General features: G+C 64.6%; 56 protein-coding genes, 1 other RNA gene and 1 riboswitch (2 of these 58 running past the window's edge). Of the genes, 29 read left to right on the top strand and 28 right to left on the bottom strand.

All coding sequences use genetic code 11. The features are described 5' to 3' along the window. On the top strand, positions 1 to 70 hold the 3' portion of the coding sequence (locus tag AB3X94_RS25775) for a DEAD/DEAH box helicase (RefSeq protein WP_368613086.1). 1487 nt of this gene lie to the left of the window's left edge; 70 of the gene's 1557 nt are visible here — the last part of the coding sequence; its start codon lies off the left edge, out of view; its stop codon occupies positions 68 to 70. Positions 71 to 133: 63 nt separating this feature from the next. On the opposite strand, the gene AB3X94_RS25770 is transcribed toward AB3X94_RS25775, so the two are convergent. The 4 genes from AB3X94_RS25770 to AB3X94_RS25755 all read right to left on the bottom strand — a co-directional run bounded on the left by AB3X94_RS25770 (position 134) and on the right by AB3X94_RS25755 (position 5134). Further along, the gene (locus AB3X94_RS25770) at positions 134 to 667 is read right to left on the bottom strand and encodes a hypothetical protein (protein ID WP_176105109.1); all 534 of its coding nucleotides are present in this window, start codon (positions 665 to 667) and stop codon (positions 134 to 136) included. Positions 668 to 776: 109 nt separating this feature from the next. Next, positions 777 to 1604, bottom strand: coding sequence for a ferritin-like domain-containing protein (locus tag AB3X94_RS25765; RefSeq protein WP_176105108.1), 828 nt, complete (start codon positions 1602 to 1604; stop codon positions 777 to 779). Between the two features lie 333 nt (positions 1605 to 1937). Then, entirely contained in the window at positions 1938 to 3308 is a 1371-nt protein-coding gene (locus AB3X94_RS25760) for an MFS transporter (protein WP_368613085.1), read from the bottom strand. A 185-nt stretch (positions 3309 to 3493) separates the two neighbouring features. Beyond that, positions 3494 to 5134, bottom strand: a complete 1641-nt coding sequence (locus tag AB3X94_RS25755; protein ID WP_368613093.1) for a gamma-glutamyltransferase family protein — start codon at positions 5132 to 5134, stop codon at positions 3494 to 3496. 338 nt (positions 5135 to 5472) lie between these two features. Here AB3X94_RS25755 and AB3X94_RS25750 point away from each other — a divergent pair, with 338 nt between their 5' ends. The 3 genes from AB3X94_RS25750 to AB3X94_RS25740 all read left to right on the top strand — a co-directional run bounded on the left by AB3X94_RS25750 (position 5473) and on the right by AB3X94_RS25740 (position 7514). Continuing rightward, positions 5473 to 6252 carry a DeoR/GlpR family DNA-binding transcription regulator gene (locus AB3X94_RS25750; protein WP_176121795.1) on the top strand — a complete coding sequence of 260 codons (780 nt, stop codon included), beginning with the start codon at positions 5473 to 5475 and terminating at the stop codon, positions 6250 to 6252. A 308-nt stretch (positions 6253 to 6560) separates the two neighbouring features. Then, complete coding sequence (locus AB3X94_RS25745) at positions 6561 to 6758, top strand: hypothetical protein (RefSeq protein ID WP_013090475.1); 198 nt, start codon at positions 6561 to 6563, stop codon at positions 6756 to 6758. A gap of 102 nt (positions 6759 to 6860) precedes the next feature. Next, a complete protein-coding gene (locus AB3X94_RS25740) occupies positions 6861 to 7514 on the top strand; it encodes a TetR/AcrR family transcriptional regulator (RefSeq protein WP_368613084.1) in 654 nt (217 codons plus the stop codon). 57 nt (positions 7515 to 7571) lie between these two features. Here AB3X94_RS25740 and AB3X94_RS25735 read toward each other — a convergent pair whose 3' ends face one another. Then, positions 7572 to 7931 carry a hypothetical protein gene (locus AB3X94_RS25735; protein WP_246391772.1) on the bottom strand — a complete coding sequence of 120 codons (360 nt, stop codon included), beginning with the start codon at positions 7929 to 7931 and terminating at the stop codon, positions 7572 to 7574. Positions 7932 to 8145: 214 nt separating this feature from the next. Between AB3X94_RS25735 and glpD the strand changes: the two genes are divergently transcribed. The 3 genes from glpD to AB3X94_RS25720 all read left to right on the top strand — a co-directional run bounded on the left by glpD (position 8146) and on the right by AB3X94_RS25720 (position 12162). Continuing rightward, complete coding sequence (gene glpD / locus AB3X94_RS25730; protein ID WP_368613083.1) at positions 8146 to 9675, top strand: glycerol-3-phosphate dehydrogenase; 1530 nt, start codon at positions 8146 to 8148, stop codon at positions 9673 to 9675. 168 nt (positions 9676 to 9843) lie between these two features. Further along, positions 9844 to 11343, top strand: a complete 1500-nt coding sequence (gene glpK, locus AB3X94_RS25725) for a glycerol kinase GlpK (protein WP_368613082.1) — start codon at positions 9844 to 9846, stop codon at positions 11341 to 11343. A gap of 132 nt (positions 11344 to 11475) precedes the next feature. Further along, positions 11476 to 12162: an HAD family phosphatase gene (locus AB3X94_RS25720; protein ID WP_176105100.1), complete on the top strand. Its 687-nt coding sequence runs from the start codon at positions 11476 to 11478 to the stop codon at positions 12160 to 12162. 97 nt (positions 12163 to 12259) lie between these two features. On the opposite strand, the gene ribB is transcribed toward AB3X94_RS25720, so the two are convergent. Further along, entirely contained in the window at positions 12260 to 12979 is a 720-nt protein-coding gene (gene ribB / locus AB3X94_RS25715) for a 3,4-dihydroxy-2-butanone-4-phosphate synthase (RefSeq protein ID WP_368613081.1), read from the bottom strand. A gap of 149 nt (positions 12980 to 13128) precedes the next feature. Then, a riboswitch (FMN riboswitch) is annotated at positions 13129 to 13312 on the bottom strand. A 138-nt stretch (positions 13313 to 13450) separates the two neighbouring features. Then, the gene (locus tag AB3X94_RS25710; RefSeq protein ID WP_176105098.1) at positions 13451 to 14158 is read right to left on the bottom strand and encodes a helix-turn-helix domain-containing protein; all 708 of its coding nucleotides are present in this window, start codon (positions 14156 to 14158) and stop codon (positions 13451 to 13453) included. 409 nt (positions 14159 to 14567) lie between these two features. On the opposite strand from AB3X94_RS25710, the gene miaB reads away from it, so the two are divergent. The 6 genes from miaB (at position 14568) to lnt (ending at position 21349) form a co-directional block, all read left to right on the top strand. After that, on the top strand, positions 14568 to 15953 hold the full coding sequence (gene miaB, locus AB3X94_RS25705) for a tRNA (N6-isopentenyl adenosine(37)-C2)-methylthiotransferase MiaB (RefSeq protein ID WP_368613080.1): 1386 nt from the start codon (positions 14568 to 14570) through the stop codon (positions 15951 to 15953). 61 nt (positions 15954 to 16014) lie between these two features. Further along, a complete protein-coding gene (locus AB3X94_RS25700; RefSeq protein WP_368613079.1) occupies positions 16015 to 17100 on the top strand; it encodes a PhoH family protein in 1086 nt (361 codons plus the stop codon). A 90-nt stretch (positions 17101 to 17190) separates the two neighbouring features. Beyond that, positions 17191 to 17652: an rRNA maturation RNase YbeY gene (gene ybeY, locus AB3X94_RS25695; RefSeq protein WP_176105095.1), complete on the top strand. Its 462-nt coding sequence runs from the start codon at positions 17191 to 17193 to the stop codon at positions 17650 to 17652. A gap of 35 nt (positions 17653 to 17687) precedes the next feature. After that, a complete protein-coding gene (locus AB3X94_RS25690) occupies positions 17688 to 18347 on the top strand; it encodes a gamma-glutamylcyclotransferase (protein WP_176105094.1) in 660 nt (219 codons plus the stop codon). 219 nt (positions 18348 to 18566) lie between these two features. Continuing rightward, a complete protein-coding gene (locus tag AB3X94_RS25685; protein ID WP_176105093.1) occupies positions 18567 to 19472 on the top strand; it encodes an HlyC/CorC family transporter in 906 nt (301 codons plus the stop codon). Positions 19473 to 19591: 119 nt separating this feature from the next. Next, a complete protein-coding gene (gene lnt / locus AB3X94_RS25680; RefSeq protein WP_368613078.1) occupies positions 19592 to 21349 on the top strand; it encodes an apolipoprotein N-acyltransferase in 1758 nt (585 codons plus the stop codon). Positions 21350 to 21436: 87 nt separating this feature from the next. Here lnt and AB3X94_RS25675 read toward each other — a convergent pair whose 3' ends face one another. Next, positions 21437 to 22051, bottom strand: a complete 615-nt coding sequence (locus tag AB3X94_RS25675; protein WP_176105091.1) for a glutathione S-transferase C-terminal domain-containing protein — start codon at positions 22049 to 22051, stop codon at positions 21437 to 21439. Positions 22052 to 22262: 211 nt separating this feature from the next. Between AB3X94_RS25675 and AB3X94_RS25670 the strand changes: the two genes are divergently transcribed. From AB3X94_RS25670 to purH, 5 genes are all read left to right on the top strand, one after another. Further along, positions 22263 to 23669: an aminopeptidase P N-terminal domain-containing protein gene (locus tag AB3X94_RS25670; RefSeq protein ID WP_368613077.1), complete on the top strand. Its 1407-nt coding sequence runs from the start codon at positions 22263 to 22265 to the stop codon at positions 23667 to 23669. Positions 23670 to 23675: 6 nt separating this feature from the next. Next, positions 23676 to 24947: a UbiH/UbiF/VisC/COQ6 family ubiquinone biosynthesis hydroxylase gene (locus tag AB3X94_RS25665; RefSeq protein WP_368613076.1), complete on the top strand. Its 1272-nt coding sequence runs from the start codon at positions 23676 to 23678 to the stop codon at positions 24945 to 24947. A gap of 186 nt (positions 24948 to 25133) precedes the next feature. Further along, a complete protein-coding gene (gene dusB / locus AB3X94_RS25660; RefSeq protein WP_176105088.1) occupies positions 25134 to 26210 on the top strand; it encodes a tRNA dihydrouridine synthase DusB in 1077 nt (358 codons plus the stop codon). Beyond that, a complete protein-coding gene (locus AB3X94_RS25655; RefSeq protein ID WP_013090496.1) occupies positions 26207 to 26440 on the top strand; it encodes a Fis family transcriptional regulator in 234 nt (77 codons plus the stop codon). Before dusB ends, AB3X94_RS25655 begins: the two co-directional genes overlap by 4 nt. A gap of 56 nt (positions 26441 to 26496) precedes the next feature. After that, positions 26497 to 28062 (top strand): bifunctional phosphoribosylaminoimidazolecarboxamide formyltransferase/IMP cyclohydrolase, encoded by a 1566-nt coding sequence (gene purH, locus AB3X94_RS25650; protein ID WP_368613075.1) that lies wholly within the window; start codon positions 26497 to 26499, stop codon positions 28060 to 28062. A 74-nt stretch (positions 28063 to 28136) separates the two neighbouring features. On the opposite strand, the gene AB3X94_RS25645 is transcribed toward purH, so the two are convergent. Continuing rightward, the gene (locus tag AB3X94_RS25645; RefSeq protein ID WP_368613074.1) at positions 28137 to 28376 is read right to left on the bottom strand and encodes a hypothetical protein; all 240 of its coding nucleotides are present in this window, start codon (positions 28374 to 28376) and stop codon (positions 28137 to 28139) included. Positions 28377 to 28507: 131 nt separating this feature from the next. Here AB3X94_RS25645 and ruvC point away from each other — a divergent pair, with 131 nt between their 5' ends. The 4 genes from ruvC (at position 28508) to AB3X94_RS25625 (ending at position 31810) form a co-directional block, all read left to right on the top strand. After that, the gene (ruvC, locus tag AB3X94_RS25640; protein WP_008919621.1) at positions 28508 to 29050 is read left to right on the top strand and encodes a crossover junction endodeoxyribonuclease RuvC; all 543 of its coding nucleotides are present in this window, start codon (positions 28508 to 28510) and stop codon (positions 29048 to 29050) included. A gap of 88 nt (positions 29051 to 29138) precedes the next feature. Beyond that, the gene (ruvA, locus tag AB3X94_RS25635; protein ID WP_018421776.1) at positions 29139 to 29720 is read left to right on the top strand and encodes a Holliday junction branch migration protein RuvA; all 582 of its coding nucleotides are present in this window, start codon (positions 29139 to 29141) and stop codon (positions 29718 to 29720) included. Between the two features lie 30 nt (positions 29721 to 29750). Then, positions 29751 to 30812, top strand: a complete 1062-nt coding sequence (ruvB, locus tag AB3X94_RS25630) for a Holliday junction branch migration DNA helicase RuvB (protein WP_013090500.1) — start codon at positions 29751 to 29753, stop codon at positions 30810 to 30812. Positions 30813 to 30835: 23 nt separating this feature from the next. Further along, positions 30836 to 31810: an oxygenase MpaB family protein gene (locus AB3X94_RS25625; protein ID WP_176105085.1), complete on the top strand. Its 975-nt coding sequence runs from the start codon at positions 30836 to 30838 to the stop codon at positions 31808 to 31810. Positions 31811 to 31846: 36 nt separating this feature from the next. Here the strand turns inward: AB3X94_RS25625 and AB3X94_RS25620 are convergent, their stop codons facing one another. The 3 genes from AB3X94_RS25620 to tyrS all read right to left on the bottom strand — a co-directional run bounded on the left by AB3X94_RS25620 (position 31847) and on the right by tyrS (position 34329). Beyond that, positions 31847 to 32521, bottom strand: a complete 675-nt coding sequence (locus AB3X94_RS25620) for a histidine phosphatase family protein (protein ID WP_368613073.1) — start codon at positions 32519 to 32521, stop codon at positions 31847 to 31849. A gap of 102 nt (positions 32522 to 32623) precedes the next feature. After that, the gene (gene dtd, locus AB3X94_RS25615) at positions 32624 to 33082 is read right to left on the bottom strand and encodes a D-aminoacyl-tRNA deacylase (protein WP_176105083.1); all 459 of its coding nucleotides are present in this window, start codon (positions 33080 to 33082) and stop codon (positions 32624 to 32626) included. Continuing rightward, the gene (tyrS, locus tag AB3X94_RS25610) at positions 33079 to 34329 is read right to left on the bottom strand and encodes a tyrosine--tRNA ligase (RefSeq protein WP_176105082.1); all 1251 of its coding nucleotides are present in this window, start codon (positions 34327 to 34329) and stop codon (positions 33079 to 33081) included. Before tyrS ends, dtd begins: the two co-directional genes overlap by 4 nt. 179 nt (positions 34330 to 34508) lie before the next feature. On the opposite strand from tyrS, the gene AB3X94_RS25605 reads away from it, so the two are divergent. Further along, the gene (locus AB3X94_RS25605) at positions 34509 to 35639 is read left to right on the top strand and encodes an anhydro-N-acetylmuramic acid kinase (protein ID WP_176110248.1); all 1131 of its coding nucleotides are present in this window, start codon (positions 34509 to 34511) and stop codon (positions 35637 to 35639) included. Positions 35640 to 35762: 123 nt separating this feature from the next. On the opposite strand, the gene erpA is transcribed toward AB3X94_RS25605, so the two are convergent. The 3 genes from erpA to rplM all read right to left on the bottom strand — a co-directional run bounded on the left by erpA (position 35763) and on the right by rplM (position 37195). After that, complete coding sequence (gene erpA / locus AB3X94_RS25600) at positions 35763 to 36128, bottom strand: iron-sulfur cluster insertion protein ErpA (protein WP_013090506.1); 366 nt, start codon at positions 36126 to 36128, stop codon at positions 35763 to 35765. 234 nt (positions 36129 to 36362) lie between these two features. Next, entirely contained in the window at positions 36363 to 36755 is a 393-nt protein-coding gene (gene rpsI / locus AB3X94_RS25595) for a 30S ribosomal protein S9 (protein ID WP_013090507.1), read from the bottom strand. An 11-nt stretch (positions 36756 to 36766) separates the two neighbouring features. Beyond that, positions 36767 to 37195, bottom strand: a complete 429-nt coding sequence (rplM, locus tag AB3X94_RS25590; RefSeq protein WP_013090508.1) for a 50S ribosomal protein L13 — start codon at positions 37193 to 37195, stop codon at positions 36767 to 36769. Between the two features lie 170 nt (positions 37196 to 37365). On the opposite strand from rplM, the gene AB3X94_RS25585 reads away from it, so the two are divergent. Both AB3X94_RS25585 and AB3X94_RS25580 read left to right on the top strand, forming a co-directional pair. Next, complete coding sequence (locus AB3X94_RS25585; RefSeq protein ID WP_368613072.1) at positions 37366 to 37590, top strand: hypothetical protein; 225 nt, start codon at positions 37366 to 37368, stop codon at positions 37588 to 37590. Positions 37591 to 37832: 242 nt separating this feature from the next. Then, a complete protein-coding gene (locus AB3X94_RS25580; protein WP_026226035.1) occupies positions 37833 to 38255 on the top strand; it encodes an OsmC family protein in 423 nt (140 codons plus the stop codon). Between the two features lie 88 nt (positions 38256 to 38343). On the opposite strand, the gene rnpB is transcribed toward AB3X94_RS25580, so the two are convergent. The 3 genes from rnpB to pyrC all read right to left on the bottom strand — a co-directional run bounded on the left by rnpB (position 38344) and on the right by pyrC (position 40792). Further along, an RNA gene (rnpB, locus tag AB3X94_RS25575) (RNase P RNA component class A) lies at positions 38344 to 38757 on the bottom strand. Positions 38758 to 38792: 35 nt separating this feature from the next. Then, complete coding sequence (locus tag AB3X94_RS25570; RefSeq protein WP_176105080.1) at positions 38793 to 39719, bottom strand: DUF3025 domain-containing protein; 927 nt, start codon at positions 39717 to 39719, stop codon at positions 38793 to 38795. 11 nt (positions 39720 to 39730) lie between these two features. Further along, the gene (gene pyrC, locus AB3X94_RS25565; protein WP_176105079.1) at positions 39731 to 40792 is read right to left on the bottom strand and encodes a dihydroorotase; all 1062 of its coding nucleotides are present in this window, start codon (positions 40790 to 40792) and stop codon (positions 39731 to 39733) included. Positions 40793 to 40955: 163 nt separating this feature from the next. Between pyrC and AB3X94_RS25560 the strand changes: the two genes are divergently transcribed. Next, the gene (locus tag AB3X94_RS25560) at positions 40956 to 41915 is read left to right on the top strand and encodes a class II glutamine amidotransferase (RefSeq protein WP_176105078.1); all 960 of its coding nucleotides are present in this window, start codon (positions 40956 to 40958) and stop codon (positions 41913 to 41915) included. Between the two features lie 102 nt (positions 41916 to 42017). Here the strand turns inward: AB3X94_RS25560 and AB3X94_RS25555 are convergent, their stop codons facing one another. From AB3X94_RS25555 to AB3X94_RS25530, 6 genes are all read right to left on the bottom strand, one after another. Next, positions 42018 to 42743, bottom strand: coding sequence for an amino acid ABC transporter ATP-binding protein (locus AB3X94_RS25555; RefSeq protein ID WP_176105077.1), 726 nt, complete (start codon positions 42741 to 42743; stop codon positions 42018 to 42020). Continuing rightward, positions 42740 to 43417, bottom strand: a complete 678-nt coding sequence (gltK, locus tag AB3X94_RS25550) for a glutamate/aspartate ABC transporter permease GltK (RefSeq protein ID WP_176105076.1) — start codon at positions 43415 to 43417, stop codon at positions 42740 to 42742. The genes AB3X94_RS25555 and gltK overlap by 4 nt, the downstream gene beginning before the upstream one ends. After that, entirely contained in the window at positions 43417 to 44157 is a 741-nt protein-coding gene (locus tag AB3X94_RS25545) for an amino acid ABC transporter permease (protein ID WP_176105075.1), read from the bottom strand. The genes gltK and AB3X94_RS25545 overlap by 1 nt, the downstream gene beginning before the upstream one ends. A 91-nt stretch (positions 44158 to 44248) precedes the next feature. Then, entirely contained in the window at positions 44249 to 45142 is an 894-nt protein-coding gene (locus AB3X94_RS25540) for a glutamate/aspartate ABC transporter substrate-binding protein (RefSeq protein WP_176105074.1), read from the bottom strand. 283 nt (positions 45143 to 45425) lie between these two features. After that, positions 45426 to 46748, bottom strand: a complete 1323-nt coding sequence (locus AB3X94_RS25535; protein WP_176121823.1) for a Glu/Leu/Phe/Val dehydrogenase — start codon at positions 46746 to 46748, stop codon at positions 45426 to 45428. A 162-nt stretch (positions 46749 to 46910) separates the two neighbouring features. Then, positions 46911 to 47867 carry a LysR family transcriptional regulator gene (locus tag AB3X94_RS25530; RefSeq protein WP_368613071.1) on the bottom strand — a complete coding sequence of 319 codons (957 nt, stop codon included), beginning with the start codon at positions 47865 to 47867 and terminating at the stop codon, positions 46911 to 46913. A gap of 187 nt (positions 47868 to 48054) precedes the next feature. Between AB3X94_RS25530 and purB the strand changes: the two genes are divergently transcribed. After that, complete coding sequence (gene purB, locus AB3X94_RS25525; protein ID WP_176105071.1) at positions 48055 to 49443, top strand: adenylosuccinate lyase; 1389 nt, start codon at positions 48055 to 48057, stop codon at positions 49441 to 49443. A 95-nt stretch (positions 49444 to 49538) separates the two neighbouring features. Here the strand turns inward: purB and AB3X94_RS25520 are convergent, their stop codons facing one another. Together AB3X94_RS25520 and AB3X94_RS25515 are read right to left on the bottom strand one after the other, a co-directional pair. Beyond that, a complete protein-coding gene (locus AB3X94_RS25520; protein ID WP_176121826.1) occupies positions 49539 to 50033 on the bottom strand; it encodes a gluconokinase in 495 nt (164 codons plus the stop codon). Positions 50034 to 50043: 10 nt separating this feature from the next. Then, entirely contained in the window at positions 50044 to 51429 is a 1386-nt protein-coding gene (locus tag AB3X94_RS25515; RefSeq protein ID WP_176105069.1) for a GntP family permease, read from the bottom strand. On the opposite strand from AB3X94_RS25515, the gene AB3X94_RS25510 reads away from it, so the two are divergent. Next, on the top strand, positions 51428 to 51616 hold the full coding sequence (locus tag AB3X94_RS25510) for a hypothetical protein (RefSeq protein ID WP_217709825.1): 189 nt from the start codon (positions 51428 to 51430) through the stop codon (positions 51614 to 51616). The genes AB3X94_RS25515 and AB3X94_RS25510 overlap by 2 nt on opposite strands. A 66-nt stretch (positions 51617 to 51682) precedes the next feature. On the opposite strand, the gene eda is transcribed toward AB3X94_RS25510, so the two are convergent. Next, positions 51683 to 52324 (bottom strand): bifunctional 4-hydroxy-2-oxoglutarate aldolase/2-dehydro-3-deoxy-phosphogluconate aldolase, encoded by a 642-nt coding sequence (eda, locus tag AB3X94_RS25505; RefSeq protein WP_176105068.1) that lies wholly within the window; start codon positions 52322 to 52324, stop codon positions 51683 to 51685. A 2-nt stretch (positions 52325 to 52326) separates the two neighbouring features. Further along, positions 52327 to 54291: a phosphogluconate dehydratase gene (gene edd, locus AB3X94_RS25500; protein WP_176105067.1), complete on the bottom strand. Its 1965-nt coding sequence runs from the start codon at positions 54289 to 54291 to the stop codon at positions 52327 to 52329. A gap of 298 nt (positions 54292 to 54589) precedes the next feature. Between edd and AB3X94_RS25495 the strand changes: the two genes are divergently transcribed. Further along, positions 54590 to 55059, top strand: the 5' portion of a protein-coding gene (locus AB3X94_RS25495) for a MurR/RpiR family transcriptional regulator (RefSeq protein ID WP_176121829.1). The gene runs 376 nt beyond the window's last position; only the first 470 of its 846 coding nucleotides appear in the window; the start codon lies at positions 54590 to 54592; the stop codon falls past the right edge of the window.

Raw genomic sequence — 55059 nt, 5'->3', positions numbered from 1 at the left:
CGGCGGCGTGAAGCGCAACGATGCGCCGCGTGGCGCGCAACCGTCGCGCAACGGCGACCGCGGCCGTTAAGCGCCGCTCGGCCTAAGGGCTGCCAGCGTGCGTACCAGCCATTAGCGCTTCCCTGCTCGAAGACTAACGGCTGCTCGCGGCGGCAGCCCGCTTCAAATGCTCGATTTGCTGTTCCCATCGCTCGAGCGCCGCACTCCCCTCTCCCTGCAATTCGAACGTGATGCCGCCCGTCAGGCGCGCATAACGGGCGCTTTGCGCTTCCGCTGTGTCGATCGAGCCGAGCAGATAGACGAGGCCGCTGTCATCGCCCGCAACACCGGGCAGCGGCGCGATACGCAATTGCACCTGATAGAACGCCGCATCGCATACAAAGCTCAGCGCCGCGCGCCCGCTTTGCGCAATCGCGCCCGTCGCGCGCGCCTGCGGCCATAGCGCAATGCACAGCGTGCGCGAGTCGGGTGCATAGAGTTCGCCGACGCTCAGCAGCGATGTGCGCACGTGCCCGTTCGCATCGACGCTCAACAGCGAGGCGGTGAAGCCCACCTTGTCCGCAAGCGACGAACCGTCGAACAACGCGCGCACGTTGGCCGGCCATTCGTCGAACACATTCTGTTCGAGCGGACGCGCGGACGGTGATGCGGAGGAGGAATCGCTCATGCCATCGATCCAGTCGAAGAGGGGGGTAAAGCTCAATCATGCCTCGAAAAAAGCAAAGCCCGCTGATGCGGGCTGATGCGGGCTTTGCTCTTTGCTTCGCTTTCAAGGCTCAGCGAAAGAACACATGCTGCGTGATCTTCGCGAGCGGATAATGCACACCCGGCTGAATGCGCGCCGGCAGATCGAGCGGCTTGAGCAGCATCTTCACGCACATGTCGGCGGACAGATTGCGCCGCACCAGCTTATTGATACGCGCCGCGCGCTCGCGGTTATATGCGGAGTCGTGCACGCGCTCCGGATAGCGAATCGCGAACACGTGGCGCAATGCGATCTCTGAATCTTCGTTCTTGATTTCCATCACGCGACGCATCAACGCGCCGAGCACCGCGAGCCGGCCGTTGCCCTCGATCCGGTTGTACTTCTTGAAGTACTTGAAAAAGTGCTTGTAATGACGGACTTCGTCGGTGCGGATGTTGTCGGTGATCTGCTTGAGCACCGGCTCATCCGAGCATTCGTTGATCGCTCGATACAGCGTCGCGGTACCCGTTTCGACTACGCAACGCGCGACCATCTCGAGCGCCCGGGTCTTTTCGAAATCGTCGACCGAGCACGTCAGCGAATACTCGCCCATGAAATTGCGGAACGCGGTGTGCCAGTCGAACTCGGGCCATACATACGCGATATAGGTCTGCAGCGCCCGGCCGTGCTGCATTTCCTCGGGCTCCCACTCGTGGTTGAGCCAGGCCGAGACCTCCGGATCGTCGTTGAAAAATGTACTCAGATTGCTGGTGTAGAGATCAGTGCCGCTTTCGATGAACGAGGCCGCGCACAGCAACAGCAGCAGGTCTTCGTTGGCCGCGGCCTTCTGCCGGTCGATGCGCGTCAGATCGATGTCCTCGATCCGCCAGGGCATGACATGGTTCAGCTCCGTGTGCATTGTGTCTTGCTCCCATGCTGTACCGACCCGTGGAGTTCTTCGCAACCGCCCCCGCGCTCGCCGTGATGTTCTCCGTGCCGGATACAACGCCGTGAATTAGAGTTGGGCCCTTGTACCCTGCATGTTAGCCGGAGATATCCGACCATGCAGTTCACACAGCACAGACCATGCCGCAACGACGCAGTTCCGATTCCAAGATGGTCGAAATCTTGCAGCGGATTAAAAACGATGTCCGCAAGGCAAAAAAAGCCAGCCCAAAAGGCTGGCTTTTCGGACACAACCCAGGTCCGGCCGGGTTGGAGACACGGGCGCCCCCAGGCGGCCCGCTCTTCCTCAGGCAGCTTGTACCTCGCCCGAGACGGGACGCACTCGACGCATGCGCCGCGCAACGATGATCAGCGATGCGCCCGAAAGCACCGCCGCAAGCAGCACGTAATAACTCGGCGCGAGTTTGTCGCCGGTCAGATGAATGAAGGTTTCGACGATGGTCGGCGCGAAGCCGCCGAAGATCGTCACGCCGATGCTGTAACCGATCGAAAGGCCAGTCGAGCGTACCTGGGTCGGGAAGATCTCCGACATCAGCGCGGGCATCGGCCCCGAGTACGAGGCCTTGAAAATACCGGCGACGCCTTGCAGCACGAGCAGCCAGCCAATCGTCGGATGTGTCTGCAACCATGCGAACATCGGATAGATCAGCAGGCCCATCAGGATCGACGTGCTCAGCATGATACGAATTCGGCCGATGCGATCGGACAGCGCGCCCATGATCGGTGAGAAGATGAACTGCATGCCGCCGTTCAGCACGACCACGCCGAACGAGGCGGCCGCCGCCATATGCAGCTGCTTGACCGCGTAGAGCGGCATGTAGAGCTGCAGCACGTACACCCCGACCGTCGACTGCGCAACGATGCCGATCGCGAGCAGCAGGTTGACCCACTGATTCGCGAACGACGCGTCCTTCGATCCGTTCACGGCCTTGTGTTCGCCGGCCGCTTCGCTAGCCGCCCGCTCTTCACGCAATGCGAGGAATTCGGGTGTCTCGTCCAGATGCGAGCGAATGTAGTAGCCGACCGGCCCGACCAGCAGACCGAACACGAACGGCACACGCCAGCCCCAGCTGTTCAGGTGCTCGGCCGGCAGCCACGCGGTCAGCAGCGAACCGAAGGCCGCCGCGGTGATCGCCGCGAGACCCTGGCTCGCGAACTGCCAGCTCGCGTAGTAGCCGCGCCGCGTCGCGCTGTGTTCGACCATGAACGCGGTCGCGCTGCCGAACTCGCCGCCGACCGCGAAGCCCTGCACGAGCCGCGCGAACAGCACCAGCAGCGGCGCCGCGAGACCGATCGTCGAAAACGGTGGCATCACGGCCATCGTGAAAGTACCGACCATCATCAGCGCGATCGCGAGCGTGAGCGCCGCTTTGCGGCCCTTGCGGTCGCCGTACACGCCGAGCACGATCGCGCCGAGCGGGCGCATCAGGAACGAGATGCCGAAGGTGGCGATCGCGAGCAGCGTCGACAGCCACTCGTCCTGCATCGGGAAGAACTGTTTCGCGATGATCGTCGCAAAGTAGCCATAAACCAGGAAGTCGAACCACTCGAGCGCGTTGCCAATCGACGACGAGAAAACGATCCGCCGCACCATCGCTTTCGAAAGCGGCGCGGCGTGAGGCGAAGCGCTTGTCGAATGCGACGCGGGGGTGTTCATGATGGTCTCCTGCGTGTCTGCTGCGTGATAGCTGTGTCGGGCGCGGCTTCGCCTGCATCGGCGGGGCGGCTGGTGGGCGCGCATTGGCGCGGCATACGGAATGCCGCGCGTTCGTCGCCTGTTGCCCGGGTGTCTGAGCTGAGCTCCGGTGTGGACCTCAGCTCCGCGCGTTGCCTCGTCGTGGCCTAGAAGCCGGCCGCCAGACCGTCGCGGCGGCTGTCGCTGGCCGCTACGTAGCCGCGCTCCGGCTCGTTGCGAGCGAGCTTCCAGATGAACTGGCCGGAGCCGAAGTCCATGTACGGATCGTCGACCGACTTGATCGTGTGGCCGAGCTTCTGCAGGCCCTCGGTGGTCTTCGGATCGAGCGTCGACTCGATATCGACCGTGAAGTCGCGGTTGACCTTCCAGCGCGGCGCATCGCACGCGGCCTGCGGCTGCTGTCCGTAGTCGAGCATGCGCACCACCGTCTGCAGATGGCCTTGCGGCTGCATGTCGCCGCCCATCACGCCGAAACTCATCACCGCTTCCTGCTGGCCGTTCACCTGCTGCGTGAGGAACGCCGGAATGATCGTGTGGAACGGCCGCTTGCCGCCCTCGACGACGTTCGGCGACTTCGGGTCCATCGAGAAGCCGCAGCCGCGGTTCTGCAGCGCGATGCCGCTCTCGGGCACCACGACACCCGAGCCGAAGCCCATGTAGTTCGACTGGATGAAGCTGACCATCATGCCGCTCTCGTCCGCGGCCGACATGTAGATCGTGCCGCCCGCCTTCGGCATGCCGAAGTCGAAGTGCGTCGCGCGCTTCGGATCGATCAGCTTCGCGCGTGAGCTCAGATACGCGTCGTCGAGCATCTGCTCGGGCGTGACTTCCATCGAGCGCGGATCGGCGACATAGCGATACACGTCGGCAAACGCGAGCTTCATCGCTTCGATCTGCAGATGCTGCGACTCGACGCTGTCGACCTTCAGCGACTTCACGTCGAACTTTTCCAGGATGCCGAGCGCAACCAGCGCCGCGATGCCCTGGCCGTTCGGCGGAATCTCGTGCACGGTGTAGCCGCGATAGTCCTTGCCGATCGGCTCGACCCAGTCAGCGCGGTAGTTGCGCAGATCGTCGGCGCTCAGCGCGCCGCCGCCTGCGCGCGCGAACGCGGCAATCCGCTCCGCGATCTCGCCTTCGTAGAACGCGCGCGGGCCTTGCTCGGCGAGCAGGCGCAGCGTCTTCGCGTGACCGGGGAAGCGCACCAGCTCGCTGACCTCGGGCGCGCGGCCGCGCGGCATGAAGGTTTGCGCGAAGCCCGGCTGGTCCTTCAGCTCCGGCACCGCGGCTGCCCACTTGTAAGCGACGATGCTCGCCACCGCGTGACCGCGCTCGGCGATTTCGATGGCCGGCTCCATCAGCTCGGCGAACGGCAGCTTGCCGAACTTCTGGTGCAGCGCTTCCCAGCCGGCGATCACACCCGGCACGGTGACCGCATCCCAGCCGCGCTTCGGCTGCTGCGCGAGGCCGTTTTCCTCGCCATATTTGCGCTTGAAGTAATCGACGTTCCACGCGGCCGGCGCTACGCCCGACGCGTTCAGACCATGCAGCTTCTTGCCGTCCCACACGAGCGCGAAGGCGTCGCCGCCCAGGCCGCACGACACCGGCTCGACCACCGTGATCGCGGCGGCGGCCGCGATGGTCGCATCGACGGCATTGCCGCCTTTCCACAGCATGCGCAGCCCGGCCTGCGCGGCGAGCGGGTGCGAGGTCGAAACGATATTGCGTGCGAATACGGGCAGACGTTGCGTCGGATAAGGGTTTTGCCAGTTGCTGAAGCCAGTCATGTCGAACACTCTCGAAAGCGCGGCCGGCACGAAAAAGTCGCCGGACATCAGGGGAAAGGTTGTAAAGCAGGTAAATCGCGAAACCCAGGATTGCATCGCGAAGCGCGCCAAAAAACAAATTCATTTATTAAATGAATAAATGCGAAATGCGCCTGAACGAGGGGATCGAGCAAATCCGTAGTGCTCGCGGCGAATTCCAGCGGACTGCGCCAGTTGGCGGACAGGGGGCACGATGGTCTTACAATAGCCGCAACCGCGTTCGTCGACGGCTGGCTTTCGGCCAGCCGCTCGATGACGACGACGGACCGCGCCGACACAACAGCCACGACACACCACACATGACACGAGACCCCCGCCTGACTCTCAACGCCCGGCAACAGGAATTGCTGGAGTGGGTGCAACGCGACGGCTTCGTGACCGTGGACGACCTCGCGAGCCACTTCGACGTCACCCCGCAGACGATCCGCCGCGACGTCAACTGGCTCGCCGATATGAACCTGCTGCGCCGCTATCACGGCGGCGCCAGTCTGCCGACCAGTTCCGAGAACGTCTCCTACACCGCGCGCCAGCGCATGTTCCATGAAGAGAAGCGACGCATCGCGGCGCTGGTGGCCACTCACATTCCGGACCAGGCATCGCTGTTCATCAACCTCGGCACGACCACCGAGGAAGTGGCACGCGCGCTGAACCGCCACCGCGGCTTGCGCGTGATCACGAACAATCTGAACGTCGCGAGCATGATGAGCGGCTACCCGGACTGCGAAGTGCTGGTGACGGGCGGCATCGTGCGACCGTGGGACAAGGGCATCGTCGGGGAACTGGCGATCGACTTCATCCGTCAGTTCAAGGTCGATTTCGCGATCATCGGCACGTCGAGCATCGAAACGGACGGTACGCTGCGCGATTTCGATACGCGCGAAGTGCGTGTCGCCGAGGCGATCATCGAGCACGCGCGCACCGTTTTCCTCGCCGCCGATCACTCCAAGTTTGGCCGTCCCGCGCTAGTTCGCCAGGGACATCTCGAGCAGATCGACGCGCTGTTCACCGACGCCGCCCCACCCGCCGACATGGCCGAGGCTCTGAACGCCGCGAATTGTCAAATCTACATCGCCGGATAATTCCAGGCGTTCTCCGCCATGCTGCGGTGCACGCAAAACCTCGCGTGAAATCAAGAATTTGGCTGCAGGGCCGGACCGCCTATCGCGCGGCCAATTGTCAAATGGAAAATTTACGGGGACCATGTTGGCGTTTCATCGGTGCTCGCCTAAACTCCAGTTCCCCAGCGTACGTTGCGAGTTTCGCACGGCGTCGGTTGTGTGAACCTGTCGTGTAAGCCGTACCTCCCGACCTGATCTTTAGCGGACCCCCGCCCCGACCTACCGGTCGACTGCAAGGCTGTCCGCAATTTGCTGACATGGAGAGAACGATGCTGAGTCCGCATGAATTCGCCACGTTGTTGCTCGTCAAGGACGCCCCCAACCAGGTCGAAATGGACCGAGAAGAACTCGACGCGTTGCTCGAACGCCAACTGGTGCAACTCGAACGCCTCGCATCGGGCAACGAAGAATGGCGCGTGACGGAAACCGGCGACACCGCATTGCGGGCCATCAAACGTTATTCGTGAGTTTTCCCTGCAGTTGACAGCGGGCCGCCTTCGCGGCCCTTTGTTGTGCGCATCTCATTTACACAGTAAATTCGCGCGACGGACTTCTTCCCGACCTCGCGCATGCCCAAGACGCTCTCCGCCGACGACATACAGCAGTTTCGCGAAGCGATGCGACGCGTCGCGGAAAACGCGTTTGCGACCCGCGGCGCACAAGGCGTGACGATGCGCGAGCTGGCGAAAGAGCTCGGCTGCAGCGCGATGACACCGTATCGCTATTTCCGCGACAAGGAAGAAATTCTGGCGATGGTCCGCGCCGCCGCGTTCAACCGCTTCGCCGCGCGCCTCGAAGCGGTCGCGAAAGCGATCCCCGCGAACGCCCCCGCCATCGATCACAGCGCCGTCAGCCGTGCCTATGTCGACTTCGCGCTCGATGAGCCGCACGCCTATCGTTTGATGTTCGATCAGACGCCGCAACAGCAAGGCGCTTACCCCGAGCTGGCCGCGGCGTCGCAACGCGCGTGGCGCCTGCTGGAAGCGCACTTCGAGCGGCTCGTCGAGGCGGGTGTTCTCGAAGGCGATCCGCGTCTGATCGGCTACGCGTACTGGACGAGCCTGCACGGCTTCACGATGCTCGCGCTCGCGAACCAGTTGCCGCCGCCGGCGGCCCGACACGCCGATTCCGCCGACGACGGCGCACATGAGCCGTCGCGCGAAGCGGTGTTCGCGCAGATCCTGCGCATGCTGTGGCGCGGAGCGTTGGCGCCGCAAAAGTGAACCGGTGCGCCTGGCAGGCGGCGCGAGAGTCGGGCCCGCCAGTCAACCCGCTGCCACTTAGCCGCTACGCAAGGTCGGGTCGACAGTCGCCCGCCAGCTGAGCGCCCTTGCGCGCTGCTCGTTGAAGAACTCGACCCACTGGTTGCGCACCTTCGGATCGCTGCTCGTCCCCTCGCTCGCATGGCGCTGCGCGATCGACGCCTGGAACGCGCAGAAGTCGTCGTTCGACAGCCGGCCGCGCCGGTTCGCCACATAGGCATCGAAGAACGTCTCGTAGACGATCTGCGCGTCGTGGCCGTAGTCGACGGTCTGCGGCGAGCACATCTTCTGCAACGCCTCGAACGACGTCGCGCCCCTCGTCCCTTCCAGACTCGGCGTACTCACGCATCCTGCCAGAAGCGCGGCAGCGCCGATCATCAAAAATCCTCGCATTCATCACCTCGAAATGGCTGCTGCCAAGAGTATCGTCCGCGCTCGCGCGTTACGCCACTCGGTCGCCATTCGATCCACGTTCGTGCAAATCAAGCGAACTTTACTTTTTCGAATATGTTCATTAAAGTTCGAAAACGAACATGATTCGTTCAATTTGCTTTCCAACTGACTTCCAGATTCGATCCAGAGGGCTCAGCAGGTGACGCAAGGCACGAAATACGATTTGCTCGTCGTCGGTGGCGGGATCAACGGCGCCGGCATCGCCCGCGACGCGGCCGGCCGCGGCTTGTCGGTGCTGCTGTGCGAGCAGGACGATCTGGCCGCGCACACGTCGTCGGCGAGCACCAAGCTGATCCACGGCGGGCTGCGCTACCTCGAGTACCGCGAGTTCGGGCTCGTGCGCAAAGCGCTGCAGGAGCGCGAAACGCTGCTGCGCGCAGCGCCGCACATCATCTGGCCGCTGCGCTTCGTGATGCCGCACATGCCCGAACTGCGCCCCGCCTGGCTGATCCGCGCGGGTCTGTTCCTGTACGACCATCTGGCTAAACGCGAGCTGCTGCCGGGCTCGCGCGGCATCGTGATGAGCCGGCATCCGGCCGGCGCGCCACTCGTCGAAACGATCAAGCGCGGCTTCGTTTATTCGGACGGCTGGGTCAACGACGCGCGCCTCGTCGTGCTGAACGCGCTCGACGCGCACGAGCGCGGCGCGACGATCCTCACGCGCACGAAGCTGCTCAACGCCGTGCGCGCGGGCGGCGAGTGGCGCGCGCAACTGCAACGCGCGGACGGCACGACTCTCGACGCGCGCGCCGCCGCGATCGCGAACGCGGCGGGCCCGTGGGTCGGCGAGCTGCTGCAAGGCGCGCTCGGCCGGCCGTCGTCGCATAGCGTGCGGCTCGTCAAGGGCAGCCACATCGTCACGCGGCGCCTGTTCGAGCACGACCACGCGTACATCTTCCAGAACCCGGACAAGCGGATCATCTTCGCGATTCCCTATGAGCACGACTACACGCTGATCGGCACGACCGACCTCGAATATCGCGGCGACCCGTCGCAAGTCGCGATCGACGCCAACGAAACGCAGTACCTGTGCGATTCGATCAACCGCTACTTCAGGCAGAAGATCTCGCCCGCCGACGTGCGCTGGAGCTATTCGGGCGTACGCCCGCTGCTGGAGGACGAGAACGCGGACAATCCGTCGGCGGTCACGCGCGACTACTCGCTCGAACTCGATGCGCCCGCGAACGAGGCGCCGCTGCTGTCGGTGTTTGGCGGCAAGATCACGACCTTTCGCAAGCTCGCCGAGCAGGCCGTCGATACGGTCACCGACGCGCTGCACCACGGCGCGCCCGCGTGGACCGCCGACGCGCCGCTGCCGGGCGGCGAGATCGCGCAGGCGAACTTCAATCGCTTCCTCGGCGAGTTCTCGCGCGAACATGCGTGGCTGCCGGCATCGCTCGCGCATCGGCTCGCGCGCGCGTATGGCACGCGCGCGAATCGCGTGATCGGCTCGGCGCACTCGCGCGCCGAACTCGGTCGCGAGTTCGCGCCGGGTCTGCACGAAGCCGAGCTGATTTATCTGCGCGATACCGAATGGGCGCGCACCGCGCAGGACGTGCTGTGGCGCCGCTCGAAGCTCGGCCTGCATGTCGAGCCGGACACGCTCGAGCAAATCACGCGCGACATCGACGCGTGGTTCGCGCGCGAACCGGTCCGGCAGAGCGCCTAGGCGACGCGGCAGACGACACCCGACGAGTGGAGCCGGCCACCCACCGCAGCTTCGGCTGGACGACGCCGGCACGCACCCTCAAACTATGGCGGCTCGCTCACAACAACACGCCGCTCGCATCGCCGGCCAAACGATCCGGCGATCCATAACATGCATGGAGAAGAGACAATGCAGGATCAGTACGTCCTCGCGCTTGATCAAGGCACCACCAGCTCACGCGCGATGCTGTTCGACCGGCGCGGCAACGTCGTGTCGAGCGCGCAAAAGGAATTCCAGCAGATCTACCCGCAGCCTGGCTGGGTCGAGCACGATCCGCAGGAAATCTGGTCGACCCAGGCCGGCGTCGCCGCCGAGGCGGTCACGCGAGCCGGCATGAACGGCACGTCGATCGCGGCGATCGGCATCACGAACCAGCGCGAAACCACGATCGTGTGGGATCGCGAAACCGGCCACCCGATCTACAACGCGATCGTCTGGCAGGACCGCCGCACCGCCGACTTCTGCGACGAACTGAAAGCGCAAGGTCTCGAAGCGAGCGTGCGCGCGAAGACCGGTCTGCCGATCGACTCGTACTTCTCGGCGACCAAGATCCGCTGGATTCTCGACAACGTCGAAGGCGCGCGCGAAAAAGCGCGTCAGGGCCGGCTCGCGTTCGGCACCGTCGACAGCTGGCTCATGTGGAATTTCACGAAGGGCGCGCTGCACATCACCGACGTAACCAACGCGTCGCGCACGATGCTGTTCAACATCCATACGCTGAAGTGGGACGACGAACTGCTCGCCGCACTCGACGTTCCGCGCAACATGCTGCCGGAAGTGCGGCCATCGTCGGAGGTGTACGGACCGACGGTGACCACCGTGTTCGCATCGAAGATTCCGCTCGCGGGCATCGCCGGCGATCAGCACGCCGCATTGTTCGGCCAGATGTGCACCGAGTCCGGCATGGTCAAGAACACCTACGGAACCGGCTGCTTCCTCGTGATGAACACGGGCGCCAAACCGATCGAATCGAAGAACAATCTGGTCACGACGATCGCCTGGCAGATCGGCGAGCGTATCGACTACGCGCTCGAAGGCAGCATCTTCATCGCCGGCGCGGTGGTGCAGTGGCTGCGCGACGGCCTCGGCATCATCAGGAGCGCGGCCGAAATCGAAACGCTCGCGCGCAGCGTGCCGCATTGCGACGGCGTGTATCTCGTGCCTGCGTTCGCCGGCCTCGGCGCTCCGCACTGGAACGCGCATGCGCGCGGCACGCTGTTCGGGCTCACGCGCGGCACGACCTCCGCGCATATCGCGCGTGCGGCGCTCGATTCGATCGCATATCAATCGCTCGATGTGCTGAAGGCGATGGAAGCCGACTCGGGCATTCGCATCGGCGAACTGCGCGTGGATGGCGGCGCGTGCGCGAACAATCTGCTGATGCAGTTCCAGGCCGACATCCTCGGCGTCGACACGGTGCGCCCCCAGGTGTCCGAGACGACGGCGCTAGGCGCCGCCTATCTGGCCGGTCTCGCGGTCGGCTACTGGAAGGATATCGACGAGTTGAAAAGCCAGTGGAAGCTCGAGCATCGCTTTACGCCGGCGCTGCCGCACGCGGAGGTCAGGACCTGCCTCGATGGCTGGCAGCGCGCGATCCGCGCGGCGAAGGCGTGGGCCGATACACCGTAAGGTCGTCAGGCCGCGGGCACGCAGAACATCGAAAGGACATGGTCCGAAAGCACGTATGATGTCGCTTTTCACCCCGGCGAGCGGGCCCCGCAACCCGCCGCCCGCGCGCGTTGCGCTTATCGTTTTTCAGGCATGATCGACCACCTCATCTGTGACTGCGACGGCGTGCTCGTCGACAGTGAAGTCATCGCCGATCGCGTGATGTTCGACACGCTGACGGCCACCTTTCCCGGCATCGATTTCGCCCCCGTCATCAAAACCGCGTTCGGCCAGCAAACCTCGCGCTTTCTCGCCGGCCTCGAAAAGCAGTTCGACATCACTCTGCCCGCGAACTTCCTCGATACGATCGAGCACAACGTCGAGCTCGCGCTCGCCGCGTCGCTCGGTCCGATCCACGGTGTGCGCGACGCGCTGCAGCGCGTGACGCTGCCGGCCGCAGTCGTGTCGAACAGCCGCATGACACGTGTGAGCGCATCGGTGCGGCGGGCCGGTCTGCAGCAGATTTTCGGCGAGCGGGTGTTCAGCGCCGAGCAGGTCGCGCGGCCAAAGCCCTATCCCGATGTCTATCTGTTCGCGGCCACGTCGCTCGGCGTCGAGCCCGCGCGCTGCCTCGTCGTCGAAGACAGCGTCTCGGGCCTGAACGCGGCGCGCGCGGCCGGCATGAAGACGATCGCCTTCGTCGGCGCGAGCCATATTCCGGACGGCTATGCGGATGCGCTGCGCGCGATGGGCATCACGCGAATCATCAAGCATATGGATGAACTGCCGGCGCTGATCGACGCGGGCGTGCGCGGCGAGTTCGGCGACGTGCAGTCGTAGCGGTTTCGCGCAACGCCGATAAAAAAGCCGGTTCTTCTTGCGAAGAACCGGCTTTTTGCGTCATGGCACTGCGTGCCGCTCGAAGCATGATGGCCCGTCAAGCCTCGGCCAGCGCGCCCTCGCGCACCCGCGCGAGCGTCTCGCGAAACTCGACCAGCTCGGCGATCGTCAGCATCGGCAGATCGTGTTGCGCGGCAAAGCGTTCGACGTCCGCACCGCGCGTCATCGTGCCATCGGCGTTCATCAGTTCGCACAGCACGCCGGCCGGCGTCAGGCCCGCGAGGATCGCCAGATCGACGGTGCCTTCGGTGTGGCCGCGCCGTGCCAGCACGCCGCCGGGCATCGCGCGCAGCGGGAACACGTGGCCAGGGCGCACGATGTCGGCGGGCGTGGCCGTATCGGCGATCGCAGCGCGGATCGTAGTCACGCGATCCTGCGCGGACACGCCGGTGCTGACGCCTTCGCGCGCTTCGATCGACACAGTGAACGCGGTGCCGTGACGGCTTTCGTTGTTGACGGCCATCGGCGGCAGTTCGAGCGCGCGGATCTTGTCGTCGGGCAGGCACAGACACACGATGCCGCTGCATTCGCGGATCAGGAGCGCCATCGTTTCGACCGACAGGCGCTCGGCCGCGACGATCAGATCGGCTTCGTTCTCGCGGTCGTGGTCGTCCTGCAGCACCACGGCGCGACCCTCGCGCAGTGCCTGCAAGGCGGCGGCGATACGCGGCGGAACGGCTTCGGTGGCAAGCAGGGGAAGATCGGCGAAGGCATCGTCTGCAATCGTCGACGGAGCGGGAAAAGTAGCAAAGGACATGTTGAAACGCTCATCGCAAAAGTTGGGCGAAAAACGTTTCAGGGCATTGCAAACAGACTGACGCGCTGCCGCCTGGCACGCCGCACGAAAGCGGACGATAGTCAGCCGCCCAAGCTACGGGCGGCATCGCGGAACGCACATGACTATCTGCACATCTTCTTCCATCCGGACTATCACCGTCGGCTCTGGCTTCTGACCAGATCTGCTGACCCCGCCGCAATCTCCGCTACTGCGAAGACCACTCGATGCGGGCGCTCGCGGGCTTGCCGGCTCACGCTGTCGCGCTGTCGGCCTACCGCCGGTGGGGAATTGCACCCCGCCCTGAAGACGCACTGATTGCCGGTTTGACCGGCCGGCGAAGCATACAACAGTCGCGCAAGCGCTGCAGCGCGACGAACAAAGACCCTACTGGCGGCGTTGGCCCTGCATCGACGCCCCGAGCTGCCCCAGAACCTCGAATGCCGTGGATTCTCAACCCGGCACGCCTTCGCACGCAGCCTCATCGCGCGCGGCGCTCGCGGCCCGCACTTCCCAGCGCGGCGGCGCCTCAGCTCGCAGCGTCACGCGAAACGCGCGCGCCTCGGTGTCGCCGGGATTGCGCAGGCTGTGCGGCTGGTCGGCGTCGAACACGATCGCGTCGCCGGTCGCGAGCAGCTGGCGCTGGTCGTGCACGCTGACTTCGAGCGTGCCGTCGCTGACCACCAGATTCACCGTCGTGCCCGGCGCGCGGCGAATGCCCGCCTCCGTATGCAGCGGCGCGATCCGCAGCTCGTGAAACTCGGCGGCGATCGACTCGTCGTCGGGATACAGCGGGCGCACCGAGTAGCGCCCGTTCGCGCTGACCACGCGGGCCGAACGCTCGGCCGGCAGATGCTCGAAGCCGTTGGTCGCGTGACGCCGCAGGAACGCCGCCACCGACACCTTCAGCGCCGCCGCCACCTTGCACAGCACTTTGATCGACGGCACGCTGCGCGCCGACTCGATTTGCGCGAGCATCGCGCGCGACACGCCGGACGCGCGCGCCAGCGCATCGAGCGAAAGCTGGCGTTCGGCGCGCAGCCGCGCCAGATTCACGCCGACCAGCTGTTCGAGCGCATCGAACGGTTCGGCAGAGCGCGGCGCGGCGTTGGTATCGCCATCGGCCGAAGGATCGCGGACCAGCGCGAGCGGGGAATGCATATTGGCCTCCAGAGCGCCGCCCAGCGGCGCAAGAGCAGTAAGTGGAGGCAAGATAGCATCGGCTCTCGCCGCGCCCAACGAAGTTATCGTCACACTGTTATCAGCATGGCGGAGGCAAGCAACTGACGACTCACGCGCCTTGGGCGAACGTGCGCGCGCTGCTCGATTTCCTCGCCGAGCGCTTCGCGCAGGTGTCGGATCAACCGGGAAGCCCGCTGGGACTGCCGCTGGAGCAGCCAATGAGCGCCTCATGAGCGCTAAAACCCCCGCAGCGTGAAGGGCTATAATATGCAGTTACGCTGCAGAGACACGCGCAAGCCGGCCATCAAGCGCCGCGCTGCCCCGCGCCGCGGCCTCCTTCACCTTTTTACGACGCCCCCAGGTTAACCACTGCGACCGGCGAAATTCGATGACCAAGAAAGTTTATGTAAAAACCTTTGGCTGCCAGATGAACGAGTACGACTCCGACAAGATGGTCGACGTGCTCGGTGCCGCTGAAGGACTCGTCAAGACCGACACGCCGGAAGACGCCGACGTGATCCTGTTCAATACCTGCTCGGTGCGCGAAAAAGCGCAGGAAAAAGTCTTCTCCGACCTCGGCCGCGTGCGCGAGCTGAAGGACGCGAATCCGAATCTGATCATTGGCGTGGGTGGCTGCGTCGCTAGCCAGGAAGGCGCATCGATCGTCGCGCGCGCGCCGTACGTCGATATCGTGTTCGGTCCGCAAACGCTGCACCGCCTGCCGCAGATGATCGACGAGCGTCGCGCGAGCGGCCGCGCGCAGGTCGATATTTCGTTTCCCGAAATCGAGAAGTTCGATCACCTGCCGCCGGCGCGCGTCGAAGGTCCGAGCGCGTTCGTGTCGATCATGGAAGGCTGCAGCAAGTACTGCAGCTACTGCGTCGTGCCGTACACGCGCGGCGAGGAAGTGTCGCGTCCGCTCGACGACGTGCTGACCGAAATCGCCGGCCTCGCCGACCAGGGCGTGCGCGAAGTCACGCTGCTTGGCCAGAACGTGAACGCTTATCGTGGCAAATTCGGTGGCGCGCTTACGGTCGGTTCGACCGAGATCGCCGACTTCGCGACGCTGATCGAATACGTCGCGGACATCCCCGGCATCGAACGGATTCGCTACACGACGTCGCATCCGAAGGAATTCACGCAGCGCCTGATCGACACTTATGCGAAGGTGCCGAAGCTCGTCAGTCACCTGCATCTGCCCGTGCAGCACGGCTCCGACCGCATCCTGATGGCAATGAAGCGCGGCTACACCGTGCTCGAGTACAAGTCCGTGATCCGCAAGCTGCGCGCGATCCGCCCGGATCTGTCGCTGTCGACGGACATGATCGTCGGCTTCCCCGGCGAGACCGAGGAAGACTTCGCGAAGATGATGGCGCTCGTCGAAGAGATGAAGTACGACACGAGCTTCTCGTTCATCTACAGCCCGCGCCCCGGTACGCCGGCCGCGAACCTGCACGACGACACGCCGCGCGAGGTGAAGCTGAAACGTCTGCAGCATCTGCAGGCCACGATCGAAGAGAACGTGCAGCGCATCAGCGACGCGATGGTCGGCAAGGTCGAGCGCATTCTGGTCGAGCGCCCGGCGCGCAAGGACCCGAACGAGCTCGCGGGCCGCACCGAGAACAACCGCGTCGTCAATTTCCCGGCGTCGGTGGCGTCGCATGCACGGCTGATCGGTCAGATGGTCGACGTGAAGATCGTGCACGCGTACCCGCACTCGCTGCGCGGCGAACTGGTGATGGTTCACGACGACGGCGCCGCCGTGACGCACTGAGCACGCTAAGCGCACTGACCGACATTCTGAGTATCGCAACCGACAGGATCGACTCACCGCCTTGAAGACCACTCAGCAGCATCTGGAATTCACCGCACCGCGCGATGACAACGCGCGGCTCGCCAACCTCTGCGGACCGCTCGACGAAAATCTGCGGCAGATCGAGCAGGCGCTCGACGTGACCCTGCAGCGCCGTGGCCACCGCATCACGATCCGCGGGCGCGGCGCGAAACTCGCGCTCACCGCGCTCGAAAACTTCTACAACAGCGCACGCGAGCCCTTGTCAGTCGACGACATCCAGCTCGCGCTCGTCGAAGTGCGCCATCCGGCGCGCCATCGTTCGAACGGCAACGGCAATGGCAATGGCGGCGACGCCGTCGACACGCGCTTCACCGGCAATCCCGATCATCCGTTCGACCAGCCCGCCGATGCCAATGCGAGCGAAGACGACTTCGAGGAATACGGCCCGAAGCTGTACACGCGGCGCGCGGATTTGCGCGGCCGCACGCCGGCGCAACGCGAGTACCTGAAGCAGATCGTGTCGCACGACGTCACCTTCGGCGTCGGCCCGGCCGGCACCGGCAAGACCTACCTCGCGGTGGCCTGCGCGGTCGACGCGCTCGAGCGCGACCAGGTCAAACGCATCGTGCTGACGCGCCCGGCCGTCGAAGCAGGCGAGCGGCTCGGTTTTTTGCCGGGCGATCTGGCGCAAAAGGTCGATCCGTATCTGCGTCCGCTGTACGACGCGTTGTATGACCTGCTCGGCTTTGACAAAACCGCGAAGATGTTCGAGCGGCAGATGATCGAAATCGCGCCGCTCGCGTACATGCGCGGCCGCACGCTGAATCACGCGTTCATCATCCTCGACGAGGCGCAGAACACCACGCCCGAGCAGATGAAGATGTTCCTCACGCGGATCGGCTTCGGCTCGAAGGCGGTCGTCACCGGCGACACGACCCAGGTCGACCTGCCGCGCGGCCAGAAGAGCGGGCTGATCGAAGCGCAGCAAGTGCTCGCGAACGTGCGCGGCATCGCGCTCACGCGCTTCACGAGCGCGGACGTGGTGCGCCATCCGCTGGTCGCGCGAATTGTGGAGGCGTACGATGCGCATGCGCAGAAATCGACCGCCGCGGCCGATTCGCGCTAAAGCGATGCGCTTCGCAGCGCGAGGCCCGCGTGGCCTCGCCGCCACGCCGCAAAAAACGACTGAGCCACGAACGCCACGCACAGAAACCGCATGAGCCGCACCCCAAAACTAACGCTGAGCCTGCAATTCCCCGCTGCCAAAGCCTGGCCGGAACACAAGGCGCTACTGCCGCGCGCGACGGTGGCCGGCTGGATCAAGGCGGCGCTGTTCGCGGACGGCGAACTGACGGTTCGCTTCGTCGACGCCGAAGAAGGCCGCACGCTGAACCGCACCTATCGCGGCAAGGACTATGCGACCAACGTGCTGACCTTCGCCTATGCCGAATCGGAAGACGACCCGGTGACGGGCGATCTGATTCTGTGCTGCCCGGTGATCGAGAAGGAAGCCGCCGAGCAGGGCAAACCGCTTGCCGCGCATTACGCGCACCTGCTCGTGCACGGCACGCTGCATGCACAAGGCTACGACCACGAGGTTGAAGAAGAAGCCGAGGAAATGGAGGCGATCGAAACCGAAATCCTCGCCAGGCTCGGCTTTCCGGACCCTTATCAATAGACGTCCCCGCCCCTCCTCCAACCGCCCCCCCCCCCGTGAGCACTCCGTCCCCCGAAACCGAGATTCCCGTGCGCTGTCCGGACTACCCGCCGGTGCTCGGCGACTCGCGGCTTCTGACTGACGACGAACTGCGCGCGTCGCTTGAATGCACGTTGCGCGGCTGGGACCGCCAGAGCGATCTGTGGCTGTTCGGCTATGGCTCGCTGATCTGGAACCCGGGACTGCCCACCGTCGAAGCGATGCGCTCGAAGGTGCACGGCTATCACCGCGGCCTCTATCTGTGGTCGCGTGTGAATCGCGGCACGCCCGAGCAGCCCGGCCTCGTGCTCGCGCTGGATCGCGGCGGCTCGTGCACCGGCATGGCGTTCCGGCTCGCAGCCGATGGCTCGATGCCGCATCTCGAAGCACTGTGGCGCCGCGAAATGCCGATGGGCTCGTACCGTCCCGCGTGGCTGCCGTGCGTACTCGCGGACGGCCGGCGCGTCGACGCGCTCGCCTTCGTGATGCGCCGCGACGTGCCGAGCTACACCGGCAAGCTGCGCGACGACATCATTCAGACCGTGCTGGGCTGCGCGAGCGGCCGCTACGGCACGACTTTCGACTACGTAAGCCGTACCGTGCATGCGCTGCGCGAAAGCGGCATGCCGGACCGCGCGCTCGAAGCGCTGCTCGCGCGCTGCAAGCCGGTCGTGTAATTTCGTCATCTCGGCGAAAACCCCACCCGCGACTTTTTTGCCGGCGAGCGCTTTTGACCGCGTAATCGGTTAGGATGATTCCACGCTCCGCCTTCGCGGCGCGGCCGTTTCACCTCGGCTTCACTCATCGCCAGGCCCGGCCGGACACGGTTCCGCCATGTGCCTGGTGTATCCTTAACGCTCTGTAACAGCGCGCCCAGTCTCGCCGGGCGCACTACCATGAACGACACGTATCCCAGTCGACGCCATACCGGACGCCATCTCGACAAACCGCAGGAAAAGCGCTCGCTGCTCGAACGCCTGACCGACTTCATCTCGCCCGAACCCGACTCGCGGGCCGAACTTCTGGAAATTCTGCAGGACGCGCACGAGCGCAACCTGATCGACGCCGACTCGCTGTCGATGATCGAAGGCGTGTTCCAGGTCTCGGAACTGAGCGCGCGCGACATCATGGTGCCGCGCGCACAAATGGACGCGATCAACATCGCCGACAATCCCGCCGAATTCATCCCCTACGTGCTCGAGAAAGCGCATTCGCGCTATCCAGTCTACGAGGGCAATCGCGACAACATCATCGGCGTGCTGCTCGCGAAAGATCTGCTGCGCTACTACGCCGAAGAAGAATTCGACGTGCGCGGCATGCTGCGCCCGGCCGTGTTCATCCCCGAGTCGAAGCGGCTGAACGTGCTGCTGCACGACTTTCGCGTGAACCGTAACCACCTCGCGGTGGTCGTCGACGAATACGGCGGCGTCGCGGGCCTGATCACGATCGAAGACGTGCTGGAGCAGATCGTCGGCGACATCGAGGACGAATACGATTTCGACGAGGAAAGCGGCAACATCATCGCGTCGCCGGACGGACGCTTCCGGGTGCGCGCGCTGACCGAGATCGAGCAGTTCAACGACACCTTCGGCACGCATTATTCAGACGAAGAAGTCGACACGATCGGCGGGCTGGTCACGCATCACTTCGGCCGGGTGCCGCATCGGGGCGAGAAAGTGCGCCTCGACGATCTGATCTTCGAGATCCTGCGCGGTGACGCCCGCCAGATCCACATGCTGCTGGTGCGCCGCGACCCGCTCGCGGGCCAGCGCGAACGCGAGTCGCAGCACGTGCAGACCTGAACCGGCGGCTCGGGCCGATGCACGGCCCGAGCGCCCGCGCGTTGTTATTGCGGGCGCATGTGGCCGACTCGTTTGCCTGCTGATTTACCCTTTCAACTTCCGACGCCGACCGCGCAACAATGGCCGACCCGATCACTTCCCGTTCGCACCGCGGCGTGAGCGCTCCCGCCCCCGCTGCCACCGACGACGTCACGCGCAGCCGCGCGCTGCCGCGCTGGCACTACCTCGTCGCACTGGCCGCGGGCGCGGCCAATACGCTGTCGTTCGCGCCGACGCCGCATGGCGGCTGGCTGCAACTCGCGATCTTCGTGTTCTTCTTCGCGTGGCTCACGCGCAGCACCGGCTGGAAAAGCGCCGCGCTGACGGGCGGCGCGTTCGGCTTCGGCAACTTCGTGAGCGGGGTCTGGTGGCTGTATGTGAGCATGCACTACTACGGCGGCATGCCGGCGCCACTCGCCGGCACGGCGCTCGTGCTGTTCTCGCTGTATCTCGCGCTCTACCCGGCGCTCGCCGCGGGGATATGGTCGTTCTGCGCGGGCCATGCGCGCAACGGCGCGGCCGACGACCGCGCGCCATTCTCGCCGACCTGGCACGGCGCGCTGGCTTTTGCCAGCGCGTGGGCGATCGGCGAATGGCTGCGCGGCACGGTGTTCACCGGCTTTCCCTGGCTCACCACCGGTTACGCGCAAGTCGACGGCCCGTTGGCCGGGTTTGCGCCCGTGGTCGGCGTATATGGCGTCGGCTGGATGGTCGCGCTGACGGCCGCGTTGATCGTGCAGGCATTGCTGGCGCTGCTGCCGTCGTGGCGCCCCGGGCGTGCCAATGAATCGCGCGAGCCGAACGCCGGCGCCGCTGGTGACGTCGACAGCCGCGCCGCGCGTGGCCGCGGCACGCGCGTTGCCGCCATCGCCGTGCCAGCCTGCGTCGCGCTCGCGCTGCTCGTGATCGGCCTGCTGCTGCCGCTCGTGCAGTGGACGACACCCGCCAATGCGCCGCTGACGGTGCGCCTGCTGCAAGGCAACGTGAAGCAGGAGATGAAATTCGAGGAAGCCGGCTTGCGCGCGGCGGTCGACGAGTATCAGAAAATGATCACGTCGAAGCCGGCCGATCTGATCGTCACGCCGGAAACCGCGATCCCCGTGCTCGCGCAGCAAATGCCGCCGAACTTCGCGGCCGCGATCCGCCAATTCACCGATTCGACCGGCAGCTCGCTGCTGTTCGGCGCGATCGGCGGCACGATCACGCCGGACGGCCGGGTGGTCGACTACACCAACAGCCTGTTCGGCGTCACGCCCGGCTCGCACGAAATCTACCGCTACGACAAGCACCATCTGGTGCCGTTCGGCGAATTCGTGCCGTGGGGTTTCCGCTGGTTCGTGAACCTGATGAACATTCCGCTCGGCGACTTCTTCCGTGGCCCGCCTGTGCAAAAGCCATTCATGGTGCATAACCAGCCGGTCGCGGTGAACATCTGCTACGAGGACATCTTCGGCGAGGAAATCGCGCGCACGCTGCGCGAGAACGCGACGCCCGCCGGCGTGCTGATCAACTCGACCAATCTCGCGTGGTTCGGCGACACGATCGCGCTCGACCAGCATCTGCAGATCGCGCGCATGCGCTCGCTCGAAACCGGCAGGCCGATGCTGCGCGCAACCAACACCGGGATGACCGCCGCGATCGACGCGAACGGCCGCGTGATCGGGCGCCTGACGCCATACACGGTCGGCTCGCTCGACGTCAACGTGCAAGGCACCGCCGGCAACACACCTTACGTGACGAGCGGCAACAACACGGTGCTCGCGGTGTCGGTGCTGCTGCTCGCGATCGGTTTCGCGTTCGGACCGGGGATCGCGCGGCGGCGCAACGGCAAGCGGTAACGCCGGCGCCCACGTCAAACGAACACCGCCCGCAAAAAAAATGCGCCTGACATGCAGGCGCATTTTTTTATGCTCATTCGAGCTTCATCAATCCTTCGGCGCCGTATCGATGAACGACTGCCGCTGCGACAGCTTCTGGAAGTGCTTGTCGAGGTTCGGATGCGCTTCGCGCCAGTTCAGTTCCGGCATACGGAAGTCCAGATAGCCGAGCGCACAGCCCATCGCGATGTCGGCCAGCGTGTAGTGATTGCTCGCGCACCACGGCTTGCTGCCAAGCCCCTGCGACATCGCGATCAGCGCTTCGTCGATCTTGCGCTGCTGCCGCGCGACCCATGCGTCCACGCGCTGCTCGGGCGCCCGCTGCGTGCTTTCGAGCCGGATGAGCACGGCCGCGTCGAGCACGCCGTCGGCGAGCGCCTCCCAGCAGCGCACTTCGATGCGCTCGCGCCCGGACGGCGGAATCAGCTTGCCCACCGGCGACAGCGTATCGACGTATTCGCAGATCACGCGTGAATCGAACACGGCTTCGCCGTCTTCCATCACGAGGCACGGCACCTTGCCGAGGGGGTTGAAGGTGTGAATCCGGGTATCCGGCGCCCAGACGTTCTCGGGCACCAGTTCGTAGTCGATCTTCTTGTCGGCGAGCACGATGCGCGCTTTACGCACATACGGGCTGCCGAACGAACCGATGAGTTTCATCATGACCTTCTGCCTTTTTCTGAATCCGGCGAAAGTATAAGTGGTCTAAGGCTTTCGCGAACGTGCTGGCGGCATCTTCGCGAACTGCTCGCCGAGCCGCTGTGGACGGATTGCAACATGACGGCGGCCGCCGCGCCGTCGGAATCCGCACAAAGGGAGTCGATGTCGTGCGCGGAGAATGGGGCCAGGAGACACGCGGCGCTACAATCGCACGATGAACCAGCCGACCGAACCCACCATCGCCATCGACGTCCACCGCACGCGCCGCGAGCGCGTTCTCGCCGCGCTGCGCGCCGCGGGCGGCGGCGTCGTCATCGTCCCGACCGCGCCGGAAGCGCTGCGCAACCGCGATGCCGACTATCCGTACCGCCACGACAGCTACTTCTATTATCTGACCGGCTTCACCGAGCCCGAAGCGCTGCTGGTGCTCGATGCCAGCGCTGCGCCCGGCGCGCCCGCGTCGGTGCTGTTCTGCCGCGAAAAGAGCGTCGAGCGTGAAACGTGGGAAGGCTTCCGCTTCGGCCCCGACGGCGCGCGCGAAGCATTCGGGCTCGATGCCGCGTTCCCGATCGGCGAACTCGACACGCAGTTGCCGCGCATCATCGCCGACAAGCCGGCGCTGCACTATGCGCTCGGCACCTCGGCGCATCTGGACGGGCAGGTGCGCGGCTGGCTCGACGCTGTGCGTGCGCAAAGCCGCAGCGGCACCGTCACACCCACGGCCGCGCGCGATCTGCTGCCATTGCTCGACGAGATGCGGCTCGTCAAGGACGACCACGAGCTCGCGATCATGCGCCGCGCCGGGCAGATTTCGGCGGCCGCGCATCGTCGCGCGATGGCGGTGTGCCGGCCCGGTATCCGCGAGTACGAACTCGAGGCCGAACTGCTCTATACGTTCCGCAAGTTCGGCGCGCAGGCGCCAGCCTATACGTCGATCGTCGCGGCCGGCGCGAACGCGTGCGTGCTGCACTACCCCGCCGGCAACGCGATCGCGCGCGACGGCGACCTGATCCTGATCGACGCGGCCTGCGAACTCGACGGCTATGCGTCCGACATCACGCGCACGTTCCCGGCGAGCGGCCGGTTCACGCCGGCGCAGCGCGAGCTGTACGACATCGTGCTGGCCGCGCAGCAGGCCGCCGTCGATGCGACGCGCGCCGGCGCGAGCTTCGACGATCCGCATCAGGCCGCGCTGCGCGTGCTGGCGCAGGGGCTGCTCGACACCGGCATCGTGCCGCGCGCGAAGTTCGCATCGGTCGACGACGTGATCGCCGAGCGCGCCTACGCGCCGTTCTACATGCACCGCACCGGCCACTGGCTCGGCATGGACGTGCACGACTGCGGCGACTACCGCGAGCGCGGCGCGCCGCGCGACGAAGCGGGCGCGCTGCCGTGGCGCACGCTGCGCGCGTCGATGACGCTGACGATCGAGCCGGGCCTGTACGTGCGCGCGGCCGAAGGTGTGCCCGAGCGCTACTGGAACATCGGCATCCGCATCGAGGACGACGCGATCGTCACGCCGACCGGCTGCGAGCTGATCACGCGCGACGTGCCGGTCGCCGCCGACGAGATCGAGGCGCTGATGCAGGAAGCACGAGCGGCTCATCAACAGAGGACCTGATCGGCGATGAATGAAGCGTCTCCAGCGGCGGTGATCTTGAGGCCCGCCTCCCACCAGCAAGGGTTCGATTTCGATGTGACGATCGTCGGCGCCGGTCCGGTCGGCCTCGCGCTCGCCGGCTGGCTCGCGCGCCGCAGCGTGACGCGCGAGCTGAAGATCGCGCTCGTCGACGCGCGCGAGCCGGAAGACTCGATCGCCGATCCGCGCGCGATCGCGGTCTCGCACGGCAGCCGGATGATCCTCGAGCCGCTGCGCTGGCCGGCCGACGCCACCGCGATCGAGCGCATCCACGTGTCGCAGCGCGGTCATTTCGGCCGCACGCTGATCGATCATCGCGAGCACGGCCTGCCCGCGCTCGGCTACGTGCTGCGTTACGGCTCGATCGTGCATGGCCTCGCCGACGCCGTGCACGCGACGCCGGTCCATTGGTTCCGCTCGACGTCGGCCGGTGCGCCGGTTCAGGAGCTCGACGGCGTCACGCTGCCGATCGAAACCGCGGGCGTCGCGCGCCAGTTGCGCACGCGTATTCTGGTGAACGCCGAGGGCGGCCTGTTCGGCGACCAGAAGCACGCGAAAAACCCGAGCCGCGCCACGGGCGAAGACGCCGGCGCACGCAGCATCGGTAAAAATCACGCCGGCTCGCGCGACTACGGCCAGACCGCGTTGGTCGGCACGGTCACCGTGTCCGCACCGCAGCCGCACGTCGCATGGGAGCGCTTCACGTCGCAAGGCCCGATCGCGCTGCTGCCGATGGGCGGCGTGCGCGGCGCCGACTACGCGCTCGTCTGGTGCTGCGCGCCCGACGAAGCCGCGCGCCGCGCTCAGCTCTCCGACGAAGCGTTCCTGCGCGAGCTCGATGCCGCGTTCGGCGACCGCATGGGCCGCTTTACGCACATCAAGGGCCGTGCGTCGTTTCCGCTCGGTCTCAACACGGTCGACACGCTCGTGAACGGCCACATCGTCGCGATCGGCAATGCGGCGCAGACCTTGCATCCGGTGGCGGGCCAAGGCCTCAACCTGGGCCTGCGAGACGCGCACGCTCTCGCCGATGCGCTGTCGGCCGAGGGCCCGACACCGCTCGCGCTCGCCACTTTCGCGCAGCGCCGCGCGCTCGACCGGCGCCTGACGATCGGTTCGACCGACACGCTCGCGCGCCTGTTTACCATCGACTTCGCGCCGCTCGCGGTACTGCGCGGCCTCGCGCTGACCGCACTCGAATTCGTCCCGCCGGTGAAAACCGCGCTCGCCCGCCAGATGATGTTCGGCCAGCGCCGCTAAGGACGCAAAACGCCGCGCGGCTCTATGAGCCGCGCGACTTTCATAGAAGATTTAACAGGTTACGAGACCCGGTTCGCGAGTCCCGGCAACCCGTTAACGCTAAAATGGTGGTTTTCCCTCGCATTTCGCGCTGCGCCGGCCGTCACGATTGTCAAATCTGACCCGACGTCGGCGCACGCTCACGTCATGCCCATTCTCGGCCCCCACATTCTGCGCAATAACCTGTTCGTCGCCCCGATGGCCGGCGTGACCGACCGGCCGTTCCGCCAGCTGTGCAAACGGCTCGGCGCGGGCTACGCGGTGTCGGAAATGGTCGCGTCGAACGCTCAGTTGTGGAAAAGCGAAAAGACCATGCGCCGCGCGAATCACGAGGGCGAGGTCGAACCGATAGCGGTGCAGATCGCTGGCGCCGACCCGGACATGATGGCCGAGGCCGCCCGCTACAACGTCGCGAACGGCGCGCAGATCATCGACATCAACATGGGCTGCCCGGCCAAGAAGGTTTGCAACGTGGCAGCCGGCTCGGCGCTGCTGCAGAACGAACCGCTCGTGCAGCGCATTGTCGAGGCCGTCGTAAACGCGGTTGGCGTCGGGCCCGACGCGGTACCCGTCACGCTGAAAATCCGCACCGGCTGGAATCGCGAGAACAAAAACGCGCTGAACGTCGCGCGTCTCGCACAAGCCGCGGGCATTTCGATGCTGACCGTGCACGGCCGCACGCGCGCCGACCTGTACCACGGCGACGCCGAGTACGAAACCATCGCCGCCGTGAAAGCGGCGGTCAACATTCCGGTCGTCGCGAACGGCGACATCACGTCGCCGCAAAAGGCGCGCGAGGTGTTGGCCGCGACCGGCGCGGACGCGATCATGATCGGGCGGGCCGCGCAGGGTCGTCCGTGGCTGTTCCGCGAGATCGAACATTTCCTGCAAACGGGCGAGCTGCTGCCGCCGCCGCGCATCGACGAAATCCAGCAGGTGATGAACGAACATCTCGAAGATCACTACGCTTTTTACGGGGAATTTACCGGTGTCCGCACTGCGCGCAAGCACATCGGCTGGTACACTCGCGGCCTTTCCGGCGCCAACCTGTTCCGGCATCGCATGAATACGCTGGACACCACGCGCGAACAACTCCTCGCCGTCAACGAGTTCTTTGACGCGCAAAAGGCGATCTCAGACCGCCTCGTCTACGTCGACGAAGCGCCCGGCAACCCCGGGCTCGACAGCCAGGGCGAGGACAACACCGACCGACTAGCAGCATGAGCAAGAACAACATCGAACAATCTGTCCGCGACAGCCTGGATGTGTATTTTCAGGATCTCGACGGCTCCAATCCGCACGACGTCTACGACATGGTCATTTCATGCGTGGAAAAACCCTTGCTCGAAGTGGTGCTCGAGCAGGCCAACGGTAACCAGTCGCTGGCCGCCGAGTATCTCGGCATCAACCGCAATACGCTGCGCAAGAAGCTGCAACAACACGGTTTGCTGTAGCGCGTTGCAGTTTCTCGCGCCCTGCCACGTTTCCCCTTCGGCTTTTCGTCTTCATCATGATCAAGCAAGCGCTCATCTCCGTTTCCGACAAGTCCGGCATCGTCGACTTCGCCAAATCGCTGTCGGACCTTGGCATCAAGATCCTGTCGACCGGCGGCACCGCGAAACTGCTCGCGGACGCGGGCCTGTCCGTCACCGAAGTCGCCGACTACACGGGCTTCCCGGAAATGCTCGACGGGCGCGTGAAAACGCTGCATCCGAAGGTGCACGGGGGCATCCTCGCGCGCCGCGATCTGCCCGAGCATATGGCCGCGCTCGAGAAGCACGACATTCCGACCATCGACCTGCTGGTCGTGAACCTGTACCCGTTCGTGCAGACCGTGTCGAAGGAACAGTGCTCGCTCGAAGACGCGATCGAGAACATCGACATCGGCGGCCCGACGATGCTGCGCTCGGCCGCGAAGAATCATCGTGACGTGACGGTGGTGGTCGATCCGGCCGACTACGCGGTCGTGCTCGACGAAATGCGAGCGAACGGCAACACGGTGTCGTACAAGACGAACTTCCGTCTCGCGACCAAGGTGTACGCGCACACCGCACAGTACGACGGCGCGATCACGAACTACCTGACGAGCCTGACCGACGAGTTGCAGCACTCGTCGCGCAACGAGTACCCGGCCACCTTCAACATGGCGTTCAACAAGGTGCAGGACCTGCGCTACGGCGAAAACCCGCACCAGAGCGCAGCGTTCTACCGCGACCTGACCGTGCCGGACGGCGCGCTCGCGAACTACAACCAGTTGCAGGGCAAGGAACTGTCGTACAACAACATCGCCGACTCCGACGCGGCGTGGGAATGCGTGAAGACCTTCGACGTGCCGGCCTGCGTGATCGTCAAGCACGCGAATCCGTGCGGCGTTGCGGTGGGCGCGAACGCGCACGAAGCGTACTCGAAGGCGTTCCAGACCGACCCGACTTCGGCGTTCGGCGGCATCATCGCGTTCAACCGTGAAGTCGACGAAGCGGCGGCGCAAGCCGTTGCGAAGCAGTTCGTCGAAGTGCTGATCGCGCCGTCGTTCAGCGCCGAAGCGCGTCAGGTGTTCGCGGCGAAGCAGAACGTGCGTCTGCTCGAAATCGCGCTGGGCGAAGGCCACAACACTTTCGATCTGAAGCGCGTCGGTGGCGGCCTGCTGGTGCAGTCGCTCGACTCGAAGAACGTGCAGCCGCGCGAGTTGCGCGTCGTCACGAAGCGTCATCCGACGCCGAAGGAAATGGACGATTTGCTGTTCGCATGGCGTGTCGCGAAGTACGTGAAGTCGAACGCGATCGTGTTCTGCGCGAACGGCATGACGCTCGGCGTCGGCGCGGGTCAGATGAGCCGCGTGGACTCGGCGCGTATCGCGAGCATCAAGGCGCAGAACGCCGGCCTGACGCTGGCCGGTTCGGCGGTCGCATCGGACGCGTTCTTCCCGTTCCGCGACGGTCTCGACGTCGTGGTCGCTGCAGGCGCGACCTGCGTGATCCAGCCGGGTGGCTCGGTGCGCGACGACGAAGTGGTCATGGCCGCCGACGAGCACAACATCGCGATGGTGCTGACGGGCGTGCGTCACTTCCGTCATTGATCGGCTGAAGTTCGGTAGCTGAAAAAAGGCCCGGCGGGTTGTCCCGCCGGGCCTTTCGTTTTGCGGCGACGCGTTCAATCGTCCGGCTCTTTGCGGGCGTAACCGTCCCGCACTTGCGCATGCTGGCTGATGTACGTGCCCAAACCCTGGCCGCGCCGCGCGAGACGCTTCAGCACCGAGAGATGCTCGGCGCCGACACTTGCCTCTGTGTACCAATACACGACACCCGGCCGAAAGCGCACCTTGATGAAATCGTCGCCGATTTCATAGGCGTCGACGCCCGAGTCGCGGCTGAGATTGCGGTAGCGCTCCATTCCCGATCGCCCTCCTCGTGCAAAGCCTTTAGCAGTTTTTATTCCGCCAGGCATGCTGCCAGCGGTCCGCCGCACGCCGCGTTCGTTGTAGTATCGCAGGCACCTGGTTTTTATCGCTTGTGCGGCACTTCATGAGAATTCTCGGCATCGACCCCGGCCTGCGCGTGACCGGCTTCGGCGTGATCGAACAACACGGCCACACACTGCGCTACGTCGCGAGCGGCGTGATCCGCACCGCCGACGCCGATCTGCCGTCGCGGCTCGGCACCATCTTCGCAGGCATCTCGACGCTGATCCGCGAGCACGCGCCGGATCAGGCGGCGATCGAAAAAGTCTTCGTCAACGTCAATCCGCAGTCGACGCTGCTGCTCGGCCAGGCGCGCGGCGCCGCGATCTGCGGGCTCGTCGCGGGCGGCGTACCGGTCGCCGAATACACCGCGCTGCAGCTGAAGCAGTCAGTGGTCGGCTATGGCCGCGCGACCAAGGAGCAGATGCAGCAGATGGTCGTGCGGCTCTTGAGCCTGTCGGGCGTGCCGGGCACCGACGCCGCCGACGCGCTCGGCATGGCCATCTGCCATGCGCACGGCGGCTCGACGCTGAGCACGCTAGGCGGCATCGCACCGGCGCTCGCGAAGAAGGGTCTGCGGGTGCGGCGCGGGCGTCTGGTCGGCTAGCGCAACGTAGACACGCGATGCCGTTCGCGCCGCCGATCCGCTGCGCTACACTCGCGCATTCCCATCCGACTCTGAAAAGTAATCCGCCATGATCGGTCGCATCGCCGGCGTTCTGCTGGAAAAAAACCCGCCGCATCTGCTCGTCGACTGCAACGGCGTCGGCTATGAAGTGGACGTGCCAATGAGCACGTTCTACAACCTGCCGTCGACCGGCGAGCGCATCGTGCTGCTCACCCAGATGATCGTGCGCGAAGACGCGCATCTGCTGTACGGCTTCGGCACCGCGCAGGAACGCGCGACCTTCCGCGAGCTGCTGAAGATTTCCGGCATCGGCGCACGCATGGCGCTCGCGGTGCTGTCGGGCATGAGCGTCGCGGAGCTCGCGCAGACTGTCACGATGCAGGACGCCGCGCGCCTCACGCGTGTGCCGGGCATCGGCAAGAAGACCGCCGAGCGGCTGCTGCTCGAACTGAAGGGCAAGCTCGGCGCCGACCTCGGCGCAATGGCGGGCGCCGCGTCGCCATCCGACCATGCGTCGGACATCCTCAATGCGCTGCTCGCGCTCGGCTACTCGGAAAAAGAAGCGCTCGCGGCGATCAAGAACGTGCCGGCCGGCACGGGCGTGTCCGAGGGCATCAAGCTCGCACTGAAGGCGCTCTCGAAGGGCTGATGCGCGATCCGCGCGCGGTACAATGAGCGGATGATCGAAACCGACAAACTCGCCGCCGAGCGCATCATCGCGGCCACGCCCGTGTCGCCGAACGAAGAAGCGTTCGAACGCGCGCTGCGCCCGCGTCAGCTCGACGAATATGTCGGGCAGGAGAAAGTCCGCGGCCAGCTCGAAATCTTCATCGAGGCCGCGAAGCGCCGTTCCGAATCGCTCGACCACGTGTTGCTGTTCGGCCCGCCAGGCCTCGGCAAGACCACGCTCGCGCACATCATCGCGCGCGAGATGGGCGTCAATCTGCGGCAAACGTCGGGGCCGGTGCTCGAACGCGCCGGCGACCTCGCCGCGCTGCTCACCAATCTCGAAGCCAACGACGTGCTGTTCATCGACGAAATTCACCGGCTCTCACCGGTCGTCGAGGAAATCCTCTATCCGGCGCTCGAGGATTATCAGATCGACATCATGATCGGCGAAGGGCCCGCCGCGCGCAGCGTGAAGCTCGATCTGCAGCCGTTCACGCTGGTCGGCGCGACCACGCGCGCGGGCATGCTGACCAATCCGCTGCGCGACCGCTTCGGCATCGTCGCGCGACTCGAGTTCTACAACGCCGAGGAGCTCGCGCGCATCGTCACGCGTTCGGCCGCGCTGCTCGGCGCGCAGATCCATCCGGACGGTGCCTTCGAAATCGCCCGTCGCGCGCGCGGCACGCCGCGTATCGCGAACCGCCTGCTGCGGCGCGTGCGCGACTTCGCCGAAGTAAAGGCCGACGGCAACATCACCGCGCAGGTGGCCGACGCCGCGCTCAGCATGCTCGACGTCGACGCGGTCGGCTTCGACCTGATGGACCGCAAGCTGCTCGAAGCGATCCTGTACAAGTTCGACGGCGGCCCGGTCGGTGTCGACAATCTCGCGGCGGCGATCGGCGAGGAGCGCGACACGATCGAAGACGTGCTCGAGCCGTATCTGATCCAGCAGGGCTTCCTGCAGCGCACGCCGCGCGGCCGCGTCGCCACTCTGCTCACGTATAGGCACTTCGGGCTGGCCGCGCCGGATTCGTCGAGCGCGCTGCCGGGTCTGTGGAATTCAACGAATTGAGTCACACGACGAGGCCGACCAGGATGTCCGATCAGACCGAGCAACCCGGCCCTTCCAACCGTTCACCCGTCAATCCCGCCGGCGACCCGTCCGGCAATTTCGCGGCGCGCCTCACCCACCGCCTGCGCTCGAAACTCGCCGCGAGCGTCACCCATCTGACGACCGGTAGCGGACCGGTGCTCGATTACTCGTCGCCGCCGGGCGACCCCGGCCTGTTCGGGCCGCACTCCGTCTGCTGGAAAGTCCACGCCGACTTCACGTCGATGATGGCGGGCGGCATCAGCGCGCTGCTGCTGCAAGCGCTGCATCCGCTCGCGCTCGCGGGCGTGTGGGACCACTCGAGTTTTCGCACCGACATCCTGGGCCGGCTGCGTCGCACGGCGACGTTCATCGCCGGCACGACGTACGGCAGCAAGAGCGATGCGCTCGCGTTGATCGAGCGTGTGAAGCGCATTCATCTCGACGTGACCGGCGTCGCACCGGACGGCCAGTCGTATCGCGCAAGTGAGCCCGCGCTGCTGACGTGGGTGCACGTCGCGGAGGTGTCGAGCTTCATGACCGCGCATCTGCGCTATGTGAATCCGGTGCTGTCGGTCGCCGCGCAGGATCAATACTTCGCGGAAACCGCGCGCATCGCGGAAATGCTCGGCGCCGTCGATATTCCGCGCTCGCGCGCCGAGATCGAGGCCTACCTGCTCGCGATGCGGCCCGCCCTCGTCGCCAGCGAGCGCACGCGCGAAGTCGTCAGGATTCTGATGAACGCGCCGGCACCGAGCTTCGCGATGCGGCCCGCCGGCACGCTGATGCTCAACGCGGGCGTCGATCTGTTGCCCGACTGGGCGCAGTCGATGCTCGATCTGAATCGCTACGCGGTGCTGCGTCGAACTCTCGCACGGCCTGGCGTGCGGGTCGTCGCGCCGGTAATCCGCTGGGCGTTGATCAATGGCGTATCGAAGCGGGCGCGGCGGCGCGCGGCGGCGGTGCGGCGGCAGGATTGATCGCGCCGCGCGAGCCGGGCCATTGTCGGCTTCGGCTTACCGCTTCGACTGCGGTCCCTTCCTGAAACCGTCATCGTCGGCGCTGCCGGCTTCGAGATGCGATACGTCCGCCCACGTCACGATCGTCGCGCGATCGTTCCCGTAATCCACGACGTTCAGGCTGGTGTTCAGCAACGGGTAATTGCGCGGTGCGTCGAGCGGCATACTGGTTGCAAAACGGTGCACGCAGTCGAGCACGCCGCCATGCGTGACACACACGATGCGCCCACCCGGATGCGCGGCGACGAGCGGCTCGATCGCGTGCATGATGCGGTGGTAGAACACGCGGTGCGACTCGCCCCCGGGCGGCGCGAAGCCGGGATCACGGGTTTGCCACTGCGCGTATTCGTCGGGGAAACGTAGCGCGATCTCGTCGCTGTCATGGCCCTGGAACGCGCCGTACGAGCGCTCGCGCAAGTTCTCGCGCGATTGCAGCGGCAGGTCGAGCGCCTCGCCGATCGGCTGCGCGGTCTGCTGCGCGCGCTGCAGGTCGCTCGAATAGATCGCGTCGAGCCGCGCGCCCTGCTTCGCCTCGGCGACGAGGCGCTGCGCGAGACGTTGCGCCTGCGCGATGCCGGTCGTCGCGAGCGGAATGTCGATGTGGCCTTGAATGCGCTTGATGCGGTTCCAGTCGGTCTCGCCGTGCCGGATAAACAGGATCTGCGTCGTCATGAGAGAGAGGTGCCGTTCGCGGTTGTGTCCACGGCTATTGTCGCAAAAAGCGGCGGCGCGGCTCGCATGCCGCGACTGCGCGCTCGCACCGTTTGCGCTCTTTTACGCGTTGGTCTGCAACCAGAACGTGACCGGCCCGTCGTTGACAAGCGACACCTGCATCTCCGCGCCGAACTCACCGGTCTCGACGATCGGATGCTTGGCGCGCGCCGCCGTGACGAAGTAGTCGAACAGGCGCTTGCCCTCGTGGGGTGGCGCGGCCGGCGTGAAGCTCGGGCGCAGGCCGCTGTTGGTATCTGCCGCGAGCGTGAACTGCGACACCAGCAGCAGGCCGCCCGCGCGCCCTGTGCCGTCGAGATTTTGCACCGAGAGGTTCATCTTGCCGGCCGCGTCGCTGAACACGCGGTAGCCGAGCACCTTGGCGAGCAGTTTGTCGGCCACGGCCTCGGTGTCGCCGCGCTCCGCGCAGACGAGCGCGAGCAGGCCGGCGTCGATCGCGCCGGTTACCCGATCGGCGACGCGCACTTCGGCGCGCCGCACACGTTGGATCAGCGCGATCACGCCGTCAGCGTCACGCGTGCGAAGCGGCGCTTGCCGACCTGCACGACGTACTCGCCCGCTTCGACCTTCAGGCCTTTGTCGGACACCGCGGTGCCATCGATCTTCACGCCGCCCTGCTCGATGTTGCGCAGTGCCTCGCTCGTCGACGGCACGAGGTTCGCCTGCTTCAGCAGCTGGCCGATCGCAAGCGGTGCGCCCGCGAGCGTCACGGCCGGAATATCGTCGGGCACGCCGCCCTTCGCGCGATGATTGAAGTCCTCGAGCGCGCGCTCGGCATCCGCCTGCGAGTGGAAACGCGCAACGATTTCCTGGCCGAGCATCACCTTGAAGTCGCGCGGGTTACGGCCCGCCTCGGCCTCGCGCTTGAAGCCGGCGATTTCGTCCATCGGACGGAACGACAGCAACTCGAAGTAACGCCACATCAGCGTGTCGGAAATGCTCATCAGCTTGCCGAACATGTCGGTCGGCTTTTCGCTGATGCCGATGTAGTTGTTCTTCGACTTCGACATCTTTTCGACGCCGTCGAGCCCTTCGAGCAGCGGCATCGTCAGGATGCACTGCTGCTCCTGGCCGTACTGCTTCTGCAGCTCGCGACCGACCAGCAGGTTGAACTTCTGGTCCGTGCCGCCGAGTTCGAGGTCCGCGTTCAGCGCGACCGAGTCGTAGCCCTGCATCAGCGGGTACAGGAATTCGTGGATCGAGATCGGCACGCCGCCCTGGAAGCGCTTCGTGAAGTCCTCGCGCTCGAGAATGCGCGCGACCGTGTAGCGCGACGCGAGCTTGATCATGCCGTCGGCGCCGAGCGGCATCGACCATTCGCTGTTGTAGCGGATCTCGGTCTTGTCGCGGTCGAGCACGAGCGCGGCCTGCTCGAAGTAGGTTTTCGCGTTCGATTCGATCTGCTCGCGCGTGAGCGGCGGGCGGGTCGCGTTGCGCCCGGACGGGTCGCCGATCAGCGACGTGAAATCGCCGATCAGGAAAATCACCGTGTGGCCGAGGTCCTGCAACTGGCGCATCTTGTTCAGCACGACCGTGTGGCCGATGTGGATGTCGGGTGCAGTTGGATCGAGCCCGAGCTTGATGCGCAGCGGCGTGGCCGTCGCCGCGCTGCGCGCGAGTTTTTGCGCGAATTCGTCTTCGATCAGCAGTTCGTCGACGCCGCGCTTGGTCACGGCGAGCGCGTGACGGACTTCGTCGGTGATCGGGAAGGCGGAAGCGGGATTGGGCTGGGTGGACTCGGTGCTCATGCTGGAAACGTGAAGTCGCGAAAAAACAGGATTGTCCCATAGATGCGCGCCGCCGCGCCCACTGACACGCCCTGTGCGGCCCCGCGACGGGCGATTTCGTTGCGGCTCGCGTCACCTACGGCGTTTGCGCCGATAATCTGCTACAACGAATCGCAATGAACATCGACAGGAGCAGCGACGTGGCGCAAGATCCCGCAGACGGCATCTATTTCGGACTGATGTCGGGAACCAGCATGGACGGTGTGGACGGCGTCGCCGTCCGGTTTGCCACGGGGAAACCGCCCGAAGTGCTGGCCGAGGCGTTCGTCGGCTTTTCGGCCGGCATCCGCGAGGCGCTGTTCGCGCTGCAACAGCCGGGGGACAACGAGATTGAGCGCGAAGCGCTCGCCGCCAACGCGCTAGCGACGCGCTACACGGTGTGCTGCCACGATCTGCTGCGCGATAGCCGCGTATCGGCCGACGAGGTCCGTGCCATTGGCGTGCATGGGCAGACCGTGCGGCATCGGCCGGAAAAGGGCTATACGCGGCAGATCAACAACCCGGCGCTGCTCGCGGAGATGTTGCATATCGACGTGGTCGCCGATTTCCGCAGCCGCGACGTCGCGGCGGGCGGCCAGGGCGCGCCGCTCGTGCCCGCTTTTCACGCGACGATCTTCGGGGCGAAGAACGAAACGCGTGTCGTCTGCAATCTTGGCGGCATCAGCAACATCACGATCCTGAACGCGACCGGCGGGGTGCGCGGCTTCGACTGCGGCCCGGCGAACGCGCTGCTCGACGCTTGGGCCGAGCGCCATCTTGGCAAGCCATTCGACGAAAACGGTCATTTCGCGGCGAGCGGCCAGGTCGATCGCAAGCTGCTCAACGCACTGCTCGACGAGCCGTTCTTCGCCGAACAGCCGCCCAAGAGCACCGGCCGCGATCTGTTCAACACAGCATGGCTTGATGCGAAGCTCGAGCCGTTCGGCGCGCTCGCACCGGCCGACGTACAGGCGACGCTCGTCGCGCTGACCGCGGTGACGGTTGCGCGCGAGATCGAGCGGCATGCATCCGACGCGCGGGCCGTGTACGTGTGTGGCGGCGGCGCGCGCAATCCGGAGATCATGAAGGCGTTGCAGCAGGCGCTCGAAGACAGCGGCGTAAGCGGCGTGCCCGTGTTGACGACCGACGCGCTGGGCGTGCCGCCGAGCCAGGTCGAACCGCTCGCGTTCGCATGGCTCGCGATGCGCTGCATCGCGCGTCTGCCGGGCAGTCTGCCAAGCGTGACGGGGGCGTCCGCGGAGCGGGTTCTGGGGGCGATTTATCCGCGCTGATGAGAGGTCAAGGCGAAGAAACCGACGCCTTTTGCCGTCGCGCGCTGCTTCGGTGGCACGGAACCAATAAAAAAACGGGACCGAGGCCCCGTTTTCCCTGTGGTTTAATGAGCCTTTTACCGCTCAGACCGAAAACGACGAACCGCAACCGCAGGTCGTGGTCGCGTTCGGGTTCTTGATGACGAACTGCGCGCCGTTGATGTCATCCTTGTAGTCGATCTCTGCGCCGACCAGGTACTGGTAGCTCATCGAGTCGATCAGAAGCTGCACGCCGCTCTTGTTCATCACGGTGTCGTCTTCGTTGATCGCTTCGTCAAACGTGAAGCCGTACTGGAAGCCCGAGCAGCCGCCGCCCTGCACGAACACGCGCAGTTTGAGCTCCGGGTTGCCTTCCTCATCGATCAGTTGCTTGACCTTGTCCGCCGCTGCGTCGGTGAAGACGAAGGGGGCCGGCATCTCGGTCACGGGGGTGTCGGTGACTGCGTTCATTCGAACTCTCCAAAAAGCTTTAGCCGATATTGTAGGGCTGTTCCGGATATCGTGCTGATGCCCACAAAATCAATGGGTTCTTGTTGCAAGGTCGATGCAAGGCGAGCCGTTGCCGCTGAGCGAACGAGACCAGGCCGCGAACGCCAGCGAAGCATAAAAAAAGCCGCCTTCGCTCGTGGCGTTGGCGGCTTTTGCTGCAAACCGGCGTGAAGCCCCGGATTGCGCCCGAAACGATTAACGCTTCGAGAACTGCTTGCGGCGACGTGCCTTGTGGAAGCCGACCTTCTTACGTTCGACTTCACGAGCGTCACGCGTAACGAAGCCAGCGTTCGACAGTTGCGGCTTCAGCGTTGCGTCGTAGTCCATCAGAGCGCGGGTGATGCCGTGGCGAACCGCACCGGCTTGACCCGTTTCACCGCCACCGGTCACGTTGACCTTGATGTCGAACGTGGTGCCGTGGTTCGTGAGTTCCAGCGGCTGACGCACGATCATCAGCGACGTTTCGCGCGAGAAGTAGTCGGCGATGGGCTTGCCGTTCACAACGATGTCGCCCTTGCCTGCCTTGATGAACACGCGAGCGACGGCGCTCTTGCGGCGGCCCGTGCCGTAATTCCAGTTACCGATCATGTGGGCTCCCCTTAGATCTCGAGCGCCTTCGGCTGTTGTGCCGAATGCGGATGCGTTGCGTCAGCGTAGACCTTCAGCTTCTTGATCATCGCGTAGCCGAGCGGGCCCTTCGGCAGCATGCCCTTGACCGCCTTCTCGAGCGCGCGGCCCGGGAAGCGTTCCTGCATCTTGCCGAACGTCGTTTCATAGATACCGCCCGGGTAGCCCGAGTGACGGTAGTACTTCTTGTCGGTAACCTTGTTGCCCGTGACCTTCAGCTTGCCAGCATTGATAACGATGATGAAATCACCGGTGTCGACGTGGGGAGTGAATTCAGGCTTGTGCTTGCCGCGAAGACGGTGTGCCACTTCGCTGGCGACACGCCCGAGAACCTTATCCGTCGCGTCAATCACGTACCATTCGCGCGTCACCTCATGGGCTTTTGCGGAAAACGTCTTCATGATCGATCCAAAAAAATTGCTGCGCCCAATGTGTTCTTTCCTGCTTGTAATTTGCGCATCGAGGCGCGTGCAGGCTCTCCCTGGTTCTTCTTCCGCGGGCGCGGATGCGGAAAAGCCCTGAATTATAAAGGAATTTCTACTCGCAAGTCAAAACGTGCGATGCGCTCTCCATGAGCGGTCCGAAATCGGGGCAAAACGGCGGACAAAGCCAGGCGAAAAAAAACCCGAACAAGTGGTTCGGGTTTAATCCACCAAAGGAGGAGGTGGAGGAGACAGCGGAGGTTGCAGAACTGCTGCAACGATGGGTGGATTATAAGAGTGGCCCTTGTGCAACGCAAGAACATTTGCATTGCGAAATGCGATTTCATCATGTGGAATACTCGGTGTGCGACTAACGTTTGGAAAAACTCCTTTTGGATCAAGCACTAAGGGTGGAATAATTCGAACAGCAACAGATATCCCCTAGAGTAAAACCCCTAAACGGGGCGTGGGACCAGGAAATCGCCGGGTCCATTCCGCACCGCAGCAAGAAAGCAATCAGTGTGCATGGACACCGGCTGCGGTCGGCCTGAGCTAATTGTCAGACACCGGGCTACAATGCCGTCTCGACAAAGCGATGCGCGGTGGGAGTGACAGCATGGAATGCAAAGTAAGCTGGATGGGACAAGACGGGATGGCGTTCGCGGCCGAGACGGGCAGCGGTCATCTGGTGGCGATGGACGGCGCACCCGAGGGTGGCGGACGCAACCTCGCGCCGCGTCCGATGGAAATGGTGCTGCTCGGCACCGGCGGCTGCACCGCCTACGACGTCGTGATGATCCTGAAGAAGAGCCGCCAGGAGATCGCCGGCTGCTCGGTGACACTGAAGGCCGAGCGCGCAAGCGAAGATCCGAAAGTGTTCACGAAGATCCACTTCCACTTCACGGTGACGGGCAAGAATCTGAATCCGGCGACTGTCGAGCGCGCAATCAATCTGTCGCACGACAAATACTGTTCGGCGTCGATCATGATCGCGAAGACCGCCGAGCTCACGCATTCGTTCGACATCGTCGCGCTCTGAGCACGGTAGCGATGGCGGCCACGGCCGGCATCCGCGCCCCCAAATGAAAAAGCCGGCGTCCCAACGGACGCCGGCTTTTCTTATTCAGCGGCAAAGCAGGCCGATAAGCCGGATTCTGTGCGCACGCCGCGTCCGGAGACGCGACGCGCGTGGCAGCCATTCCTCTAGGCGCGCCATTACTGACGCGCTCAAGCTTCCTACCCGCAGACGAGACGGGGGCCCCGTCCTGCATCGCGAAGATGCGCGCCTGCCTACTTGGAATTGCTCCGGGTGGAGGTTACCGTGCCGGTCTGCCTTGCGACAGCCGCGGTGCGCTCTTACCGCACCGTTTCACCCTTACCTGATCCCGGCTTGCGCCGGGCCATCGGCGGTTTGCTTTCTGTTGCCCTGTTCCGCGTGTCGCCACGGATGGCCGTTAGCCATCACCCTGCCCTGTGGAGTCCGGACTTTCCTCGCCCTCGTTGGCCGAAGCCGTCGAGGCCGCGACTGCCTGGCCTGCTTTGCTGGCGCGGATTTTAACACCGAACGCAAAAGCGCCTAGCGGTTGCGCCGCCCCGCTCGGAACACGGTCGTGTCGTCGTAGAACGCGGGTGATTCGTTCTCGGGCCACCAGCCCGGAATGCCGAGCACCGGCAGCGGTGCGAACAGGCGGCTCGTCAAAGCGTCGGTGCCGAGCACCGCCGTGCTGACCACTTCATCGAGCCATGCGTCGCGCGCCGGGGTGTCCCAATCGAAATATTCGGCCGGAACGTCGACGATCCACGCATGGCCGGTGCAGCCCTTGAATGGCGCGATCAGCTTTTCCAGCAGCGCATGACCGAAGCAACGTACTTCGCAGGCGCGCCCCCATGCATCGCGCCGTGCGACGAACAGCGTTTGCCAGTCGAAACCACGTAGCGCGGCGCTCAGCGCAGGATCGGCGCAAGCGAACAGCAGCGCATTTTCGTCGAACAGAGTCAGCATGTCGCGCACGCCGCCACGCGTCGAGCCGACGCCGCGCACGTCGAGTTCCGCCGACTGGCGCGCGTTCAACGCCGCCTTGATGCGCGGAAAGGCGAACCACATCGAACCGTTGAAGAAGTCGTGCAGATTGTGGCGCGTCGGCACGCAACCGGTCGACGCGATATGCCCCTCGTACGCGGCGCCCGGTGGCAGATCGTCCTGCGCGATAAACGCGAGACGCTGGCCGCGGCCGGTGGTCTGTTGCATCTGGGCCGCGTCGGCATTCATCGCGGCGAGCAGGTCAGCGTAGCCGGTCAGCGCGGCTTGCTGCCAACGCTGACCGCGTGCGGCGAATTGCGCGAACCACGGCGCCGACCAGTCGATTGCGGCGAAGCCTGCTGGCACAGGCTCGGTTGCCATGCCGCGCGCAGCTTTGGCCGCGGCTTCATGCGCTAGCGCGAAGCCCGCGTTCGCCGCCACATCAATATTGGCAGTGCGCTGCCCCGCCTCACGCTCGGGCATCTGCCGTAGCCTCAAACGAGACGCCAGCCAATCGATTCGCCGCCGCGCAGCGGCACGACCGGCGTATCACCAGCCGGCAGCTCGGCCGGCAGCGTCCATTCCTCACGACGCAGCGTGATCTTCTCCGTATTGCGCGGCAGACGATAGAAGTCCGGCCCGTGAAAGCTCGCGAAGCCTTCGAGCTTGTCGAGCGCGCCGGCCTTGTCGAATGCCTCGGTGTAGAGCTCGAGCGCGTGCAGCGCGGTGTAGCAGCCCGCGCAGCCGCACGCGTGCTCCTTCAGTCCCTTCGGATGCGGCGCGCTGTCGGTGCCGAGGAAGAAACGCGGATCGCCCGAGGTCGCGGCCTCGACCAGCGCGACGCGATGCGTCTCGCGCTTGAGCACGGGCAGGCAGTAGTAATGCGGACGGATGCCGCCCTGGAAAATCGCATTGCGGTTGTACAGCAGATGGTGCGCGGTAATCGTAGCTCCTAGCAGTTCCGGCGCGACGCCCGCCTCGCGGACGTAGTCTGCCGCGTCCTTCGTCGTGATGTGCTCGAACACGACCTTCAGCGCCGGAAACGCCCGGCGCAGCGGCATCATCACGCGATCGATGAAGACCTTCTCGCGGTCGAACAGATCGATGTCCGAATCCGTCACCTCGCCGTGCACGAGCAGCGGCATGCCGACTTCCTGCATCACTTCCAGCGTATTCGCGCACTTCATCAGATCGGTGACGCCCGCGTCGGAGTTCGTCGTCGCGCCCGCCGGATAGAGCTTCACGCCGTGCACGAAGCCGCTCTCGCGCGCGCGGCGGATTTCGTCGGGCGGCGTGTTGTCGGTCAGGTACAGCGTCATCAGCGGCTCGAATTTCGCGCCCTCGGGAATCGCGGCGATGATGCGCTCGCGATACGCCCTCGCCATCCCGGTCGTCGTGACCGGCGGCTTCAGGTTCGGCATGATGATCGCGCGGCCGAACTGGCGCGCGGTGTCAGGCAGCACGGCCGCGAGCATCGCGCCGTCGCGCACGTGCAGGTGCCAGTCGTCCGGGCGGACCAGCGTGACGGAATCGGGGGAAACGTTGGAAGCAGTCATGGCAGGAATACGAGACTTCGCGCGCCTCGCTGATCGACCGGTCAAACCGCGTTGTAGCGGCCCAAACACGTGTCAATTTTGCTATTTGGCGTCTCCGGCTCGGTGATATGCTTGGAAAATCATCATTGTAACGGCTCGCTCCGTTCACAGGCTCACCTGCAACATGTGCCAACTTCTCGGAATGAACTGCGCCGCGCCGACGGACGTCACGTTTTCCTTTACCGGCTTTGCGGCGCGCGGCGGCGTCACCGATCACCACGCCGACGGCTGGGGCATCGCCTTCTTTGAAGACAAGGCCTGCCGCCTGTTCATCGATCATCAATCGTCGGCCACCTCGCCGATCGCCGAGATGGTCAAGCGCTACCCGATCAAATCGAAAAACACGATCGCGCACATCCGCAAGGCGACGCAAGGGCACATCCTGCTCGAAAACTGCCACCCGTTCATGCGCGAACTGTGGGGACGTCACTGGATCTTCGCGCATAACGGCGATCTGCAGGGCTACGCGCCGGAGTTGAACGGCGTGTATCAGCCGGTCGGCACGACCGACAGCGAACTCTCGTTCTGCGCGCTGCTGCAAGGTTTGCGCAAGGCTTTTCCGGGCACGCAGCAGCCGCCGCTTGACGAGCTGTTCGGCGCGCTCGAGGCGCTCACGCGTGAAATCACGCAATACGGCGTGTTCAATTTCCTGATGTCGAACGGCCAGGCGCTGTTTGCGCATTGCTCGACGCATCTGCATTACCTCGTGCGTCACTGGCCGTTTTCGACCGCGCATCTGGTCGACGCGGACGTATCGATCGACTTCGCCAAATACACGACACCCGAAGACCGCGTCGCCGTCATCGCGACCAAGCCGCTGACCGACAACGAAGTGTGGACCGCGTTCAAGCCCGGCGATCTGCTGATGTTCCGGCATGGCGAAGTGATCGGCCAGGCCAATATCCCGGTGCCGGACTCGGTGCTCGAAAAGCTGCGCAATCCGGCCCTCGATGCATCCGCATCGGCGACGACGATCGCGGCGTCGAACGGCGCGCAGCCGGTGAGCACGCGCGGAACCACGCTTTCGCCCGACAGCGAAACCGATCTCGAAGCCGCGGATGATGCGGCGGCGTTCGAGTCATGAACCGCTGACGTCGCCCTCAGCCAGGCAACAAAAAGCCGCTCCACGGAGCGGCTTTTTCTCATCCCCACACAAGCCTCGGCAACGAGGCCCGCGCAGCGAAGCTCAGTGCAGAATCTTCGCGAGAAAATCCTTCGCGCGATCCGACTTCGGATTCGCGAAAAAGTCTTCCTTGCGGTCGTCTTCGACGATCAAGCCCTTGTCCATGAAAATCACGCGATGCGCGACCTTCTTCGCAAAGCCCATTTCGTGCGTCACGCACATCATCGTCATGCCTTCCTGCGCGAGTTCGACCATCACGTCGAGCACTTCGTTGATCATCTCCGGGTCGAGCGCCGAAGTCGGCTCGTCGAACAGCATCGCGATCGGGTCCATGGACAGCGCTCGCGCAATCGCCACACGCTGCTGCTGACCACCGGACAGCTGCCCCGGATACTTGTCCGCATGCGCGCGCAGACCGACGCGATCGAGCAGCTTGAGGCCCTTCGCGGTCGCCTCGTCGTTCGAGCGGCCGAGCACCTTGACCTGCGCGAGCGTCAGGTTCTGCACGATAGACAGATGCGGGAACAGCTCGAAGTGCTGGAACACCATGCCGACCTTCGAGCGCAGCTTCGACAGATTGGTTTTCTTGTCGGTCAGCGACTGACCGTTGATGACGATCTCGCCCTTCTGGAACGGCTCGAGGCCGTTGACGGTCTTGATCAGCGTGGACTTGCCCGAGCCGGACGGCCCGCACACCACGACCACTTCGCCCTTCTTGACTTCCGTCGTGCAGTCGGTCAGCACCTGGAAATGGCCGTACCACTTCGAAACATTCTTGATAGAGATCATCTTGCGACCTTTTTCTGAAGACCTTTGACGAGGCTCGACGCGATCACGCAGATCACGAAATAAACCGCACCCGCGAACAGTACCATCTCGACATTCGTGCCGTCACGATCGCCAATATTCGTGGCCGTGCGGAAGAAGTCGGCAAGGCTGATCACGTACACGAGCGATGTATCCTGAAACAGCACGATCCCTTGCGTGAGCAGCAGCGGCACCATCGCGCGAAACGCCTGCGGCAGCACGATCAGACGCATTGCCTGCCCATAGGTCATGCCGAGCGCGAACGCCGCGTTGACCTGGCCGCGCGGCACCGCCTGAATGCCGGCGCGGATGATCTCCGAATAGTACGCAGCCTCGAACAGCGAGAACGCGACCATCGCCGAGGCGAGCCGGATGTCGATGTCGGCCGACAGACCGAGCACGCTTTGCAGCACCTGCGGCACGATCAGGAAGAACCACAGCAGCACCATCACGAGCGGGATCGAACGGAACAGCGTCACGTAGCCCTGCGCGAACCATGCGAGAGGCTTGACCGACGACAGTCGAAACATCGCGAGAATGGTGCCCCAGATGATGCCGAACACGATCGCGACGAGCGTGATCTTGAACGTGATGATCGCGCCGGTCCACAGCGTAGGCAGTGCACCCGGAATACCGCTCCAGTCGAAATGATGCATCACTTGCCTCCGATATAGCCGGGCAGCCGGGACTTCGCTTCGACCCAGCGCATCAGTAGCATCACGATCACGTTGATCAGCATGTATGCGACCGTGACGGCGATGAACGACTCGTAAGTTTGCGACGTGTAGTCGACCAGCTGACGCGCCTGCGCGGACAGATCGAGCAGACCGATCGTCGAGGCAACCGCTGAGTTCTTGAAGATGTTCAGAAACTCGGAGGTGAGCGGCGGCACGATGATCCGGTACGCGACCGGCAGCAGCACGTAGCGATACGTCTGCCATTGCGTGAAGCCCACCGCGAGACCGGCCGCGCGCTGGCCGCGCGGCAACGCGTTGATGCCCGAGCGCACCTGCTCGCACACCCGCGCGGCGGTGAAGAGGCCCAGACACACGATCGACGCCGAGAAGAACTGCGCGCTCGGCGGCAATTGCTTGAACCAGGTGCCGATCGACACGGGCAGCAGCTCCGGTATCACCAGATACCAGATGAAGAACTGCACGATCAGCGGAATGTTACGGAAAATCGCGACGTAGACGGTGCCGACGCCCGACGCCCATTTGTTCGGCACCGTGCGCAGCACACCGAACAGCGAGCCGACGATCAGCGCGATCACCCATGCCGACAGCGACACGGTGACCGTCACCCACAGCCCCGAGAGCAGCCAGCCCAGGTAGGTGGTCGGCTCGCCCGTGGAGACGGGACTCAGCAGAATGCCCCAGTTCCAGTGATATGACATGACCAAGACTCCGGCAAAAAGAAACGGAAGAAGCGCGTGGCCCCTTCCGTTCCGTTCAGCGTTTCGAAAGTGTCGAAAAAGCAGCTAGGGTTTAGTCGATTGCCTTGTCGTTCGGATTCTTGAACAGCGCACGCATGTCGTCGCTCATCGGGAAGTTCAGGTTCAGGCCCTTCGGCGGGATCGGCGATTCGAACCAGCGCTTGTAGATCGTTTCGCCTTCGCTCGACAATTGAACCTTCGCGATCGCGTCGTCGGCGACCTTCTTGAAGTCGGCGTCGTTCTTGCGCAGCATGCAGCCGTAAGCCTCACGCGATTGCGGCGTGCCGACGATCACGAAATCGTTCGGGTTGCTCGACTTGGCGCGCTCGCCGGCGAGCAGCGCGTCGTCCATCATGAACGCGGCGGCACGGCCCGTCGACAGCGTCAGGAACGACTCGCCGTGATCCTTCGCGCTGATGATGTTCATGCCCATGCTCTTGTCCTGGTTCATCTTGCGAAGCAGGCGCTCGGACGTGGTGCCGGCGGTCGTCACGACCGTCTTGCCCTTCAGGTCCGGGAAGTCCTTGATACCGGAATCTTTCTTGGTCATCAACCGCGTGCCGATCACGAAGATCGTGTTCGTGAAGGCAGCCTGTTGCTGGCGCTCGAGGTTGTTCGTGGTGGAGCCGCACTCGATGTCGACCGTGCCGTTCTGCACGAGCGGAATACGGTTCTGCGACGTGACCGGCACGAGCTTCACCTTCAGGTTCGGCATGTTCAGCTTCTGCTTGACGGCCTCGACGATCTTCATCGCGTAATCCTGCGAGTAGCCGATCACGTTCTGCTTGTCGTCGTAATACGAGAACGGAATCGACGACTCCCGATGGCCCAGCGAAATGACGCCGGTATCCTTGATCTTTTTCAGCGTCCCCGAGTCTTGCGCATGCGCGCCAACCGTAAACAATCCGAGAGTGGCGAGCAACAGTGCAGCTTTTTTAACCTTCATCTTGATCTCCTTGGCAAGAACCGGCGCCAGTGTAACAAAGTAATTTTTCTGAAAGTATTCCTATTAACCATGCTGTTGCGCGCACGCCGCGATGGGCCCGCGGCGCGGTCGCACAGCCGTTTCGCACATACGAGAAGGCGGGCGGCATCGATAGGATGCCGCCCGCCGGTCAAACACGCCGTCTTGTGGACCGCGCTGATGCACAAAATTTCGACGGTTTCGCCTCCCGGCCCGGATACCGGGCCGCCTCACCGCCGCTTCCAACAAGATAGGACAGGGTCCATCAGGGATACAAGCCGCGCATCTCGCGCGCTTGCAAAATCCGCTTACACGCGACGATGAACGCCGCCGTGCGCACCGACACGTTCTGCTCGCTCGAAACCTGCCACACCGCCGCGAACGCTTCGCGCATCACGCGCTCGAGGCGCTCGTTGATTTCGTCCTCGGTCCAGAAGAAGCTCGAAAAGTCCTGTACCCATTCGAAATATGACACTGTCACACCGCCCGCATTCGCGACCACGTCCGGAATCACGAGGATGCCGCGATCGTGCAGGATGTCGTCGGCCGCCGTGGTGGTCGGGCCGTTCGCGCCCTCGACGATGATCCTGGTCTTGATCTTGCCTGCGTTCTTTTCGGTGATCTGGTTTTCCAGTGCCGCCGGAATCAGGATGTCCGATTCGACGGTCCAGAACTCGTCAGCGGTGATCGCGTCGGCTTCAGGGAATCCGCCGACGCCGCCCTTCTTCGCGACGTAGTCGAGCAGCGCGACCGCGTCGATGCCGGTGGACTTGTACACCGAGCCGGTGTGGTCCTGCACCGCGACGACCTTCGCGCCCGCTTCCTGGAACAGACGCGCGGCGATGCCGCCGACGTTGCCGAAGCCCTGCACCGCAATACGCGCGCCTTCGATATCGAAACCGATGCGGCGAGCCGCTTCGCAGCCCACCACGAACACGCCGCGGCCGGTCGCCTCGCGGCGGCCGAGCGAGCCGCCGAGCGTGATCGGCTTGCCGGTCACGACGCCGGTGGCCGTCTGCCCCTGATTCATCGAGTACGTGTCCATCATCCACGCCATGATCTGCTCGTTCGTGTTGACGTCCGGCGCGGGGATGTCGGTATTCGGTCCGATGATGATGCCGATCTCGCTCGTGTAGCGGCGCGTCACACGCTCGAGCTCGCCGCGCGACAGCGTGCGCGGATCGACGCGGATGCCGCCTTTCGCGCCGCCGTACGGCACGTTCACCGCCGCGTTCTTCACCGACATCCACGCGGACAGCGCCATCACTTCGGAGAGCGTAACGTCCTGGTGATAACGTACACCGCCCTTGCCCGGACCGCGCGACACGTTGTGCTGCACGCGATAGCCCTCGAAGTGCGCGACCGTGCCGTTATCGAGTTCGATGGGCACGTCGACGACGAGAATGCGCTTCGGGCGCTTCAGGGTTTCGAGCCAGCGGGACAGCGAGCCGAGGTAGGGCGCGACGCGGTCGACCTGGCGCAAGTAGTTGCCCCAGGGGCCGAGATCTTCTTTGTTGAGGTAGGAGGGAACGGACTGCAACGTTGAGGCGGCTTGTGCCGATTCTGCGGCTTGTTGCTGGGATGACATGAACGCTCCGGCGTTTGATCGAGTACGGGCATTGTGGAAAAACGCCGTATTGAAATCCAATGCCGTTTCCTTATCCGGTTATGTTTTTCTTGCATAACGTTCCGAAAGCCGCAAATTCGCGTCGCGGCGACGCAGGTTCGAGCTTCAGTTTTATGCCGCGTTTCAGGCGGCGCTTTGCCGGAGTTCCTCCGACACCACGTCCCACAACTGCCGCACGAGGATCTGGCGCGCGTCGTCGCTTTTCGCGGCGAGCTTGTCGCGGTACAGGCGAATCTCCATGCTGAGCGTCAGCTGCCCTTCGGGTGTGCCGCGCGTCGCGCGATCGAGGCGGATCAGCCGGCCTTCGGCCACCGCATCTTCGACCGCGCTATGCGGCAGAAACGCGATGCCGTGACCCGCGAGCGCCATCGCTTTCAGCCCCTCTGCCATGTCGGTTTCGTAGAGCCGGTCGAGGTACAGGCGCTCCGGCGCGTTCGCGAGAATCACCTCGGTCATGCGCCCGAGGTACGCGTTCGGCGTGTACGACAGATACGGCGCTGGCGCGCCGGCCGAGCCAGGCAGCGTGTGACGCGGACGGCCCGCGCGGGCCGGCGCCGAGAACGGGCTGATCGGCTCGTGGCCGAGCGTCAGCATGTCGTAGCGCGCCGGATCGAGCGCGACCGGGTGGCTCGGATGGTGGTAGCCCATCATCAGATCGCAGCCGCCTTCGACCAGCGACAGCGCCGCATCGTGCACGTTCAGCGCGCGCAGCCGCGTGTGGATCGGGCCCATCTGCGCCTCGATGCGCTGCAGCCAGCGCGGAAAGTAAGTCAGCGACAGCGTGTGCGGGACCGCGAACTCGATCGTCGCCTGCGGCGTCGCCGTGTGGCCGCGCAGCAGCGCGCGCGCCTCGTGGAATTGCGACAGCATCGCGAGCGCCTGCTCGTTGAACACCTGCCCGGCCGCCGTGAGCCGCGTCGGATAAACAGAACGGTCGATCAGTTCCGTGCCGAGCCACGCTTCGAGCGCCTGGATGCGGCGCGAGAAAGCCGGCTGGGTGACGTGGCGCAGTTCGGCCGAGCGGCTGAAGCTACGTGTTTCCGCGAGCGAAATGAAGTCTTCGAGCCATTTCAGTTCCATGCGAGTGCGTTTGCCTGCGAGAGGGAAGAAGTCTGCATTCTAGCGGCGCGAAGTGCGGCCGACGCATCCGGACGGGCGCATCGCATCACAGTGGTAAAATCCACGGTTCCCTCCGTTTCCGATCCGCTCGCTGAGCGCTCAGTGCCTTAACCCGCGCCTCAACCTGCGCCTCAACCCGGTCCTCATCATGTCCGACACCCGCCCCGACACCCTGTTCGCGCTGAACGCGCTCTCCCCGCTCGACGGCCGCTATGCCGCCAAAACCGAAGCCCTGCGCGACTGGCTCTCGGAAGCCGCCTTCATGCGCAATCGCGTGACGGTCGAAATCCACTGGCTGATCGCGCTCTCGCGCGCCGGCTTCGCCGAAGTGCCGCGCTTCTCCGAGGCGTCCGAGCAGTTCCTGCTGCAATTGGCCGAGCGCTTCACCGCGCACGACGCCGCGCGCATCAAGGAAATCGAGCGCGTGACGAACCACGACGTGAAGGCCGTCGAATACTGGCTGAAGGAGTCGGTGAAGGGTCAGGAAGAACTGGAGCGCGCGAGCGAGTTCATTCACTTCGCGTGCACGTCGGAAGACATCAACAACACGTCGCACGGCCTGATGCTCGCCGGCGCGCGCGAACACGTGATCCTGCCGGCGCTGCGCTCGGTGCATCAACGCCTCATCGCGCTCGCGCATGCGCAAGCCGCCCAGCCGATGCTGTCGCGCACGCACGGCCAGCCGGCCAGCCCGACCACGCTCGGCAAGGAAATCGCCAACGTCGCCGCGCGTCTCGCACGCGCGATCGAGCGTATCGCCAAGGTCGAGCTGCTCGGCAAGATGAACGGCGCGGTCGGCAACTTCAACGCGCACCTGTCCGCGTATCCGGAGTTCGACTGGGAAGCGTTCTCGAAGGACGTCGTCGAGAATCGCCTGAAGCTCACCTTCAATCCGTACACGATCCAGATCGAGCCGCACGACTACATGGCCGAGCTGTTCGATGCGATCTCGCGCGCAAACACGATCCTGCTGGATCTCGACCGTGACGTGTGGGGCTACATCTCGCTCGGCTACTTCAAGCAGCGCACCAAGGCTGGGGAAATCGGCTCGTCGACGATGCCGCACAAGGTCAACCCGATCGACTTCGAAAACTCCGAAGGCAACCTCGGCCTCGCGAACGCGACGCTACGCCATCTCGCCGACAAGCTGCCGGTGTCGCGCTGGCAGCGCGACCTGACCGACTCGACGGTGCTGCGCAACATCGGCGTCGCCTTCGGCTACTCGCTGCTCGCGTACGACTCGCTGATCCGCGGCCTCGACAAGCTCGAAGTGAACGCACAACGTCTGAACGAAGACCTCGACAACTGCTGGGAAGTGCTGGCCGAGCCGGTGCAAACGGTGATGCGCCGTTACGGCATCGAGAATCCGTACGAGCAGCTGAAGGAACTCACGCGCGGCAAGGGCATCACGCGCGAGGCGCTGCAGAGCTTCATCGGCGGCCTGGCGATTCCGCAGGACGCGAAGGACCGTCTGCTCGAAATGACGCCCGGCTCGTACATCGGCAAGGCCGTCGACCTGGCGAAGCGGATCGCCTGATCGGCTGGTCCAGCTTCGGCTCATAGAAAAAGCCGCTCCGAGGAGCGGCTTTTTTTCGTCCCGCGTTCGAAACTGGAACGCGGGGAATCAAAGACTCAGCGCGCTTCGAGCTGCCTGAGCGCCTCGTCGACGATCTGCTCCGGCGTCAGATCGATGCTGACCGTGATCGCTTCATCGTCACCCGGCTCCTCGAGCGTATCGAGCTGGCTTTGCAGCAGCGACGGATCGAAGAAGTGCCCGGTGCGATGCCCGAGACGCTCCGAGAGCACCTCGCGCGAACCCTTCAGGTAGACGAAGCACACGTCTTTGTCGCCGGCACGCAGAATGTCGCGATACGAGCGCTTCAGCGACGAACACGTGAACACCGCCGTCTCGCCCGCCTTCTGCTTTTCCTCGATCGCTGCGCGGATCGTCTTCAGCCACGGCCAGCGGTCTTCGTCGGTGAGCGGAATGCCGTGGTGCATCTTCTCCTTGTTCGCCGCGCTATGGAACGCGTCGCCGTCGGTGAACGTGCAATGCAGACGCGCCGCCAGCATTTCGCCAATCAGAGACTTGCCCGCGCCCGACACGCCCATTGCGATCAGAATCATTTGAAACTCCTTACAGGACCGCCGCGAGTGCGAAGGTCAGGGCCAGCCCCATTATCGAAATGATGGTTTCGAGGAGCGACCAGGTCTTGAAGGTCTGCACCACCGTCATGCCGAAATATTCCTTGATCAGCCAGAAGCCGCCGTCGTTCACGTGCGAGAAGATCAGCGAGCCCGAGCCGGTCGCGAGCACCATCAGTTCCGGCTTCACTTGCACCGCGCCCGCCGCCGCGATCGGCGCGACGATGCCGCAGGCGGTCGTCATCGCAACGGTGGCCGAACCGGTCGCGAGACGGATCATCGCCGCGACGATCCAGCCGAACAGCAGCGGCGACAGATGCACCGCGGTCGCAACGTTGGTGATTTCCTTCGAAATGCCGCTATCCAACAGCACGCGGCCAAAACCACCGCCCGCACCGACGATCAGTGTAATACCCGCGATCGGCGCCAAACACTCGCCGCAGAACTTCTGGATCTGCTCGCGGTTAAAGCCGCGGCTCGCGCCGAAGGTCCAGAAGCTGACCAGCACGGCCGTCAGCAGCGCGACGTCGGTGTTGCCGAAGAAGCGCAGCAGATCGTTCGGCAGCGTCTTCGGTTCGAACACCAGGTCGGCCCAGCTGCCGACCAGCATCAGAACCACCGGCAACAGGATCGTGGCCAGCGTGATGCCGAAGCCCGGCAGTTCGCGCTTCGGTGTGTTGGTTGCCACGCCGTTGCCGTTATTCGCGTCGTGACTGAGAAACTGCGCGGCAAGCGGATTTTCCTTCGGCAACTGGATATGCCGGCTCACCAGCAGCGCGAACAGCGGACCGGCGACGATCGCGCAGGGGATGCCGACGATCAGACCATAGGCGATCGTCTTGCCGATGTCCGCGTGATACGCCTGCACGGCGAGCAGCGCGGCCGGGTGCGGCGGAATCAGCCCATGCACGACGGACAGACCCGCGACCATCGGCAGGCCGACCAGCAGCAGCGATTTGTTGGTGCGCTTGGCGACGTTGAACGCGATCGGAATCAGCAGCACGAAACCGACTTCGAAGAACACCGGCAAACCGACGATGATCGCGACGACCATCATCGCCCAGTGAATGTGTTTCTCACCGAACCAGTTGATCAGCGTGGTCGCGACGCGCTCGGCGCCGCCCGATTCGGCCATCATCTTGCCGAGCATCGTGCCGAGACCGACGACGATGGCAATGTGCCCGAGCGTGTTGCCGTTACCCGTTTCGAACGATTTGACGATGGTCTGCATCGGCATGCCGGCCACGAGGCCCAGCAGCAACGACACGATGATAAGAACGAGAAACGGATAGACCTTCAGGCGCGTGATCATGAAGATCAGCAACGCGATCGCGATCAACGCGTAGACCAGCAACATGCTTCCGTGGGCAGATTCCATGAAGCCCCTCCTTTGGTTTATTGATTTCAGAGTGCGGATGCGGCCGGCACTTCGTCTCACGGCAACCTGCGCGATGCCTGAAAACCCGGCTGGCCGCGCGGACGCTGAATTTTACTGTTTGTTTCAAAAACGCGCGCAAATCCAGCACGCATATCAAGCAAAAAAGAGTCTCGGCGCGACAGCCTGATGCGGCTGTATCGACGAGACTCCTGGGCCCGGCTCAGTCAACCGATGCGCTGGTGAGTCGTGGGGCTTAGTGTGCGGGCGCCGCCAACTGGCTCGCGGCGCGCGCAAGGCGCGTCACCTCATCCCAGTTCTGCGCGGCGAGCGCGGCCTTCGGCGTGAGCCACGAACCGCCGACGCAGACCACGTTCGGCAGCGACAGGAAGTGCGGTGCGCTTTCTGGCGTGATGCCGCCGGTCGGGCAGAACTTCAGCGCCGGGAACGGACCGTGGAATGCCTGCAGCATCGGCACGCCGCCGGCCTGCTGCGCGGGGAAGAACTTGACGATCTCGTAGCCGAGCTCGAGCGCGAGGATGATGTCCGACGGGGTCATCACGCCGGGCAGCAGCGGCAGACCCACATCCTGCGCGGCCTGGTGCATGTCATTGGTCAGACCCGGCGACACGCCGAACTGTGCGCCCGCCTTCTTCGCCTGGGCGCAATGTTCGGGCTTCGTGATCGTGCCGACACCGACCACGATGTCGTCGGCGAGCTCGCACGCACGCTCGATCGCGCCGAGGCCCGCCGGTGTGCGCAGCGTGATTTCGAGCACCTTCACTCCGCCCGCATGCAACGCGCGCGACACGTGTTCGCCCTGTTCGACCGTGTCGAACGCGAGCACCGGAATCACCGGGCCGAGGCGCACGATATCGCTTACTGTTTTCGACGTCATAGTCAGACTCCTTGTTTCTGCAGCGCCGCGCCGGCTTGCGCGGTGCTCGTGTGATGGCTGCTCGATTGATGGGCGTGCTTGTCGCCGTGCTTGTGGTGGCTGCCGTGGCCGTGCTGGCCGTCGAGCGCGCCGCCCTCGCCGATCAGCTTGCCGAACACCGACGCGCCTTGCTCCGCAGGTGCCGCCGCCGCACGGAACACGCCGAACAGCTCGCGGCCGAAGCCGGCTTCGTTGTCCGCCTGATGCAGCGGCTCGGCGTTCGGACGCGCGGCCCATTCGGCTGCGTCGATCTCGATGTCGAGCACGCCCGCTTCGGCGTCGATGACCAGCGTGTCGCCCGTGCGGACCTTGCCGAGCGGGCCTTGCAGCAACGCTTCCGGCGACACATGAATGACCGCCGGCACCTTGCCCGACGCGCCCGACATACGGCCGTCGGTCACCAAAGCGACATGGAAACCCTGATCCTGCAACACACCGAGCAGCGGCGTCAAACGATGTAACTCGGGCATGCCGTTTGCACGGGCGCCCTGGAAGCGCACCACCGCGATGAAGTCGCGCTTGAGCTCGCCCTTGTCGAATGCTTCCTGCACCGCTTCCTGCGAATCGAACACGACTGCCGGCGCCTTCACCTTGCGATGCTGCGCCGCGACCGCCGAGATCTTGATCACGCCGCGGCCGAGCTTGCCCTGCATCAGACGCAGGCCGCCGTCCGGCTGGAATGGCTCCTGGATGCCGCGCAGCACCGCGGTATCCGCGCTCGCCTCGACGCCCGCGACCCATTGCAGTTTGCCGTCGAGCAGCTTGGGCTCCTCGGTGTAGCGCTTCAGGCCCTTGCCCGCGACGGTGTTGACGTCTTCATGCAGCAGACCGCCTTGGAGCAGATTGCGCACGAGGAACGCGACGCCGCCCGCCGCGTGGAAGTGGTTCACGTCGGCCTTGCCGTTCGGATAGATCTTCGCGAGCAGCGGCACCGCCTGCGACAGCGTGTCGAAGTCGTCCCAGTCGATCACGATGCCGGCCGCGCGCGCGATCGCGACGAGGTGCAGCGTGTGATTGGTCGAGCCGCCGGTTGCCAGCAGCGCGACGATGCCGTTGACGATCGCCTTCTCGTCGATCACATGGCCGATCGGCATGTATTGGCCGCGCTCGACCGTCAGGTCGAGCACGCGGCGCGCGGCCTGGGCCGTCAGCGCGTCGCGCAGCGGCGTGTGCGGATGCACGAAGGCCGAGCCCGGCAGATGCAGGCCCATCACTTCCATCAGCATCTGGTTGCTGTTCGCGGTGCCATAGAACGTGCAGGTGCCGTGGCTGTGATATGCGGCCGCTTCCGCTTCGAGCAGCGCGTCGCGGCCGCACTGGCCGGTCGCGAACTGCTGGCGCGTCTTGGCTTTGTCGTCGTTGGACAGGCCGCTCGTCATCGGACCGGCCGGCACGAAGATGGTCGGCAGATGGCCGAATTGCAGCGCGCCGATCAGCAGGCCCGGCACGATCTTGTCGCAAATGCCGAGGCACAGCGCGGCGTCGAACATGTTGTGGGTGAGCGCGACGGCCGTGCTCATCGCGATCACTTCGCGCGAGAACAGCGACAGCTCCATGCCCGCGTTGCCCTGCGTGATGCCGTCGCACATCGCCGGCACGCCGCCCGCGAATTGCGCGACGCCGCCGTTTTCGCGCGCGGCCTGTTTGATGATGTCCGGGTAGTTTTTGTACGGCGCGTGCGCCGACAGCATCTCGTTGTACGACGACACGATGCCGATGTTCGGCTCGCGGATCTGCTTGATCACGAGCTTGTCGTTGCCTTCGAGACCGGCGAAACCGTGGGCGAGGTTCGCGCACGACAACGCGCCGCGTGCCGGAAAGCGCCCCTGCGCATGCTGGATGCGGGCCAGATACGCTTCACGCGTGGGCTTGCTGCGCTCGATCACGCGTTGCGTGACCTTCAACAATTGCGAATGCGGGGAAACCATCGGAGCTCCTTCGTCGCTGGCGGCAGGCGCACGCATGACACCAGGCGGTATCGCGGGGTTGTGATATCGAACCACGCCATATTAGTAGAAAAACTACATGATCGCAAATACGACCGCTGTTGCGGTGCCGCATCGCGAGAATCGCCGAGTCGCCCAATTGGCGGCGTCTCGGCGCTTTGCAGCCGAAACCCAGGGAATACACTTACGCGCCGATATGTAGTTTTTGTACATAGCTTTTGTGCGCCAACGACCAATCGGATATAGTCCACACGTTCTTCAGCATAGTGCGAGTTTTCCGATGATGCTGTCCCAGGTGGAAGAGATGCGTGATCAGCTGCGCCCGTCCGAGCGCAAGCTGGCCGATTATGTGATCGAGGCACCGCGCGAGGTGCTCGATCTGTCGATGACCGAGGTCGCCGCGCGCGCCGGCGTGAGTCAGCCGACGATCGCGCGCTTCTGTCACGCGCTCGGTTTTTCCGGCTTTCGCGAATTCAAGATCCGGCTTGCGCAAGGCATCGCCAGCGAAGTGCCCGCCGTCTATCGCGACGTGCGGCCCGACGAGCCGACGCCGGGCGTCGCCGCGAAAGTGCTCGACCGGACCATCGGCGCGCTGATTCAGGTGCGCAACAATCTGTCGTCGGATAGCGTCGCGGCGGCGATCGACATGCTCGCGCAGGCGAAGCGCATCGAGTTCTATGGCGCGGGCGGCTCGGGCATCGCCGCGCTCGACGTGCAGCACAAGTTCTTCCGGCTCGGCATGCCGAGCGT

The sequence above is a fragment of the Paraburkholderia sp. BR10923 genome (assembly GCF_040948765.1).
Taxonomy (GTDB): domain Bacteria; phylum Pseudomonadota; class Gammaproteobacteria; order Burkholderiales; family Burkholderiaceae; genus Paraburkholderia; species Paraburkholderia youngii.
Note: the sequence above shows the minus strand (reverse complement) of the source record. Positions and strands in the feature narration are given on the sequence as shown.

Excerpts from the sequence above, each read along its gene's own strand:
- rplM (WP_013090508.1), bottom strand. The coding sequence starts at position 37,195 with ATGAAGACGTTTTCCGCAAAAGCCCATGAGGTGACGCGCGAATGGTAC.
- AB3X94_RS25770 (WP_176105109.1), bottom strand. The coding sequence starts at position 667 with ATGAGCGATTCCTCCTCCGCATCACCGTCCGCGCGTCCGCTCGAACAG.
- AB3X94_RS25750 (WP_176121795.1), top strand. The coding sequence starts at position 5,473 with ATGACACGAGACCCCCGCCTGACTCTCAACGCCCGGCAACAGGAATTG.
- ruvA (WP_018421776.1), top strand. The coding sequence starts at position 29,139 with ATGATCGGTCGCATCGCCGGCGTTCTGCTGGAAAAAAACCCGCCGCAT.
- AB3X94_RS25580 (WP_026226035.1), top strand. The coding sequence starts at position 37,833 with ATGGAATGCAAAGTAAGCTGGATGGGACAAGACGGGATGGCGTTCGCG.
- edd (WP_176105067.1), bottom strand. The coding sequence starts at position 54,291 with ATGGTTTCCCCGCATTCGCAATTGTTGAAGGTCACGCAACGCGTGATC.
- AB3X94_RS25555 (WP_176105077.1), bottom strand. The coding sequence starts at position 42,743 with ATGATCTCTATCAAGAATGTTTCGAAGTGGTACGGCCATTTCCAGGTG.
- AB3X94_RS25520 (WP_176121826.1), bottom strand. The coding sequence starts at position 50,033 with ATGATTCTGATCGCAATGGGCGTGTCGGGCGCGGGCAAGTCTCTGATT.
- AB3X94_RS25655 (WP_013090496.1), top strand. The coding sequence starts at position 26,207 with ATGAGCAAGAACAACATCGAACAATCTGTCCGCGACAGCCTGGATGTG.
- purB (WP_176105071.1), top strand. The coding sequence starts at position 48,055 with ATGTCCGACACCCGCCCCGACACCCTGTTCGCGCTGAACGCGCTCTCC.
- ribB (WP_368613081.1), bottom strand. The coding sequence starts at position 12,979 with ATGTCCTTTGCTACTTTTCCCGCTCCGTCGACGATTGCAGACGATGCC.
- rpsI (WP_013090507.1), bottom strand. The coding sequence starts at position 36,755 with ATGATCGGTAACTGGAATTACGGCACGGGCCGCCGCAAGAGCGCCGTC.
- glpK (WP_368613082.1), top strand. The coding sequence starts at position 9,844 with ATGCAGGATCAGTACGTCCTCGCGCTTGATCAAGGCACCACCAGCTCA.
- AB3X94_RS25710 (WP_176105098.1), bottom strand. The coding sequence starts at position 14,158 with ATGCATTCCCCGCTCGCGCTGGTCCGCGATCCTTCGGCCGATGGCGAT.
- AB3X94_RS25740 (WP_368613084.1), top strand. The coding sequence starts at position 6,861 with ATGCCCAAGACGCTCTCCGCCGACGACATACAGCAGTTTCGCGAAGCG.
- AB3X94_RS25735 (WP_246391772.1), bottom strand. The coding sequence starts at position 7,931 with ATGATCGGCGCTGCCGCGCTTCTGGCAGGATGCGTGAGTACGCCGAGT.
- AB3X94_RS25545 (WP_176105075.1), bottom strand. The coding sequence starts at position 44,157 with ATGTCATATCACTGGAACTGGGGCATTCTGCTGAGTCCCGTCTCCACG.
- purH (WP_368613075.1), top strand. The coding sequence starts at position 26,497 with ATGATCAAGCAAGCGCTCATCTCCGTTTCCGACAAGTCCGGCATCGTC.
- AB3X94_RS25560 (WP_176105078.1), top strand. The coding sequence starts at position 40,956 with ATGTGCCAACTTCTCGGAATGAACTGCGCCGCGCCGACGGACGTCACG.
- AB3X94_RS25510 (WP_217709825.1), top strand. The coding sequence starts at position 51,428 with ATGAAGCCCCTCCTTTGGTTTATTGATTTCAGAGTGCGGATGCGGCCG.
- AB3X94_RS25670 (WP_368613077.1), top strand. The coding sequence starts at position 22,263 with ATGAACCAGCCGACCGAACCCACCATCGCCATCGACGTCCACCGCACG.
- ruvC (WP_008919621.1), top strand. The coding sequence starts at position 28,508 with ATGAGAATTCTCGGCATCGACCCCGGCCTGCGCGTGACCGGCTTCGGC.
- gltK (WP_176105076.1), bottom strand. The coding sequence starts at position 43,417 with ATGCATCATTTCGACTGGAGCGGTATTCCGGGTGCACTGCCTACGCTG.
- AB3X94_RS25720 (WP_176105100.1), top strand. The coding sequence starts at position 11,476 with ATGATCGACCACCTCATCTGTGACTGCGACGGCGTGCTCGTCGACAGT.
- dusB (WP_176105088.1), top strand. The coding sequence starts at position 25,134 with ATGCCCATTCTCGGCCCCCACATTCTGCGCAATAACCTGTTCGTCGCC.
- tyrS (WP_176105082.1), bottom strand. The coding sequence starts at position 34,329 with ATGAGCACCGAGTCCACCCAGCCCAATCCCGCTTCCGCCTTCCCGATC.
- AB3X94_RS25625 (WP_176105085.1), top strand. The coding sequence starts at position 30,836 with ATGTCCGATCAGACCGAGCAACCCGGCCCTTCCAACCGTTCACCCGTC.
- miaB (WP_368613080.1), top strand. The coding sequence starts at position 14,568 with ATGACCAAGAAAGTTTATGTAAAAACCTTTGGCTGCCAGATGAACGAG.
- erpA (WP_013090506.1), bottom strand. The coding sequence starts at position 36,128 with ATGAACGCAGTCACCGACACCCCCGTGACCGAGATGCCGGCCCCCTTC.
- AB3X94_RS25755 (WP_368613093.1), bottom strand. The coding sequence starts at position 5,134 with ATGACTGGCTTCAGCAACTGGCAAAACCCTTATCCGACGCAACGTCTG.
- AB3X94_RS25765 (WP_176105108.1), bottom strand. The coding sequence starts at position 1,604 with ATGCACACGGAGCTGAACCATGTCATGCCCTGGCGGATCGAGGACATC.
- AB3X94_RS25620 (WP_368613073.1), bottom strand. The coding sequence starts at position 32,521 with ATGACGACGCAGATCCTGTTTATCCGGCACGGCGAGACCGACTGGAAC.
- AB3X94_RS25685 (WP_176105093.1), top strand. The coding sequence starts at position 18,567 with ATGAACGACACGTATCCCAGTCGACGCCATACCGGACGCCATCTCGAC.
- eda (WP_176105068.1), bottom strand. The coding sequence starts at position 52,324 with ATGACGTCGAAAACAGTAAGCGATATCGTGCGCCTCGGCCCGGTGATT.
- AB3X94_RS25745 (WP_013090475.1), top strand. The coding sequence starts at position 6,561 with ATGCTGAGTCCGCATGAATTCGCCACGTTGTTGCTCGTCAAGGACGCC.
- ybeY (WP_176105095.1), top strand. The coding sequence starts at position 17,191 with ATGAGCCGCACCCCAAAACTAACGCTGAGCCTGCAATTCCCCGCTGCC.
- AB3X94_RS25535 (WP_176121823.1), bottom strand. The coding sequence starts at position 46,748 with ATGTCATCCCAGCAACAAGCCGCAGAATCGGCACAAGCCGCCTCAACG.
- AB3X94_RS25515 (WP_176105069.1), bottom strand. The coding sequence starts at position 51,429 with ATGGAATCTGCCCACGGAAGCATGTTGCTGGTCTACGCGTTGATCGCG.
- AB3X94_RS25645 (WP_368613074.1), bottom strand. The coding sequence starts at position 28,376 with ATGGAGCGCTACCGCAATCTCAGCCGCGACTCGGGCGTCGACGCCTAT.
- AB3X94_RS25540 (WP_176105074.1), bottom strand. The coding sequence starts at position 45,142 with ATGAAGGTTAAAAAAGCTGCACTGTTGCTCGCCACTCTCGGATTGTTT.
- lnt (WP_368613078.1), top strand. The coding sequence starts at position 19,592 with ATGGCCGACCCGATCACTTCCCGTTCGCACCGCGGCGTGAGCGCTCCC.
- AB3X94_RS25665 (WP_368613076.1), top strand. The coding sequence starts at position 23,676 with ATGAATGAAGCGTCTCCAGCGGCGGTGATCTTGAGGCCCGCCTCCCAC.
- AB3X94_RS25675 (WP_176105091.1), bottom strand. The coding sequence starts at position 22,051 with ATGATGAAACTCATCGGTTCGTTCGGCAGCCCGTATGTGCGTAAAGCG.
- AB3X94_RS25570 (WP_176105080.1), bottom strand. The coding sequence starts at position 39,719 with ATGCCCGAGCGTGAGGCGGGGCAGCGCACTGCCAATATTGATGTGGCG.
- AB3X94_RS25760 (WP_368613085.1), bottom strand. The coding sequence starts at position 3,308 with ATGAACACCCCCGCGTCGCATTCGACAAGCGCTTCGCCTCACGCCGCG.
- pyrC (WP_176105079.1), bottom strand. The coding sequence starts at position 40,792 with ATGACTGCTTCCAACGTTTCCCCCGATTCCGTCACGCTGGTCCGCCCG.
- AB3X94_RS25530 (WP_368613071.1), bottom strand. The coding sequence starts at position 47,867 with ATGGAACTGAAATGGCTCGAAGACTTCATTTCGCTCGCGGAAACACGT.
- ruvB (WP_013090500.1), top strand. The coding sequence starts at position 29,751 with ATGATCGAAACCGACAAACTCGCCGCCGAGCGCATCATCGCGGCCACG.
- AB3X94_RS25585 (WP_368613072.1), top strand. The coding sequence starts at position 37,366 with ATGAGCGGTCCGAAATCGGGGCAAAACGGCGGACAAAGCCAGGCGAAA.